Consider the following 45,128-nt stretch of genomic DNA (forward strand, 5'->3'; position numbering starts at 1 on the left):
GCTGGGACTCATCCATGTTGATCACCATTCTTGGGATGATCAACCCACTCACCAAAAGTCACCTCAAATTACGGCTTCAGGCTCATTCCTGATTGGAAATACAGGCCTCTGCTCAGGCTCATACCACGTTGGAAAAGGCTATGACTTGACTCAACGCATCCTGGGGGGGTAGGATGCGCAGCAATGTCCAAAAATCATCTTCATACGGCTCATCCTGATGTGGTCAAGCGCCTGAAGCGGGCGCATGGGCATCTGAAAAATGTCATTGCCATGATCGAGGACGAGCGGGCTTGCATTGACATCGCCCAGCAGCTCCACGCGGTGGAGCGCGCCATCGGTGCGGCAAAGAAGTTGGTGATTCACGACCACCTGGATTACTGCCTTGAGGAGGTCGCAGGGGCAGGTCCTGCCGCAATGCGTTCTTCCCTTGCGGAGTTCAAGGACATTACCAAGTATCTTTAAATGCGCAGAGCTACCCGAACCATCTTGTCGTTGTTGATGCTGGTCTTCCTGCTGACGAGCATGGGCGTGCGCGGATTCCATTCGAAAGAATTGGTTCACGACCTTGACCATCACGGTCGGACAAGCATTGCAACTCTGGACATCGCCCACACAGGTGCGCTTGAATCTGGCGGAAAGCTGAAGGCAGAACCGCTCGATGAATTTGAGCACCAACTGGCTCACGCTGTTAGTACGCTGTACATGCTGGCGAGCGCTACAGCAAGTTTTTCCTGGAATGCTTCAGCCCAAATATTGGTGCCTGCCTCAAGTTTCCCCAGTCTGCCAGTAGCAGAGCTTGAGCCTCCCTTCCGACCTCCCTGAAGCCCCGCCTTCATTTAACTCCGCCTGCGCTGCGGAGTTTCCCGCGCTTTTTCTTTCTCCTGCTCGTCGAGCGGCGTAGCCACGTTTGGCACGTCTTCACACATTTAGAGGTTAGCCATGAGACTAAAGAATCCGTCCTTTCGGGTCCGCGTATACGCGGGTGCCGCAGCGGCGCTGTGCGTTTTCACACTTTCTGCGCAGGCACAGAGTCGGCCGGCCAAGTTTGCTGTTGCCAATGCGCAGGTGCAGGCTCTTGGCATCCAGACAGCGCCCTTGCAAAGTCAGGCAGAGTCGGTGCGAGCCAGTTTCCCAGCGCAGGTCGTGATCCCACCAAATGCGGAGCAGGTCATCAGTTCGCCGGTAACGGGCCTGATCTCTCAGTTGCTGGTGCAGCCGAACCAGATGGTGCGAGCCGGTGCGCCGTTGGTTCGTATTGCCAGTCCGGAACTTGGTCAACTGCAACTCCAACTGCTTCAGTCGAACACGCGTGCAAAACTTGCAAGGCAGGCGGCCAAGCGTGAACAGGATCTCTTTGGCGAGGGCCTGATTGCGCAGCGCCGCGTGCAAGAGGCTCAAGCTGCCTTGCAGGAAGCAGAGGCGACATTGAAACAGGCCAAAACAGCATTGCGCCTGAGCGGCATGTCTATGGCGGCCATCGACAAGGTTGCCGCCTCAGGAAATCCCCAAGACAGTCTGGTGTTGGGCGCAACGCAGGCGGGCGTTGTGACCGAGATCAAGGCCAAGCCAGGTCAACGGGTCGACTCGACCACGCCTCTCATGCATCTGGCGCAGACCGGTACGCTTTGGCTCGAAATCCAGGTGCCAGTTGCCGAAAGCACGAGTTGGGCACCAGGCAGCAAGCTGAAAGTTCAAGGGCGCGACATCACGGCGCAGATCATGAGCAGCAGCGCCATGGTGGCATCCGGCAGTCAGATGGTGGTGATGCGCGCCCTTGTTCAGGGCAAAGCAGGACAGGTACGCCCCGGTGAGTTGTTGACCGTCGAACTGCCGGCAGCTGCCACGGCAGGCGGATGGGATATTCCCCTGTCGGCCGTGGCGCATGACGGAGATCAGGCCTACGTGTTCGTGCGCACGCCGGACGGATTTGAGGCGAAATCGGTCAAAGTTTCGGCCAGCTCCGGTCAGCGGGTCCGGGTTCAGGGGCCCGTCAAAGCGGGCGAGGAAATCGCGGTCAGTGGCGTGGTGGCACTCAAAGGCGCATGGCTTAATGAAAAGGAGAGCAAGTAATGCTTTCCCGCCTCGTTCAATTTTCCCTGGCGCAACGTCTGTTTGTGCTGATGGCGACCTTGATGGTGGCCGGTGCGGGCTGGTACGCCTTGCGCGGCTTGCCGATCGACGCCTTTCCTGACGTGTCCAGTACGCAAGTCAAGATCATCATGAAAGCGCCCGGAATGACCCCGGAAGAAGTCGAGAGCCGCATTGCGGTGCCGATTGAAGTCGAGATGCTCGGCATTCCGAAAACCAAAATTCTCCGCTCCGTCACCAAGTACGGTCTGGTCGATGTCACGATTGACTTCGAGGACGGCACCGACATTTACTGGGCGCGTCAACAGGTGAGCGAACGTCTGGGTGGCCTGACAGAAAACCTCCCGACAGGCATCTCCGGTGGCATGGCTCCGGTCACGACCCCGCTCGGAGAAATGTACATGTTCACGGTTGAGGGCGAGACGCTGTCCCTGGCTGAGCGGCGCAGCGTGCTCGATTGGGTCATCCGTCCTGCGCTAAGAACCGTGCCGGGCGTTGCAGACGTTAATGCGCTGGGAGGAGTCGTCAGAGCCTTTGAGGTGGTTCCCGATCAGGCCAGTATGGCGGCGAGTGGCGTGACCATCATGCAACTGAAGGAAGCGATCGGAGCTAACAATCGCAATGATGGCGCCGGCAGGCTTGGTGAAGGGGACGAAGTCTTGCTGGTCCGCAGCGAGGGCAGCATCAACAGCCTCGAAGATCTGCGCGCCATCGTGGTGACCATGAAGGACGGCTCCCCCGTTCGCCTGGGTAACCTGGCCGAGGTCAAGATCGGCACCGTGACCCGCTACGGTGTCGTCACCCAGAGTGGACGCGGCGAGGCCGTGCAAGGGCTGGTACTGGGGCTGGCCGGTTCCAACGCGAAGATGGTGGTCGAGGGCGTGCGCAAGAAGCTGGAAGAACTCCAGCCGACTTTGCCGACAGGCGTGGAGATCAAGACCTTTTATGACCGCGCTTCGCTTGTTTCCAAGGCGGTTAACGCCGTCTCGACCGCACTGATCGAAGCAACCGTGCTGGTCATCGTGCTGCTCGGACTGTTTCTGGGCAATATACGCGCGGCCCTGACGGTGGCCATGGTGCTCCCCTTGGCGGCACTGATCACTTTCATCCTGATGCGCGCCTTCGGCATGTCGGCCAATCTGATGAGCCTGGGCGGCCTGGCCATTGCGATCGGCATGTTGGTTGATGCCGCCGTGGTCGTTGTGGAAAACATCGTGCAACGTCTGGCGACTGATCGCACGGCCGACAAGCTGCCCCGGTTACACACCATTTACCGGGCGGTGCGTGAAGTAGCGGTTCCGGTCACGGCCGGAATTTTGATCATCATCACCGTCTTTCTTCCGCTGCTCACTTTGCAAGGCCTTGAGGGCAAATACTTTGTGCCGGTGGCGTTGACTATCGTCTTCGCCCTGGCCGGTTCGCTGGTGTTGTCGCTGACCATCATTCCGGTGTTGGCGTCTTACCTGCTGCGCGAAGTCAAACACGAAGATCCGTGGCTGCCGCGCAAGCTCTTGAAACTCTATGAACCAGCGCTTGTCTGGGGCCTGAAACGACAGCGTGTCGTTGCGCTCGCTGCGGCTGTCATGTTGTTGGTGGCCGGGTTGATTTACACCCAGGTGGGCAAGACTTTCATGCCGACGATGGACGAGGGCGACTTGATCGTCGGTATAGAGAAGCTCCCGTCCATCAGCCTGGAACAAAGCGCTGCCCTCGATTTGAAAATTCATCGCGCCATCATGCAGGCCATACCGGAAGTGCATGGCATCGTCGCCCGTGCCGGTTCCGACGAAATCGGTCTTGACCCGATGGGATTGAACCAGACCGATACCTACCTGCTGTTGAAGCCGCAAGGCGAGTGGCGCATGAAGAACAAGGAAGCGCTGATGGACGAAGTGCGCAAGGTGCTCGATCCCATGCCTGGTATTGAGTACAGCTTCACGCAGCCGATTGAGATGCGGGTTTCTGAAATGATCATCGGTGTGCGTGGCGACCTGGCAGTCAAGATTTTCGGCCCCGATCTGGACAAGCTTAACCAGTATGCAAACCAGGTGGAGACGCTGCTCAAGACCGTTTCTGGAAATCAGGACGTGTACACGGTGCAGAACGACGGGGTGCAGTACCTGCGGGTATCGGTGGATCGTTTGCAGGCCGGACGGCTGGGCTTGAGCGTCGAGGAAATCCAGGACGCCTTGCGTACGCAGATTGAAGGCCAGCGAGCAGGTGTTGTGATTGAGGGTAACCGCCGCACGCCCATTGTTTTGCGTGGTGCTGAAAGCGTCCGCATGTCGCCTGCCGATTTCGGTGCCATGCGCATTACGACCAAGGATGGCAATACGGTCCCCTTGACCAGCGTCGCAAAACTTGAACGAGCGGCCGGTCCGGTCAAGATCGACCGCGAAATGGGGAGTCGTTACAGCGTGGTCATTGCCAACGTGGCTGGCCGGGACCTGGTGGGTTTTGTCGAGGAGGCGAGAACGCTGGTGACCCAGAAGGTGCCGCTGGACACAGGCTACCGCATCAGTTGGGGCGGCCAGTTCGAAAACCAGCAGCGCGCGGCAGCCCGGCTCACTGTTGTTGTGCCGGTCGCACTGGGGTTGATTTTTGTGCTGCTGTTTTCAACCTTCCGCTCCGTGCGCCAAGCCCTGCTTATTTTGAGCATCATCCCGTTTGCGCTGGTGGGCGGAATTGTTGCATTGTGGGTAACGGGCGAATACCTGTCGGTGCCGGCATCGGTGGGCTTCATCGCTTTGCTGGGCATCACGGTCCTCAATGGGATCGTCCTGGTGAGTTATTTCAATCAACTGCAGAGCGAGGGAATGAAACTGAGTGAGGTCGTTTTGCAGGGTGCCAAACGCCGACTGCGGCCGGTGCTGATGACGGCCTCCATCACCGCCTTCGGTTTGATTCCGCTGCTGTTCGCCACTGGCCCGGGGTCCGAAATACAACGCCCGCTGGCTATCGTCGTAATCGGCGGATTGATCACGGCTACGGCTTTGACCTTGATGTTGTTGCCCATCCTGTATTTGCGCTTTGCGTTTCCGAAACGAAAGGTTTCCGATGTCTGAACTTTGCTTGACCATCCTTTGCCCGCCAGCCGTTGAAGAAAAACTGCTCGACCTGCTCCTTTTGTCGCCCAACGCGGCCGTATTTACAAGTGCTCCGACGGCCGCTCATGACTTGGCTTTCGGCAGCCTCAACCAGACCGAGCAGGTGCTCGGCCGCGCTTTTGCGACGCAAGTGCAAGTTGTTATTCCTGAAGCCGACCGGCAGGCACTGCTGGGTGATATCCAAGAGCAGTTTGCCGGTGCTGGGCTGCGCTACTGGATAACGCCAGTCATCGAGGCGGGGGAAATAGCATGAAAATTCGACAGCTATTGGCAACCCTGATCATGGTGGCCGGTTCTGCCTACGCACTACAGCCACCGAACGTCCCCGGGCTCTTGCCTGCTGAGATCGCCCGCCCTCTACTGGAGCAGGATCCGCGTGTCGCCGCTGCACGCGCGGGTTTAGAGGTAGCAAGGCAAGAGTCCAACATGCTTGACAAGTCCCCTTACGAATGGACCGGCAAAGCGCTGGGGCAGCGGCGGTCCCTTGACACCGGGCCACGCTACCGCGAGTGGAACGTCGGCATTGAGCGGACCATCAGACTTCCAGGCAAGGGCTCGGCTGACCGCAACATCGGTAAGGCCACCATCGAGGAGTCCGAGGCACGGTATGGAGAGGCATTGCATGAATCCGCCCGAGAGCTGGTTTCACTCTGGGTGGATTGGCTTGCTGCAGAGCGCGGTCGCGAGCTGGCTGCGTCAAATCTTGTGGCGGTGCAGGAAAATCTGAAGGCGGTAGACAAACGCACCCGTGCTGGCGATGCGTCCAAACTTGATCTCAACCTTGCCAGCGCCGAGTTGGCGGAGCAAAAACGGATGGACAACGATGCTCGGACGCAGGCATCGGCCGCCTGGGCTCGGCTGTCCGTCCGCTTCCCCGGCATCAACCGCCAAAGTATGCTTTTACCTTCTCCGATGTTGATTGCTGAGGATGAGACCCTGTGGCGTGATCGGATCATTGCCGAAAACGACGAGCTCAAGGTCGTGCAGACCCAGTTGCGTATAGCGCAAGCCCAGGCTGACCGTGCGCGGGCGGACCGAGTTCCTGATCCGACTTTTGGTGTTTACACCGCATCTGAGGTCGGTGGCCGGGAACGGATTTCCGGCATCACCCTCAGCATTCCCCTGCCCGGTGGCTTGCGCGATTCACGCAGTTCCAAGGCTCTGGCGGCCGCTGAAGTGGCCCGTAATGCTGTTGACCTCAAGAAACGTGAGCTCGAAACCGAGATCGCCTCAGCGTTGATCACGGCCCGGGGAACCTATGAGAGCCTCCAGATTGCCAATGAGGGCGCTCTCGCCATGCAGGAAAACGCCAAGCTGGTGCAACGCGCTTACGCGCTGGGTGAGGGAGATTTGCAAACTTTGTTGCTGGCACGCCGGCAGGTCACCGCTGCGATGAACAGCGCATTGCTCGCACAGACAAACGCGTTGAAGGCATATTACGGCCTGCTTATCGACGCGCACTTCGTCTGGGGACTGGAAAATGACTAACAAAGCGATTTCACAAAGGTCATGTAGATTGCTGCTGGCAATGCCCTTGTAGATCCTCGCCGGTTGTCGGACTATCTATGAAGGTAAGTATGAATGGGACGCGGGTTGGCGTCCTGGCATGGTGCTCTCTGTCGGTGTCGCTGATCAAGTCATTAAAACGCCTTTTCACGACTGCCGACTCGCTTTAAGCTCCGAGGAAAAAACTGCGCTGAAATTTGCAGTTGTCTCTTACTCGTTTCTAAATCGTCCAAAAAATGCGGTTGTACCCATTTCACCTGGATCGACGTGGACTGCCGGAAGCCCGGTGTATATCGACATCACCAACTGCAGGACAGCTTTAGAGCCGCGAATGGTCCGCGCTGACCCCGGTAATAAGAAAACCGAATTACATCTGAAATTGATCGCACCACATGGTTAGCCCGATGAAGGCATGAGCATTCTAGGAGCTTGGCGGCAGAAGGAACCTGGACTGCAAATCCGGCAAAAACTGTCCTCGCTGGAGTCACTTTTCGCTTCGGCGCCTTCTGCCGCCCAGCCTCTAGGCGGGCGCTGCGCCTGCGCCCGGCGAAGCCGCTTCCGCAGCCGGGTTGGTAAATACCGCTGACGGAGCGCCTTGGTAAGCAAATTCACTCTCAACCTCTGGAGCAGGCTATAATGCTAGGCTTCACGGAAAGTGCTCAAAACTGGTTTGAGTGGCTCCCGAAACGAACAAGGAAAGATCATGAAAGAAGGCATTCACCCCAATTACCGCGAAGTTTGTTTCCTGGACATGTCCAACAACTTCAAGTTTGTGACCCGCTCCTGCGCCAACACCAAAGAAATGGTGAAGATGGAAGACGGCCGCGAACTGCCCCTGTACAAGCTTGATACCTCCAGCGAGTCTCATCCCTTCTACACCGGTACACAAAAATCCGTGGACAACATGGGCGGCCGCGTCGAGAAGTTCCGTAACCGCTTTGGCAAGACTGCCGCCAAAGAAGCAGCACCTGCAGTAGCTGCCGAATAAGCTGCGACATTTTCTCAAGTCCAACCGAAAAAAGCAGCCTGGCACCCAGGCTGCTTTTTTTTGCCCCAAAATCAGGCTTTCTTTGCCCGACCTGCCCCATTGAACAAGCCCTCGCCTGCCATCATTGCCCAGTCTGCGGTTCGCCGCCTGCCCCGGCTTGCACTGCTGCTGTTTTGCCTGGCCTATGTGCTGCCCGGCTTTCTCGGCCGCAGCCCCTGGAAAAACGCCGACATCGCCGCGTTTGGCGCCATGCGCGCGCTGGCGTCTGGCCAGACCTCCTGGTTGAGCCCGCAATTGCTGGGCCAGGCAGGCGAGTTTGAGGCGCTGGCGCCCTACTGGCTGGGCGCCCTGGCCATCAAGGCCCTGCCGTTTCTGGACCCCGCGCTGGCGGTGCGTATCCCTTTCGGTCTGTTGCTGGCACTGACCCTGCTGTGCACCTGGTATGCGGTGTATTACCTGGCGCGCAGCCCCCAGGCCCAGCCAGTTGCCTTTGCCTTTGGCGGCGAGGCCAGTCCGGTGGACTACGCCCGCGCCATTGCCGACGCGGCCCTGCTGGCACTGATCGCCAGCCTGGGCCTGGCCCAGCTATCGCACGAAACCACACCGGCCCTGGCGCAGCTGGCTTTCACTGCGCTGGTTTTCTACGCTATGGCCGCCAGCGCTTACCGCAGTGCCTTCAAGGCGCTGGGTCCGGCACTGGGTCTTGCCGTCGGGCTTTGCGGCCTGGCCCTGAGCGGTGCACCCACCGTGGCGACGCTCCTGGGCGTCGGCAGCACGTTGATTGCGTTCGGAAGCACGCGCAGTGAACGGCCTGAAAAGGATCATGCGCACGCCTGGCGCTGGGTGTTTTTGACCGGCACGCTGACACTGGCCGTGGCCGCGCTGGTCCACGCGCTGGACCTCTGGCGCTGGCGAATCGAAATTCCCGGCCTGGAAACCTCGGCCGATCGCAAGGAATGGCGCAGCCTGGCAAAGCTGCTGATCTGGTTCACTTGGCCCACCTGGCCGCTGGCCGCCTGGACTTTGTACCGATGGCGCCGGCAATTGACCAGCCGGCATGTGGCCCTGCCGCTGTGGTTTGCGCTGGTGGCGCTGGCTGCCACCGTCACCACCACCGCCTCGGACCGCAGCCTGCTCCTGAGCCTGCCGCCCCTGGCTGCGCTGGCCGCCTTTGCCCTGCCCACCTTGAAGCGCAGTGTGGCTTCGTTGATCGACTGGTTCACCCTGCTGTTTTTCACCGGCTGCGCTTTTGTGATCTGGGTGATCTGGATCGCCATGCAGACCGGCATGCCGAAACAGCCTGCGGCCAATGTGGCCAAACTGGCGCCCGGTTTTGAGCCGAGTTTTTCGTGGCTGGCTTTTCTTGCGGCCGTGGTGGCCACGCTGGCCTGGGCCTGGCTGGTAAAGTGGCGGGCCGGCCGGCAACGTGCCGCTATCTGGAAGTCCATGGTGTTGCCAGCCGGTGGCGCCACGCTGTGCTGGCTGCTGCTGATGAGCCTGTGGCTGCCGCTGCTCGACTATGCGCGCAGTTATGCGCCGCTGTCACGGCAAGTGGCAGCCCGCGTCAACCCGGATGCCTGTGTCGAGGTACATGGACTGAACAGCGCGCAGGTCGCAGCCTTCCAATACCACGGCAAGCTTGAGTTGCGCCAGGCCGGCGCGAAAGCCGCCTGTCCTTATCTGATTGTGGATGCCGATGCCCAGGCGACGCTCAGCGACACCGTCGACATGCCGGAGTGGGCTTACCTGGCCACCTTGCGCCGGCCCACCGACAAAAATGAAAACGTGGCTTTGTACAAAAGGGTCAGCGTGGACACGGTCACGCCGGCATCCGCATCGGCCCGCCGCGGGCCGTGAGCGAACTCAGGCTCATCAGCAAACACGCCGGCACGGTGCTGGTTGGCCAGCTCGCCGTCATGGCCTTCGGCGTGGTAGATACCGTCATCGCTGGCCGCTACAGCGACCAGGCCCTGGCGGCGCTGTCGGTGGGCTCCGCCATCTACATCAGTGTGTACGTGGGTTTGATCGGCATCGTGCAGGCGCTGCTGCCGATCTGGGCCGAGTTGCACGGCGCGCGGCGGCCGGAAGCACTGGGCGCCTCCCTCAGGCAAAGCCTCTACCTGTGCGCCCTGCTGACGCTCGCCGGTGTCGCCGCCCTGCTTTCGCCCGGCCCCTTGCTGCGCTGGGCGCAGGTGCCCGAGGCGATGCAAGGCGAGGTCAGACAGTACTTGGCCGTCCTGGCAGTGGCTTTGTTGCCCTCGTTGCTGTTTCGTATCTATAGCACCTTCAATCAGTCGCTGGGCCATCCCCTGCTGATCACCGCGCTGCAACTGGGCGCGCTGCTGGTGAAAATTCCCTTGTCCATCTGGCTGGTCGCCGGCGGCGGTGGCCTAGCGCCGCTGGGCGTGGTCGGCTGCGCCTGGGCCACGCTGGTGGTCAACTACGGCCTGATGCTTTTTGCGTTGCTGATGCTGCGCACCCAAGGCTTGTACCACCCCTATCTTCTGTGGGTGGCCATGGAAAAACTCGACTGGCGCCAAATTGGCGGCTTCGTCCGCCTCGGTATTCCAGGCGGCATGGCCTACCTGGTGGAGGTCACGTCCTTCACGCTGATGGCCCTGTTCATCGCACGCCTGGGCACCACAGCGTCGGCCAGCCACCAGATCGCCGCCAGCATGGCTTCGGTGCTGTACATGGTGCCGCTGTCCATCGCCATCGCCTGCAGCGCGCGCGTGTCGTTCTGGACAGGCGCCGGCCAGTCAGCCCAGGCCGCACGTGCAGTTTGGACAGGTTTTAGGCTTGTAGCCCTTACTGCCATTACGTTATCCGCTATTTTATTGATAGCAAGTCGAAGCATCGCCGGACTCTACTCGGCAACGCCCGCTGTGGCACAACTGGCGGCCGGGCTGCTGCTGTGGGTGGCTGTTTACCATGTGGGCGACGCCATGCAAGCGGTCTGCGGGTTCCTGCTTCGCTGCTACCGCATTACCTTCACGCCGCTGTTGCTTTACGCGGTCATGCTGTGGGGCCTGGGCCTTCTGGGCGGCTATACCTTGGCTTACCAGGGGCTGGGGCCCTACCCGGCGATGCCATCGGCCGTGAGCTTCTGGGCCGCGAGCACCGCCGGCATGGCTTTGGTCGCGCTAAGCCTGGCCGGGCTGCTGTGGTACGCCGTCCGGCGCAGCACCCGCAGCGCGGTCAAGTCGGAAGCTGCCGCAACCGCGTAGCCGGAAACACCATCGAAAACCGTGAGCCCTGACCGGGCTGGCTTTCGATCTGCAGCTCGGCGCCGTGGCGCTGCGTCACATGTTTGACAATCGCCAGACCCAGGCCGGTGCCGCCGGTCTCGCGCGAGCGGCTGCGGTCGATGCGGTAAAAGCGCTCGGTCAGACGTGGAATATGTTCAGGAGCGATGCCCGGCCCTGAATCCCTGACCGAAAACTCTGCCCGCCCGTCCGCAAGGTTTTGCCACCGGACTTCTATGCACCCACCTGCGGGGGTGTAACGCACCGCATTACTCACCAGGTTGGTCATGGCGCTCAATAGCTCCGAATGAGACCCTGCAATATCGCATTGACCTTGCTGCAGAAAGTTCATGTCATGGCTTTGCGTCACCAACATGCGCGACAGATCCCTGCCGTCCTGCTCACACTGCCCCATCAGTTGGGAAACAGGCAACCATTCGTTTGTTCCCGGCGGGGGACTCCCCTCCAGCTTGGACAGCGTCAACAAATCACTTACCAGCGTTTGCATGCGCCGCGCTTGCTGCGCCATCAAGTCCAGATAACGCGCGCGCTCGTCGTCGTTCAGTGGCAGCGTTTGCAGGGTCTCGACAAACCCACCCAACACCGTCAGCGGTGTGCGGATTTCATGCGAGACGTTGGCGACAAAATCGCGGCGCATGACCTCCGCCTGTTGCACCGAGGTGACATCACGCGAAAGCAACAGCTTGCGCCCCTCGCCATAACGGTGCAAATGAACAGCCAGTTGCACGGGTCGGCTCGACGTGCTGCGTGGGCCGCGAATCACAATATCGCCGGCGAAATCGTCACCGTTGAGGTACGCAACAAACTCGGGGTCGCGCAGCAAGTTGCCAATATGTTGCAGGACATCGCGCTGCTGGTCAAATCCGAAATGACCCGCCGCAGTTTCATTGCACCACTCAATGCCGTCCTGCGCGTCGAGCAGGACCACCCCGTTGGGGGACGCCTGGATGGCAGCCAAAAAGTCGTTGAGACGATCCCGGTTTTCAATGATTTGCCGGTCGCGCGATTTGGTCAAACGCCAAGTCCGGTCCGCCACTTCCCCCCACAGTCCACCTGCTCGGACAGGGGAGCTGGCGTCGCCTTTCTTCAGCCAGGCCAGCAAACGCATGCCTCGCCGCAGATCAACCAGCACCCACAGTGCGCTGGCCAGCACAATGCCCAGCACCATGCCATTGCGCGAATCAACCAGCGGTAAAAACTGTCCCAGAACAGCGCCAGCGAGCTGAAAAAGAAAAAAGCGAAATACGCGCCAAACCATGCAGCGATTGTGAAGGAAAGCGCTGGGCTACGGCCTGTTCACACTATGGAGGCAAGTGCGAACGTGGTGAAAGCGGCGCCAATCAAGGCGCGCGACGACACCCAGACCAGGTGTCTGGGTTAAGAGTGAAACGCAGAGTGGCGTTGTTTTCACCCCGTTCCCTCTAGGGCGCGGCCAAAAAAGGCCATGCGCAGTGTTGCAAAGCCTTGCCGGGCGCCAGCCCGGCTGCATTTTGCGCCTCGCGCATGACCTTTTTGACTCGCAACGCATCTTGCATCAATAGTATGAACAGGCCCTATGCGGAAGGCGTTGCAGTCATGCGATAACCTGCACCGCGAACAGTCTCGACCATATTGCCGGCCGCACCGAGCGCCTCGCGCAGCCGCTTGACGTGCACATCAACGGTCCGCTCCTCAATGAACACATGGTCGCCCCAGACCTTGTCGAGCAACTGTCCACGGCTGTGGACACGTTCGGCATGTTTCATCAGGTAATGCAGCAGCTTGAATTCGGTCGGGCCAAGTTTCAGGCCCTGGCCCTGATAAGACACTCTGTAAGTTGCGGCGTCGAGCTCCAGCGCGTCGAGCGTCACACTTTCGTTGCTTTGCTCAGGTGCACGCCTGCGCAATACCGCGCGGATGCGGGCCAACAGCTCCTGCGTCGAGAAGGGCTTGGTAACGTAGTCATCGGCGCCGGCGTCCAGACCCGCAATCTTGTCGGGCTCGTCGCCGCGCGCGGTGAGCATCAAAATCGGCACCTGCCTTGTTCTGGCATGCGCTCGCCATTTTTTTGCGAGCGAAAGTCCGCTCTGCCCCGGGAGCATCCAGTCAAGCAAAATCACGTCGGGCAACACGGCTTCGAGCTCACGCTGGGCGGCTTCGCCGTCAATCGCCCAAATAGGCTGGAAACCGTTGTGGCGCAAATTGACAGCGATCAGTTCAGCAATTGCTGGCTCGTCTTCAACCACAAGAATTCGGGGCACAGTTTTCATCAGCACACCGTTTGCAGTTAACGAACCATGGATTCGATGGTTTCCATGGAGGTATGACGGACATCCGCACCTTTCACCACGTAAATAATGAACTCGGCAATGTTTTTTGCATGGTCGCCGATCCGCTCGATAGCTTTGGCCACAAACAGCAGGTCCAGGCTGGAGGAGATGGTGCGCGGGTCTTCCATCATGTATGTGATCAGCTTTCGGACAAAGCCGTCGAACTCCTTGTCAATCGCATCGTCTTCCTTGAGGATGGACACGGCCACGGTGACATCGAGTCGGGCAAAGGCATCGAGCGCCTTGCGCAGCAGGCCAGATGCCAGATCCGCCGCAATGCGCAGTTCGGAAGAAGGCAAAGTGCGGGCGGCTCCGCTGTCGATGATGGATCGCACCATACGCGCTATTTTTTCCGCCTCGTCGCCCGCACGCTCCAGATTGGCCGTGGTTTTGGAAATCGCAATCAGCAGACGCAGATCCCGCGCCGTTGGCTGACGGCGGGCAATGATCGAAGACAGCTCCTTGTCAATCTCGATTTCCATGACATTGACGCGCGCTTCCATCTCGGTCACTTCAGCTGCGGCCTCGGCGCTAGACTGCGCCAGCGCATAAACGGCCGTACGAATCTGGGACTCGACCAGACCGCCCATTTCCATGACACGGGTGGAGACGCTGGTCAGTTCGCTGTCGAACTGGCTGGACAGATGTTTGTCACTCATGATCAACCAAACCTTCCTGTGATGTAGTCTTCAGTTTCCTGCCGTTTGGGCTTGAGGAATATTTGGTCGGTCTCGCCAAACTCGATCAGTTCGCCCAGGTACATGTACGCGGTGTAGTCGCTACAGCGCGCCGCCTGCTGCATATTGTGTGTGACGATGGCAATCGTGTAATCCTGCTTGAGTTCATGCACCAACTCCTCCACCTTGCCGGTGGAGATCGGGTCCAGCGCGGAAGTTGGCTCATCGAGCAACAGCACCGAAGGCTTGACCGCCACACTGCGTGCGATGCAAAGGCGCTGCTGCTGGCCACCGGACAGGGACAGGCCACTCTGGCTCAGTTTGTCCTTGACCTCATTCCACAGTGCCGCCTTGGACAGTGCCCACTCCACGCGGTCATCCATTTCACCCTTGCTCAAATTTTCATACAACTTCACGCCAAAGGCGATGTTGTCGTAAATCGACATTGGAAACGGCGTGGGCTTCTGGAAAACCATGCCGATGCGAGCGCGCAGCAGATTGATGTCCTGCTTGGGATCCAGGATGTTTTGACCATAGAAGTTGATCTGGCCTTCGGCGCGCTGCCCAGGATAAAGGCTGTACATGCGATTGAGCGTACGCAGCAAGGTGGACTTGCCGCAACCCGACGGGCCGATGAAAGCCGTGACCTTGCGTTCCTCGATGTTGAGGTTAACGTCCTTGAGGCCTTGAAATTTTCCGTAAAAGAAATGGAGCTTGCGCAGTTCAAGTGCGTTTTTTTTTGCTTGGACAGCGGCTGGGGGGATATCGGGCATGGTTAAGTCCAGGTCTTGAAAGGGCAAAGTTTTGAGCAACGGAGGACGGCGGCTCAAACCGACGTCTTCTCACGCAGGAACACGCGTGCAACGATATTGAGCACAAGTACCGAGAGAGTGATGAGCAGTGCGCCTCCCCAGGCCAGACGTATCCAGTTGTCGTAGGGGCTGAGCGCAAACTGGAAGATCACCACCGGCAAGTTGGCCATGGGCGCGCCCATGTTGATGCTGAAGAACTGGTTGTTAAGCGCGGTGAACAACAGCGGGGCGGTTTCCCCACTCATGCGGGCGACCGCGAGCAACAAACCAGTCAACACGCCGCTTCTGGCAGCGCGCAGCGTGACCAGCGTGGCCACCTTCCAGCGAGGAGCGCCTAGCGCAAAAGCCGCTTCACGCAAACTGCCGGGCACCAGACGCATCATGTTTTCGGTGGTGCGCACCACCACCGGCACTGCAATCAAAGACAAGGCCAAGCTGCCAGCCCACCCGGAAAAATTACCCACAGTGGCCACTGCGATGGCGTACACAAACAGCCCCAGCACGATCGAGGGGGCGGAAAGCATGATGTCCGTGACAAAACGTGTCAACTCGGCCGTCTTGCTCCGGTCACCGTACTCGGCCAAATACACGCCGGCAAAGACACCGATGGGCGTCGACACCAGTACTGCGAAGCCGACCATCATCAGGCTACCCACGATGGCGTTGGCCAGACCGCCACCCTCGCTGCCCGGCGCCGGGGTGGACTGAGTGAACATGTTCCAGTCCAGCGCAGCAAAGCCGTTGGCAAACAGCACGCTCAGAATCCACAGCAGCACGACCAGACCGAGCACCATGGCGCCCATCGAAAGGGTCAGCCCGATGGCGTTGGAGCGCCTGCGGGTAGTGTAGAGTTGTTGATTGAATTTCATCAAGGCTTCCCGGTTTTTTGGAGTGGCGCAAGCGGGCTCAAATGCCCTTGGCTTTTTCGGCGCGCAGCATCAATATCTTGGCGAGCGAAAGCACGATGAAAGTGATGACAAAGAGCAGAAAGCCCAGCGCAAACAGCGTGGAAAGATGGAAGTCAGCCGCCTCTCCAAACTCGTTGGCCAGCGTGGAGGCGATCGAGGTGCCGGGCGAGAACAACGAAGTCGGCATGCGATTGGCGTTACCTATCACAAAAGTGACCGCCATGGTCTCACCCAAGGCACGACCCAAACCGAGCATGATCCCGCCAATGACGCCCTTTTGAGTGTAGGGCAGGACAATCCGGCTGACCACTTCCCAGGTGGTACATCCCAGACCGTAGGCCGATTCACGCAGGATGGGCGGCACGATCTCGAACACGTCGCGCATCACAGCAGCTACAAACGGCAGAACCATGAAAGCCAGCACAATGCCGGCGGCCAGAATGCCAAAACCGTTGGTACTGCCGCCGAACAGAAAGCCCACCAGAGGCATACCGCCCAACAATTGCTGCACCGGCATCTGGAAGTAATCGGCGAACAGCGGCGCAAACACAAACAGGCCGAACATGCCGTAAATGATCGACGGCACCGCCGCCAACAGCTCCACCGCTGTGCCCAGCGGGCGACGCAGCCAGACGGGGCAGGTTTCCGTGAGAAACAGCGCGATGCCAAAAGCCAGCGGCACGGCAATCAGCATGGCAAGACCGGCGCTAGCGATGGTGCCGACAATGGCAATCGCCGCGCCGAATTCCTCGTTGATGATGTCCCATTCAACGCGCCAGATGAAGTTGAAGCCGAACTTCTGAAACGTGGGCCAGGCGTTGATGAACAGGGAGACGATGATGCCCACAAGGGCGATCAGCACCAGCAACGAAAAGCTCTGGGTGACGCGGTGAAACAGAATATCTTGAAACCGTTGCCGTCTGGCAATCGACGCCATGTTGGGGTTGGCAATCTCGACAGGCACATTTAGCGGATTCATGGTGATTTCCACGCTCATTTTGACTCCCATGTGAGGTCATCCAATCTGATAAACCGACATCTGCCGCCAGCGCATGCCAGCCGGCGGATGTCATTTCAGGATTAGTTCAACTCACTTCGCGATTTGCGACCACACCTTGGTGCGGATCTGGGCAGTCAATGCATCTGGCAACGGCACGTAGTCAAGCTCAGCAGCCATGTCCTTACCGTTCTTGAAAGCCCAATCAAAGAACTTTAACACCTCGGCAGACTGGGCTTTATCGGCCGGGTCCTTGTACATCAGGATGAAAGAGGCTGTGCTCACAGGCCAGCTACTTGCGCCTTTGGCATTGACCATGGAGACGCCCATGCCGGGTACGCTGAACCAGTCAGCGCCCGCTGCAGCAGCGGCAAACGCCGTATCATCCGGGCTCACATACTTGCCATCGGCATTTTGTAGCTGCAGGAAATTCATCTTGTTCTTCTTCACGTAGGCGTATTCCACATAGCCCAGCGCGCCTTTGACGCGATTCACGTTGGCGGCCACGCCTTCGTTGCCCTTGCCTCCGACGGAAGATGGTGCAGGCCACTTCACGGCAGCACCCTTGCCCACGGTGTCTGCCCATTCCTTGCTGACCACCGTCAGATAGTCGGTCCAGTTGAAGGTCGTGCCCGATCCGTCGGCACGGTGCACCACGGTGATGTTCTGGTCAGGCAATGTCTTGCCCGGATTCAGGGCCACCAGCTTGGCGTCGTTCCATTTGACGATCTTGCCCAGAAACATTTCGGCCAGCACGGGGCCGGTGACGCGCAATTCGCCTGGCTTGAAGCCCTCGAGGTTGATCACGGGCACAGTGCCGCCGATGATGGCTGGAAACTGGACCATGGCGTCCTTGTCGAGGTCGGCGCCGGACACCGGCGCGTCGGTGGCACCAAAGGCCACGGTTTTGGCACGAATCTGGCGGATACCGCCCGACGAACCGATGGACTGGTAGTTCAGGCCAGTGCCGGTTGCCTTTTTGTAGGCTTCAGCCCACTTGGCGTAAATAGGGAAGGGGAAGGTCGCGCCGGCGCCGGTGATGTCAGCGGCCAGGGCGGAACCCATGCCCAAGGTGGCGAAAGCCGCGACGGCCATTGCCTTGAGAAAAGTGCGCTTGTGTTTCATGAGGCTCCTTACGGTTGGATAAACGAATTCACAGCCCGTACTTTAGAAGCACAATGTGACAGGTGCGTGACAATTGCGTGAAAAATCCGGAGCCAATTCCACAATTTCGTCATACACGGCTTCGCAGTGAGCACCTGGCGGCCGCCCAGTTTGGGCGTCTGTTCACAGCCTGGCCACAAGAGCGTTGCATACTGCCAAATTTTGTCGCGCCCTGATGACACGTTCTCTTCCAACCGCCCTGCCCGTCGATCCACGTCCCGGCATGAGCCCTGCACGCGGATGCTATGCTGGCTGTGCCCCCAACAGCCGCTCACACATGCAAAATGGAACTCGCCTCGCTGCGGTGGACCTCGGGTCCAACAGCTTTCGCCTTGAAATAGGCCGCCTTGACAACGGGCGGATTCACCGCACCGAATACCTCAAGGAAACCGTGCGCCAGGGCAATGGCCTGGACGGTGACCGCAACCTGACGCCGGAAGCGATGCAGCGAGGCTGGGATTGCCTGGCGCGCTTCGGGGAGCGTTTGGCCGGCTTCAAAAATAGCGAAGTCCGGGCGGTGGCCACGCAGACGCTGCGCGAAGCGCGAAACCGCGACGAATTTTTGGGGTCCGCGCACCAAGTGCTGGGTTTTCCCATCGACGTGATTTCTGGCCGCGAGGAAGCACGCCTGATCTACCAGGGCGTGGCCCACCTGCTGCCGCAGTCCAGCGAGCGTCGGCTCGTCATCGACATCGGCGGGCGTTCCACCGAAATGATTTTGGGCAAGGACCTGGACGCGCTGGTCATGGAGTCCTACCGCGTCGGCAGCGTGGCCTGGTCCATGAAGTATTTTTCGGACGGCCAGTTCACTGCCCGCGCCTTTGCGGCGGCCGAGGTCGCAGCCAAGGCTGTGCTTGACGAAGCACTCAACCTCTACCCGTCCGGGGGGTGGGAAATCGCTTACGGCTCTTCTGGCACCGTGGGAGCTGTCGCCGACGTGTTGGGCGCCGCAGGCTGGCCGCAAGGCCTGGTGACCCGAGAAGGGCTGGACTGGCTGCTGGACCGGTTGCTCAAAGCCCAAAGCGCGGACCGCCTCAAGCTCGACGGCATGAAAGACGACCGGCGCGCCGTGATAGGCGGTGGCATCAGCGTGCTCAGGGCTGTGTTTGATTTGCTCGGCATCACACAGATGCAGGCAGCGCAAGGCGCCTTGCGCCATGGCGTGCTGTACGACCTGCTGGACCGCGAGCAGGACACCACGGACCTGCGCTCCACCACGGTGCAGCGGCTGGCCCGAAAATTTGAGGTCGATGCGGCCCAGGCCCATCGCGTCAGGAAAACAGCCCAAACCATGTTTCAGCAGGCCAGCGCCGCCCTGACTCCACTTGAACTGGCCCGCTTTCAACGCAAGCTCGACTGGGCGGCGCAGTTGCATGAAATTGGCAGCCATATCTCACACAGCGATTACCACAAGCACGGTGCCTACATTCTGGACAACGCCGACGCGCCCGGCTTTTCGCTGCCCGAACTGCATCGGCTGAGCCTGCTGGTGCTGGGCCACCGCGGCAAACTGCGCAAGCTCGAAGCCGATTTTGAAGACCAGGTGTTTGTGCAGCAGTTGCTGTGCCTGCGGCTCGCCGTGATCCTGTGTCATGCGCGCCGCGACCCGGATCTCAGGGGCATGCAAATCGAAGCTGCGGCCGGCATCCACCGGTTTGTACTGGGCTGCCGCACCGGTTGGGCGACCGCTTACCCACAGTCGGCGCATTTGCTGCGCGAAGAAGTGCTGGCTTGGCAAAAAACGCCATGGACGCTGATTGTGGCCAGCCCCTGAAGTGCACGGTTTGACGGCGCAGATACTAACGGTATAAACTGTATAAACCGTTTAACCAGAAAGATCCTTATATGGCAACTGCAAAAAAACCACCCGTCTCCCGCAAGCAATCCAGTGCGGGGGCCAAGAAGGCAGCGCTGAAAAAACCTGCCGCAGCCCCCGCCCCTGTGCAGCCAGCCGGCACAGCCAAAACAGCCCGCACAAACCCCAAGGCCAAAAAACCAATCGCCAAACCAGTTTCGGCGCCCAAGACCGAAAAACCGGTCAAAGCCAAAAAGCCCAAGCTGGTTCGCGACAGCTTCACCATTCCCAAGCCAGAATACGTGGTGCTTGAAGCGCTCAAGCAGCGCGCCGCTGGATTGGCTCACCCTGTCAAAAAAAGCGAATTGTTGCGCGCCGGTATCAAGACGCTGGCCGCAATGCCCGATGCCGCTTTTCTGACAGCGCTGAACAACGTGCCCACGATCAAGACCGGCCGGCCTGCGGCCTGACCGGGACTGCGCCTAAAGCAGCTCCGGCGACTGCACCGTGACCACCACGGTCTGCGCGCCAGCTTCGCGATCGCGGTGGCGCAGCCACCAGAGTGCACCTTTTTTGACCGCGCACTCCTCTTCCCGCAAGCCGAGCAACTGTGAAATCACCTGCCCCAGCGTGGGCTGGTGGCCAATCACCAGGATCGGTAGCTTGTTGCTGGGCCACTGAACCAACTCCAGCAACTGGGAGGGGGGCGCATCGGGTCCGAGTTCAGCGCGTATCTTGTATTTGCGTCCCAGCGCCAGCGCCGTTTGTTCGCAGCGGCGCGCCGGGCTGACCAATAAGCGGGTGCGCTCTGGCAACTGGCGATCCAGCCAACCGGCCATACGAGCCGCCTGCTTTTCACCCCGTGGAGTCAGTGAACGCTCCAGGTCGCTGACACTGTGGGCATCATCAGGCAGCCATTCTTCGGCCTCCGCATGACGCCACAAAATCAGATCCATCACGCCCCGCTCATTGCGGACCTGCCGACCGAATAACGTGCCATCAACGCCGCCTGGGCGCCGTGCCTCGGAACTGACTCCGTCGCCTGGACGCGCAGATAAGTGCCATCGGGCTGCAAATCCCATGCATCCACGCCATCATGCAGGTAAGCGACCAGGCATTCGTCGATGATGCGCTGGCGAAGGTCCGGGTCGGTGACCGACCAGGCCAGTTCCACCCGTCTGAGCATATTGCGGTTCATCCAGTCGGCGCTCGACAGATACAGCGTTTCTTCCCCATCGCAGCGGAAATAGAAAACCCGCGAATGCTCAAGAAAGCGGCCAATGATGGAGCGCACGCGAATGTTGTCGGTAACACCCGGCACCTGCGCCGGCAGCATGCAGGCGCCGCGAACCACCAGATCGATTTTGACGCCACGCTGGCCAGCACGCACCAGGGCCAGCATCAGGGCTTCATCGGTCAGCGCATTCATCTTGGCGACAATACGCGTGTCCTTGCCCTGCGCCGCGACTTCACCCAACGCATCAATCCGTTCGATCAGCTTTTTGTGCAACTGGAAAGGCGCCAGCCACAGCCGGTTCAGCTTGGGCAATTTGCTCTGGCTGGCCAGGTGCACAAACACATTGTCGATGTCGGCGGTGAGCGCCGGGTCGGCGGTCAGGTAGCTGATGTCGGTGTACAGGCGCGCCGTCTTGGGGTTGTAGTTGCCGGTAGACAGATGGGCGTAGCGCTTGAGGTGCTGGCCTTCGCGGCGTGTCACCAGCAGCATCTTGGCATGGGTCTTGAGGCCTACCACGCCGTACACCACCTGCGCGCCTATCGACTCCAGCATCTCGGCCCAGTTGATGTTGGCTTCCTCGTCGAAGCGCGCCTTGAGCTCAAGCACCACCATGACTTCCTTGCCGCGCCGCACCGCCTCACGCAGCAGCACCATCATTTCGGAATCGGTACCCGTGCGGTAAATCGTCTGCTTGATCGCCAGCACCTGCGGGTCGTTGACCGCCTCGCGCAGAAAGTCGAGCACGCCGTCAAAATTTTCAAACGGCTGATGGATGGAGACATCGCCGCGTTTGAGTCGCTCAAAAAATGACTCGCCCGGCACCAGTTGCGTCGGGTAGCAGCCCTTGTGCGGCGGAAACAGCAGGCGCGGGTCATTGACCAGATCCACCAGTTGGGTCAGGCGCACCAGGTTGACCGGGCCATGTACCCGGTACAGCGAGGCTTCCGGCAGGTTGAACTGGCCGAGCAAAAAGTCCGACAAGTGTTTGGAGCAACCGGCCGACACCTCCAGCCGCACCGCCTGGCCGTAGTGGCGCTGCTCCAGACCCAGGCGCAGTGCCGTGCGCAGATTTTTCACGTCGTCTTCGTCGACCGCCAGGTCGGAATGCCGCGTCACGCGGAATTGCGAGAATTGCCCGACATCGCGGCCGGGAAACAGCTCGCTCAGGTGCGCGCGGATCACGCTGGAGAGCGACACAAAACAGGTGTATTTTCCCGAGACCTTGTCGGGCATGCGAATCAGGCGCGGCAAGACACGCGGCACCTTGACGATGGCGATGTCGTTCTCGCGACCAAAGGCATCGTGCCCACCGAGCCGGACTATGAAGTTGAGCGACTTGTTGGCCACTTGCGGAAACGGGTGCGAAGGATCCAGCCCAACCGGAATCAGCAGCGGCCTGACCTCGCGCTCGAAATAGGCCTGGACCCACTGCCTCTGCGCGGTGTTGCGGTCGCCATGCGACACGATTTTGATGCCCTGCTTTTCAAACAGCGGCATCAGCTCGTCGTTGTACAAGGCGTACTGCCGCGCCACCATGTCATGCGCGGCCCCGGCCAGCGCCTCAAAGGAAGTTGCTGTGTAAGCGCCCTTGTGCTCATTGGCCTGCGCTGCCGTCAAGTGCAGCGCTGCGCGAACCTCAAAAAACTCGTCGAGATTGGAAGACACGATGCATAAAAAGCGCAGGCGCTCAAGCAAGGGAACATCCGCGCGCTTGGCCCAGTCCAGCACCCGCTCGTTAAAAGCAAGAATGCTGTGGTCGCGGTCCAAAAACTTCAGGGCTGCAGGAGTGGCGTGCGCGGGCAAGACGGTTGGATGAAACATGCGGGTTGGTAATTTTTGTAATCAAACTGACATGTTGCCAGTGTTGTCCATCCAGATGACAAACGTGTGACAAAAAGGCGGCAAAGCCCTCATCCCGTCAGGGCATCTGCTGCAAGCAGCCCAACATTGGCTTTGTCACGAGCCGGCACCAGGTGGCCTTCAAACAGCCGCGCCGCGTGCGCCCAACTGAAATCGAGCGCGCGTACACGCGCTTCATGACGCGGAATCGCCAACGCGCCGTCGCACGCCTGCTTCAGGTCGGCATGCATGACGCCGCCGTGACAAGCGCCGCCCTGCGTGCCCAGCACCTCCAAGGGCCCGTCAACGGGATAGGCTGCAACCGGCGTGCCGCTGGCCATGGCTTCCAGCATCACCAGGCCAAAGGTTTCGGATTTACTAGGAAAAACAAACACATCAGCTGCAGCATAAACGCCAGCCAGCACGTCACGGGGCAACACGCCCAGCCAGCGCACCCCTGGGTAGCGCTCTTTCAGCGACGTTTCCAGCGGCCCTACACCGCAAACCAGCTTGGTGCCGGGTAAGTCGAGTTTGAGAAAGGCGTCGATATTTTTTTCATAAGACACCCGACCGACAAACAGGGACACCGGCCTGGGCAGTGCGCCCAGCGGCGGATACAGGCGCGGCTGCGGGTGAAAGGCAAATAAACGGGTGTCCACGCCATGCGTCCAACTGCGCAGCTTGCGAAAGCCGCGCTGCTCCAGCATGCGCAGCACGCCGTTGGTCGGCACCATCACGCCTGACGAGGCTCTGTGGAAATGTCGAAAAAGCGCATAACCCCAGGACAGCGGGATTCTCAAAGCGGCGTTCAGGATTTCCGGAAACTTGGTATGAAACGCGGTGGTGAAACGCAGACCATGCCGGATACAGTAGCCGCGCGCCGCCCAACCGAGCGGGCCTTCGGTCGCCACATGGATGGCATCGGGCTGCAGCGCCTCGAGCTTTTCGCCCAGCAGCACCTTGGGGCGAATCGCCAAGTCGATGCCAGCATAACCGGGGCAAGGCCGCGTCTTGAACAGGCCGGGGTGAATCACCTCGACCTGGTGGCCAAATTTTTCGAGCTCATGCACCAGCTCCACCAGCGTGGTGACGACGCCGTTGACCTGGGGTTGCCAGGCGTCGGTAATCAGCGCGATCTTCATGGGTGGCCTCACGCGGCGACGGTGGCGGCGATGTGCCCGCAGCCCTGAGTCTCGTGGGCTGGCGCCCAGTGCAGCAACTCCAGCGTGCCGTCGTAGTGCTCGACCAACGCGGTGCGGCTTTCAACCCAGTCCCCATCGTTGCAGTACAGCACGCCGTTGATGTCCCGCATCTCGGCGCGGTGGATGTGGCCGCAAACCACGCCCTGGTGGCCTCTGCGACGCGCCTCGTTGGCCACGGCCACCTCAAAGTCGGTCACGTAATTCAGTGCGCTTTTGACCTTTTGTTTGAGGTAAGCGGACAACGACCAATAAGGCAGGCCCAAGCGCGCGCGCAAGCTGTTCAGGTGGCGATTCAGCTTGAGCGTGAACTCGTACAGGTTGTCACCCACATAAGCCAGCCACTTGGCGCATTGCACCACGGCATCGAAATAGTCGCCGTGCACCACCCAGAGCCTGCGGCCGTCGGCGGTGATATGCACAGCCTCGTCCAGCACTTCGATGCCGCCGAACTGGTGGCCGATGAATTCACGCGCAAACTCGTCGTGGTTGCCCGGCACATAAATCACGCGACAACCCTTGCGGGCGCGCTTCAGCAGCTTTTGCACCACGTCGTTGTGCGACTGCGGCCAGTACCATTTGCGCCGAAGTTGCCAGCCATCGACGATGTCACCAACCAGGTAAAGGTAGTCACTGGGGTGAGCCTTCAAAAAGTCCAACAGCGCTGCAGCCTGGCAGCCAGGCGTACCCAGGTGCAGGTCGGAGATGAAGATGCAACGGTAACGCTTGCGCAGCGCCAGATCGTCATGGTCGTCCGCATCATCAGGCGATGGGCCATGGTTGAGCGGGCCCAGCTTGTCGAACAGCGTGCGCATCAGTCGCCCTTGCTGGAGAAATGCTTGCGATACCGCACTGGCAGATCAGCGATGCGCATCATCATCGGCAGGTCGGCGGAATTGAAGTCAGGGTCCCAGGCCGGTGCGCCCAGCACCTTGGCACCCAGGCGCAGGTAGCCCTTGATCAACGCTGGCGGCTCCACATCCAGCGAATCGTCCAGGCGATCCACCGGCAGCGGCAGGCGTGGCGTGACGTGGTATTCGATGGATGCGAGATGCGTTTGCCGCACCTGCCGCCAGATGCTGGCCGCTGCCTGGCCCGAGGAAGCCCCGGTGTGCTGCATCGGGATGCTGGCGCAGCCGATCATGGTGTCGAGCTGGTTGCGCGCCATGAACTCGGCGAGCGCACCCCACAGCGCCAGGATCACGCCGCCGTGACGGTGGTCGGTATGCACGCAGCTACGGCCCAGCTCGACCATGCGTGGGCGCAGAAAGCGCAGGCGGGTCAGGTCGAACTCGGTGTCGCTGTACGTGCTGCCGGCGCGTTTGGCCTGAGCCGGCGTCAGCACGCGGTAGGTGCCGATGACTTCCTGGCTGGCCTCGTCACGCACCAGCAGGTGTTCGCAGAAGTCGTCAAACAGGTCGATGTCATGGCCAGGCAACGCGCCGGACAGCGTGGCGCCCATCTCGGTCGCGAAGACCTGGTACCTCAGGCGCTGTGCCTGCCGGACCTCGTCTTGGTGCCTGGCCCAGCCGACCTGGATTTTCCCCAGGGCAGGCCTTTGAACAACGGCTGGAAGGGGTGCATGAGAGCTTTGATGAAGTAACCCCCGTGAAAAATGCGCCGGGGCGACCGGCGACAGTGCAAAAGTGGGGTTGGGCAGTTCTTTCATGATGACTCCTTGTTGTCTTTCGATGAACCAGGTTAAAACGCTGTAAAAAAGCCCCTGAGTCGGGGCTAAAAAATCAAGTACCGACAGTGCCGCCATCTTTGCGGCGGATCACCACCGTCGCCGAGCGCGGTCGCCCGCCCGCCGGACCATCGGGCCAGTGGCTCACGGCTTTGGGATTGGCTGGATCGCCACGCTCGCTGGCGGTTTCTCCGGGGTGCTGGATGTTGATGAAGACGGCGCGGCGATCCGGCGTGAAGGTCACGCCGGTGACCTCGCAGCCAGCCGGACCGGTCAAAAAACGCTTGGTCTCGCCGGTCGCCGGGTCGGCGCAAAGCATCATGTTGTTGCCCATGTCAGCGTAAGCGCCCTTGTGCATGGCCGAGGTCGATACATCGGTCTGGATCCAAAGCAGACCGCTGGCGTCGAACTGCAGGCCGTCGGGGCTACCGTACATGTCGCCCTTGATGCTGCCGCGGTACTCGGCCTTGCCAGCGTTCGGGTCGCCGGCGAGTGCAAAGTGCATCCAGCGGAACTCGGTCGCGCTGGCATCACCGTCGAACATGCCGGAGCCGCCCTGCCCCTTACCCTCGCGCCAGCGGATGATGTGGCCCATGATGTTGTCATTGCGCGGGTTGGCGGCATCTGCCATGCGGCCGCCCTGGCCGCGCGCACTGTTGTTGGTCAGCGTCAGAAAGACCTCGCCGGTGTTCGGGTGCACCGCCACCCACTCGGGCCTGTCCATCTTGGTCGCACCGACCGCATCGGCAGCCTGGCGGCACTTGATGACCACTTCAGCCTGGCTGGCAAAACCGGCGGCGGCGTTCAAGCCGCCCTCGCCGTGCACCAGCGGCAACCAGCGGCCAAAACCCTGGGTATCAAAACGCGCCACGTACAGCGTGCCGTGGTCCAGCAACTCGCGGTTGGCGCGGTAGCCGCCGGGTTTGACCTTGTCGCGGCTGACAAACTTGTAGACATATTCAAAGCGCTCGTCATCACCCATGTAGACCACGGCGCGTCCGTCGCGGCTCAGGGTAGTGGTGGCGCCTTCGTGCTTGATGCGGCCCAGCGCCGTGCGCTTGATCGGGGTCTGGGTCGGGTCCTGCGGATCGATCTCCACCACCCAGCCGAAGCGGTTTTGTTCGTTGGGGTGTTTCACGGCATCAAAACGCTCGTCGAACTCGTGCCAGCGGTAGCCGAAGCCCTTGCTGCGCAGGCCGTAGCGCAACTCGTCGGGCGCGGGTTTGTCGGCGGCCGCGAAATAACCGTTCCAGTTTTCCTCGCAGGTCAGGAAGGTGCCCCAGGGCGTCTGGCCGGCCGCGCAGTTGTTCAACGTACCCAGCGGGCGCATGCCCTCGGGATCGGCCGCAGTTTTCAGCAACGCATGCCCGGCGGCCGGGCCGCTGAACAGCATGGGCGTGTTGCCGGTGATGCGGCGCGCATAACGCGAGTTGGGCATGACTCGCCAGACGCCGCCGCGCTCAATCACCTCGATGATGCTCACGCCGTGCGCCGCCTGCGACTTGCGCACTTTGTCAGCCGTCCAGGTTTTCATGCCGTCGCTGTGCAGCAGGCCGTCGTCGGTGTACTCGTGGTTGATGGCCCGCAGGCCGTGGCGCGGGTTCTTGTCCAGAGGGAAATACTCCATGCCGTCGTGGTGCATCCCCGATTGCAGCAACTGGTCGTTCGCACTGTTCGAGGCATCGGCGGCGAAAACCGGAGCCACCGCACCAGCGATGCCGGTAGCGTCGCCCCAGCGGTACAGCACCTGGGCCTCGTATTCCGGTGGCACCACCAGCACGTCGGCGCGGGACACTGGCACACCGGTGAAACCCAGCGGCTTGCCTTTGGCGGCCGTAGCGGCATGGCCGGTCAAGGTGTGCGAACCCATTAGCAGCGCCACCGCCGCCGAGGTGCAGCGCAGCACATGACGACGCCCGCCGTCTACCTCATGGATGAACGGATTGCCCGCCGTGTTGACGCCCTCTTCCGGCTCGTAAGCCTTGCCAAACCCTTGACCCATGAATTACCTTCCATCGTGATTGAGTTGATGCGGAGATTCTGGAATCGGGGGGTGACGTGTTCATGTCGGTTTGATGGCGGTTTGATGACAACTGGCGACACCGGTCAATTGGTATTGAATTCATAGCTTGCCGATCAAGCTGGATATGGGCTGGAGGCCAAAAATACTCAAAAAACCCTTGAGCTGCAACAGTTTTGACCGCAACTTCGCCGACCCAAAGAAAAAAGGCTTCAAAACCGAAGTTCTGAAGCCTTTTTGGCTTTGTCTCAGCACAAGGCTGAGACGGCTGGGTTGCAGGGCTTAGTAGCCGCCGCGACCGCCGCCGCCACCGCCGTAACCGCCACCGCCGGAACGATCACCGCCGCCACCACCGTAGCCGCCACCACCACCACCACCGCCGCCGAAGCCACCGCTACGTGGAGGACGTGCCTCCATCGGACGGGCCTCGTTCACAGTGATGCTGCGACCGCCGAGGGACTGGCCGTTCATGCCAGCAATTGCGGCTTGAGCTTCGGCATCGTTGCCCATTTCGACAAAGCCGAAACCTTTGGAGCGACCAGTGTCACGTTCCATCATGACTTTGGCACTGGTGACAGAGCCGTACTGACCGAAAGATTGTTGCAGGTCTTCGTCACGAACCGTGTATGGCAGGTTGCCGACGTAAAGTTTATTGCCCATAGGGATTCCTCAAAAATACATAAAACAAAAGCGATGGAGTCCCGAAAGCACAACAAACCAAAGAAGTACCGCCGTAGCGCGCGAAACTGACCGATCACCTAACTTGTGCGGGTGTATTTGCCACCGACACCCCCCGATTATGCGTTAGGAAACGCCGGAGCACTACATTACTTTCTCCGAAAGAGCAAGAAAAGCGGGCCGAGGCGCGGCTCAAAGGGGCAGATTGCACTTGTTTTGAATGGTTTTGGCAAAAAATCGCTATGATTTTAATAGCTGCTTATCCCCGTCAGTCAAGGGCATCCGATCAATTTTTCTCGAATAACCACCGCAAATCCTAATCACCGCGTTTCGCGGGAAGCTGCCGAATGCCCTTGATCGTCGAAGTGACAAGAAGAGACAGCTGTCTGCTTTTTTGGAGCGCCGCCGCAGGGGTCACCGTGCCAGTCGCGTACAAAAACCGGTCAATGGATTGACGGAAGGTCCCAGCCAGGCGCTGGTGGTTTCCCACAGGGTCGTCACAGCAGAATTGACGAAGGCCGATATGCTGTTTGCGCGCCCGCTGAAACTGGCGGGGGGCGGGATGACGTGCAGGGACCTCGATCCCACGAAATGGCAGCGTCTTTAGCTATGAATTCAATAGCTGAACACGACCATCCAACGTGGGCCAGAGCCCGATTCGGCTCATAAAACTCACAACCCCCGCTGATTCACCCGCTTCGACAACGCCTCGGCGCTCTCCTTGCGCTCGCTGTACCTGTCAACAAGATACGGCGACACGTCGCGCGTGAGCAGTGTGAACTTGACGAGTTCTTCCATCACGTCCACCACACGGTCGTAATAGGCAGAAGGCTTCATGCGCCCGGCGTCGTCGAACTCCAGAAAAGCTTTGGCGACGGAGGACTGGTTGGGAATCGTCAACATGCGCATCCAGCGGCCCAGCACGCGCAACTGGTTGACCGCGTTGAAGGACTGCGAGCCGCCGCTGACTTGCATCAGCGCAAGGGTTTTGCCCTGGGTCGGGCGTACCGCGCCTTGCGTCAAGGGAATCCAGTCGATCTGCGACTTCATGATGCCGGTCATGGCGCCGTGGCGCTCGGGCGATGTCCAGACCATGCCTTCGGCCCACTGCGCCAGTTGCCGCAGCCCCTGCACCTTGGGGTGGCTGTCGGGTGCGTCGTCGGGCAGCGGCAGGCCGCGCGGGTCAAAGGTTTTTGTTTCAGCTCCCATGGCCTGCAGCAGCCGTGCGGCTTCTTCGCTGAGCAGGCGGCTGTAAGAGCGCTCGCGCACCGAGCCGTAGAGCAGCAAAATGCGCGGCGCATGGGCCGATGGCCGGAAGGCCTGCAGCGCGCTGGCCGTGGGCAGCGCGAACAAAGCCTTGTCGAGGTTGGGGAGGTCTTCAAGCGCCGGCAACACGTTCACCTTTGTCATTGATGACCTGCTCGCCGTCTTCCTTCGTGAAAGCGCCCTGCTGCTGCGCCGGCAGGATGTCGAGCACGGCTTCGGACGGCCGGCACAGCCGGGTGCCCAGCGGCGTCACAACGATGGGGCGGTTCATCAGGATGGGGTGGGCCAGCATGGCGTCTATCAACTGCTGGTCGCTGAGCGCCGGGTCGTCCAGCTTCAGCTCGGCATACGGCGTGCCTTTGTGCCGAATCACGTCACGCACCGGCATGCCCATGGCCGCAATCAATTGCACCAGCGTCTCGCGGCTGGGCGGTGTTTTGAGGTACTCGATGACTTCTGGCTCAGCGCCGCTGTTGCGTATCAGCGCCAGGGTGTTGCGCGAGGTGCCGCACTGCGGGTTGTGGTAAATCGTGATGTCGGCCATCGGTTTTTTTTCTGCAATTGCCTTGTTTCAATAATTCAATTATATTTGAATCATGGAAACAACTCTGATAGATGAAGCCGCCGCCGTCAAAGCACTGGCTGCCCTGGCGCAAGCCCAGCGCCTGCGCACTTTCCGCGCGCTGGTGGTGGCCGGGCCAGCCGGGTTGACGCCGGGCGCGATTGCCGAGAAGCTGGAAGTCGCGCCCAGCGCCTTGTCTTTTCATCTGAAAGAACTGGCGCATTCGGGCCTGGTCAGCAGCGAGCCGCGTGGCCGCAACCTGATTTACCGCGCCAACTTTGAACAGATGACGGCCCTGCTGGGCTACCTGACCGAGCACTGCTGTCAGGGCGAAGCCTGCGGCGTGACCTGCTGAGCCAGCTACTGACCATGAACCTTGCCGAAACCCTGAACCTGGGCTGCCTGTGCCGCACCCTGAGCCCGGAGCGCTTGCGCAAGCAGCTTGAAACCGACCCTTGCCTGCAAGGCATGCTGGACGGGCTGGCCACCACCCACCCGCACCTGTTTTCTGAAACCGCTGTGTTTGTGGACCCTGGCATGCGCGCCACATTGGGCCAGGCCATTACAGCCATCGAGCGCGTGGTCGCCCTGCCCGCCTACCAGCAACTGGCGCTGGCCCATGCCCCGGAAACCGCCCAGCACAACTTTGGCCCTGCGGGCGTTTTCATGGGTTACGACTTTCACCTGGGTGAAGACGGTCCGATGCTGATCGAGATCAACACCAACGCAGGCGGCGCGCTGCTGAATGCCGCACTGGCGCGTGCCCACCGTGAGTGCTGTGAGCCGATGCAGGGCCTGATGGATGCGTCCAGCGACCTGACGCAGATCAACCAGACTTTTGTAGACATGTTCCGCGCCGAGTGGCAGGCCCAGCGCGGCACGCAGCCGCTGCGCAGTGTGCTGATTACCGACGATGCGCCGGAAGCGCAATACCTGGCGCCTGAATTTGCATTGGCGCGGCAGTTGTTCATCGCGCACGGCATCACAGCTGCCGTGGGCGATGCGCGCGAGCTGTTATGGAAAAACGGCGCCCTCTGGCACCCGGCCTTGCCGGGTGGGGCGATCGACCTGGTTTACAACCGCCTGACCGACTTCAGCCTGTCCGAGCCCTCACACGCCGCCTTGCGCGCGGCCTATGTGGCCGGCGCGGCGGTGCTCACGCCGCACCCGCGCGCGCATGCGCTGTTTGCAGACAAACGCAACCTGATCACGCTGGGTGACGACGCGCTGTTGGCCGCATGGGGCGTATCTGCTGAAGACCGGCGCCTGCTGCAAGCGGTGGTTCCGCCCACCGAACTGGTCACCGCAGAACATGCCGATGCGCTGTGGGCTCGGCGGCGGCAACTGTTTTTCAAACCGGTGGCGGGTTACGGCGCCAAGGCCGCCTACCGGGGCGACAAACTCACCAAAAGCGTCTGGGCCCACATCACGGCAGGCGGCTTCATCGCCCAGGCGCTGGTGCCGCCCAGCGAAAGGCTGGTCGATGTGGATGGCGTGGCGACGCGCCTGAAGCTGGACATACGCGCCTACACCTACCGTGGCCAGGTGCAGTTGCTGGCCGCCCGCACTTACACCGGCCAGACCACCAACTTCCGCACGGCGGGCGGCGGCTTTTCGCCGGTGGTGGTGCTGCCCCTGCTACCCGTTTCATCACACCCTCAAACCATCGCCCCGGAGAACCTTCATGGCTGAGCGTCCCCTCAACGTCCTGTTTCTGTGCACCCACAATTCCGCCCGCAGCGTCCTGGCGGAAGCCACGCTGAACCACATCGGTCGGGGGCGCTTCCAGGCTTTTTCGGCTGGCAGCAGCCCGCGCGAGAATCAGCAGCCGAACCCGCTGGCCCTGAAGGTGCTGGCCAACGCCGGCATCTCGACAGAAGGCCTGCGCAGCAAAAGCTGGGACGAGTTTGGCAAGGCGGACTCCCCTGTCATGGATTTAGTCATCACTGTGTGCGACAACGCCGCTGGCGAGGTCTGCCCTTACTGGCCCGGCCAGCCGGCCACGGCCCACTGGGGTTATGCCGATCCGTCCGAGGCACCAGGGGATGAAGCGCAGAAGCTGGAGGCCTTTCGCCAGACCCTGCTGACGATACGCCGTCGGCTGGACCTCTTGACCAATCTACCACCTGACAAGCTGGAGCGGGCCATGGTGCAGCAAGCCGCGCGCGACCTGTCACGTTCATGAGCGGCCCCACGCCTGCTGCCGTCCCGCCGCCCCGCCTGACGCACCGCCTCTTGGCCGAGTTCCTGGGCACGGCCGCCCTGCTGTGCGCCGTGATTGGCTCGGGCATCATGGCCGAGCGCCTGGCGGGCGGCAACAGCGCCATCACCCTGTTGGCCAACACGCTGGCCACCGTGTTTACGCTGTATGTGCTGATCGAAACCCTGGGCCCGGTCAGCGGCGCTCACTTCAACCCGCTGGTGACCCTGGTTGTGTGGTCAAAAATGCCTGTAGCCCATAACAGGCGGTCGCAAGCAGCTCTCTTTTTCATAGCAGCCCAGCTCGCGGGCGCCGTGGCCGGGGCCTGGCTGGCGCATGCCATGTTCGACATGAGCGTGTTGCAGTTCAGCAGCAAGCTACGCAGCGGCTGGGGCCAGTGGCTGGCCGAAGCGGTGGCCACCGCCGGGCTGATTCTGGTGATTCTTCGCGCGCCGCCCGGCAAGGCAGCGGCGCTGGTGGCCTGCTACATTGGCGCCGCTTACTGGTTCACCGCCAGCACCTCGTTTGCCAACCCGGCCGCCGTGCTGGGCCGCATGTTGTCGGACAGTTTTGCCGGCATTGCGCCCGCCAGCGCGGCCGGTTTTATGATCGCTGAAGCCGTCGGCGCGGTCGTCGGCGTGTTGCTGAGCCGTGCGCTAGGGCCGACGTCCGCCGAAACCGCGAGCTAGCAAACCTTACCCCTCGTTTCCCACGGGCATCATCGTCGGCCCTGGCCTGCCCATGATGCAACACCGCAGCCTCACCGTGACCAGCCTGGGCATCGCCCAGACGCTGGCTTGGGCGTCGAGCTACTACCTGCCAGCGATGCTGGCGACCTCAATGGCGCGTGATCTGGGCATCAGAACGCCGACGGTGTTTCTCGGTTTCTCACTCGCACTGGTGGTGTCCGCCTTGCTGGGGCCGCTGGCCGGCAAACTGATTGACCGCCACGGCGGCCGGCCGGTGCTGGCCGCCAACAGCTTTGTATTTGCTGCTGGGCTGGCCGGGCTGGCTGTGGCACAGGGACCGGTCGGCATGATGCTCGCCTGGGCCGTGCTCGGTGTGGCCATGGCCGCTGGCCTTTATGAAGCAGCCTTTGCGGCGCTGGTCCATTTGTACGGAAAGGACGCGCGTGGCGCGATCACCGGCATCACGTTGCTGGCCGGGTTTGCCAGCACTGTGGGCTGGCCGCTGACGGCCTGGCTGGAACTCGAATGGGGCTGGCGCACCGCCTGTTGGGTCTGGGCCGGCCTGCATCTGGGGGTGGCGTTGCCGCTGAATCTGCTGCTGCCCGCTTCACCAGCCGCAGGCGCAGCGCCGCTTGAAGAAGCGCAAGCGGCGCAAGCCTCCTCCGAACCAGTCAGCGCCCAGAACGCTAGCCGCACAGCGGTGCTGCTGGCTTTTGTGTTTGCCGTGACCTGGTTCATCAGCACCGCGATGGCAGCGCACCTGCCGCGCCTGCTGCAAATCCAGGGCGTGCCGCTGGCCACCGCGCTGATTTTTGCCGGGCTGGTCGGACCGGCGCAGGTGGCCGGCCGCCTGCTTGAATACGGGCTGCTGCGCAACATCCACCCGCTGGTCTCGGCCCGCGTCGCGGGTGCCATGCACAGCGTGGGCGCGCTGGTCTTTCTGGCGGTCGGTGTGCCGGCCGGCGCGGTATTCACCGTGTTGCACGGCGCCGGCAACGGTGTGCTGACGATTGCCAAAGGCACCTTGCCACTGGTGCTGTTCGGCGTGAAGGAATATGGCGCGCGCCAGGGCCTGCTGATGGTGCCGGCACGTTTTGCGCAGGCGCTGTCGCCCTGGCTGTTCGGCCTGGCGCTGGACCGTTTCGGCGGCGCAGCCCTGTGGTTTTCAGCGGCGCTGGGCGCGCTGGCGTTTGCGGCGCTGATGGCGCTGCGTGACAAGGCGGCAGTCAGCCCCTGACCTGACCTGACCTGATCAGCCCAGCCACTTCTGCAAAAACTGCGCCCGGCCCAGGGCCGGATCAAGCTGGTAGCCGGCAAAACCGATGCGTTCATACAGCCTGATCGCCGGCGCATTGCCCTGCAGCACTTCCAGCGTGAGTTTGCAGGCGTCGCGTTCGCGCGCGACGGCCTCGACCTCGGCCAGCATCTTTTCGCCAACGCGCTGGCCGCGGTGGCTGGCCAGCACCACCACGTCGTGCACATTGACCAGCGGGCGGCAGGCAAAGGTGGAGAAGCCCTCGATGCAGTTGACCAACCCAACCGGCTGCGCGCCGTCGAACGCCAGCACACTGAAGGCCTGGGGCCGCGCGGCGAGCGCCTGCACCAGGTGGGTTTTGGCAAAGTCACTGAGCGGCTGGCCACCGCCAGCCGGGTCGCGCGCATAGGCGTCCAGCAAATGCACCAGGGCTTCCGCGTGGCTGCTCTGGTGGTAGTCGGCGCGGCAGATGTGCAGCGCGGGCGCAGCGGGCTGGGTCACGGTGGCTCCTGTCAGGGTGAAGAGAGAAGCTGCAATTTTACGAGGCACCCCAGCCGCATGCCGTCGCCTGTGCATCAAATCGGCCCTCAGCCCATACTCAACGGGCAAATGCAGCTATCAACTTCATAGCAAACTCTGCTTCGATCCTGTGGCTGCGTCACTCGTCCGTCCTGCAGTCGCCTCTTTACCGGAGGTTTACCCTGCCCTGTCGGCCGTTACACCTGTCGCTGAAAGCTTGCAGTGATAATTCCTGACAGGGATCGCAACACCTGAGGGCGGCAAGCCACCGGCCCGAAGCGACATCCCTGGCGACAACAAAAAAATGCTGCTGAGCAGCGGCACCAAGGATAGCTGATGGATCCAGAATTTGACGCGCCGCCCGCCGGCACCCCCAGCTCGCCCCGCCAACGCATGAATCGTCGCGCCAGGCTGATCGGCAGCCTGATCGCGGTGTTGGCCCTGGCCGGCATGGGCTGGTTGGCCTGGCATTTCACCCGACCTGCCACAGAATCCAGCGCCGGCCTGGGCGGTGTGCGGCGCGGCCCGCCAGCCACCACGGTGGGTGTGGCCACTGCCGAGCAAACCGGTATCCCCATCTTGCTGGACGCGCTGGGCACCGTCACGCCGCAGGCCACGGTACGGGTCAAGCCGCAGGTATCCGGCGTTATGCAGAAGGTCTTGTTCAAGGAAGGCCAGATGGTCAAGGCTGGCGAGCTGCTGGCCACCATCGATCCGCGCCAGTTCGAGCTTGCGCTGCAGCAGGCCAGCGGCCAACGCCAGCGCGATGAGGCGCAGCTTGACAGCGCCCGCGTCACGCTACAGCGCTTCCAGACCCTGCTGGGTCAGGACTCGATTTCCCGCCAGGAAGTCGACTCCCAGGCCACGCTGGTCAAGCAGCTAGAAGGCACGGTGGTGATCAACCGGGCCAACGAAGGCTCGGCGCGGCTGAACCTGGGCTATACCCGTGTGGTTGCGCCCGTGACCGGCCGCGTCGGCCTGCGCGCGGTGGACATCGGCAATGTGGTCAGCCCCAGCGATACCAACGGCATTGCGCTGATCACCCAGGTCACACCGATTGACGTGGTGTTTGCGATCCCGCAGGACCAGATCGGCGAGCTGCAGCAAACCGCCGCCTCGGGCGCACAGATGAAAGTCACGGCGCTGGACCGCACCCGGAGCGCCGTGCTGGACACCGGCGTGTTCGCCTCGCTGGACAACCAGGTCGACACCACCACCGGCACCGTCAAGGCCAAGGCGCGTTTTGCCAACAGCAAGCTCACGCTGTTCCCCAGCCAGTTCGTCAACGTACAGGTGCAGGTGCGGGTGATTGAAAACGCGGTCGTGGTGCCGGTGACGGCGCTGCGCCTGGGCGCCAGCGGCGACTATGTGTATGTGCTCAACGGCGCCGAACGCACTGTCAGCCTGCGGCTGGTCAAGCGCGGGCCGGCCACTGTGGACAAGGTCGTCATCGCCTCGGGCCTGAAAGCCGGCGAACGCGTGATCACCGAGGGCGCTGACCGGCTCAAGGACGGCGCGCGTGTGGTGCTGCCGGGCGATGCACCGGGCGCGGGCGCAGGCCGCCAGGGCCGTCGTCCGCAGGGCGCGGCCTCGGCACCGCGCGGCAGTGATGCCGGTGCGCCGGCGCCGCAAGGCGCGGCATCGGCAACGCCCTCCTCCACGGCTGCGGTCACTGCGCCTGCTTCACCATCAAACACCGCAACCGCTTCGGCCAACGCCGCCGGGCCCACGCCCGAGGAGCGTCAGCGTTTCCTCAACCAGGTCAAGGACGACCCGGTGGACTTGGCGCGTCGCAAGTCGCTGCTGGCCAAAATCGACCAGGGTGACGCTGCAGCGCTGGAGCGCTGGCAGAAGATCGTGGAGCGGCGGCGGGCGGGCGGCCAGGCGCCGGCGCAATGACGGGTCACAGGCACCCTGCATGAGCCCGTCCAGTCCCTTTATCCTGCGCCCGGTCGCCACCTCGCTGCTGATGGTGGCCATCGTGCTGGCCGGTCTGGTCGGCTTCAAGTTTTTGCCGCTCTCGGCCCTGCCGCAGGTGGACTACCCGACCATCCAGGTGCAGACGCTTTACCCCGGCGCCAGCCCGGAGGTCATGGCTCAAACCGTGACCGCGCCGCTGGAGCGGCAGTTGGGCCAGATGGCAGGCTTGCAGCGCATGAGCTCAACCAGCGCAGCCGGTGTGTCGATCATCACGCTGCAATTTGGCCTGGGCCTGGCGCTTGATGTGGCCGAGCAGCAGGTGCAGGCCGCCATTAACGCTGGTGGTTCGTTGCTGCCGGCCGACTTGCCGGCACCGCCGGTGTATGCCAAGGTGAATCCGGCCGACGCGCCAGTACTCACGCTGGCCATCACCTCCGACAGCCTGCCGCTGACCGAGGTGCAGAACATCGTCAACACCCGGCTTGCACTGAAGATCAGCCAGGTTGGCGGCGTCGGCCTGGTGTCGCTCAGCGGCGGCCAGCGGCCGGCGGTGCGCATCCAGGCCGACACGCGCGCGCTGGCTTCGTACGGGCTCGGGCTGGACTCGCTGCGCATCGCCATCAGCGCTGCCAACGCGAATGCCGCCAAGGGCAGCATCGACGGGCCGACGCGCTCCTACACCATCAATTCCAACGACCAGTTGCTGGCGGCCAGCGACTACCAGAACCTGATCATCGCTTTTCGCAACGGCGCCGCCGTGCGGGTCAAGGACGTGGCGCAGGTTGTGGACAGCGCCGAGAACATCAAGCTGGGTGCCTGGTCAGGCCTGAAACCAGCGATCATTTTGAACGTGCAGCGCCAGCCCGGCGCCAACGTGATTGCCACGGTGGACGCCATCAAGGCGCGCCTGCCCGAGCTGCAGGCGGGCCTGCCAACCGCCATGCAGGTCGACATCCTGAGCGACCGCACCACCGGCATACGCGCCTCGGTGCTGCATGTGGAGATCGAGCTGCTGCTGGCCGTGGTGATGGTGGTGCTGGTGATTTTTGCCTTCCTGCGCAACATCCGCGCCACCGTGATTGCCAGCCTGGCCGTGCCGATTTCGCTGATCGGCACTTGTGGCGCCATGTATTTGCTGGGCTACAGCCTGAACAACCTGAGCCTGATGGCGCTGACGATCGCCACCGGCTTCGTAGTGGATGACGCGATTGTGATGATAGAAAACATCTCGCGCTACATCGAAAAAGGCGAGGCGCCCATGGCGGCAGCGCTCAAGGGCGCGCAGCAGATCGGCTTCACCATCATCTCGTTGACGGTCTCGTTGATCGCGGTGCTGATCCCGCTGCTTTTCATGGGTGACGTGGTCGGGCGGCTGTTCCGCGAGTTTGCGGTCACGCTGGCCATCACGATTTTGATCTCGGCCGTGGTGTCGCTCACGCTGGTGCCCATGATGTCCGCGCGATGGTTAAAAAGAGCCCCCACGCTCCCCGCTTCGCGAGCCTTCGGCAGTTCGCTGCCCCTTGCACAAGGAAAAGGGGCGCTGCGCCTGCGGGCCGGCGAAGCCGGACCCGCGGCCCTGGCTGGTGAAGACAAGGCTACCGACCGCCTCAGCGCGCGGTTGGAACAATTTTTTGACAACGTGATCACGCGTTACGACCAGTCGCTGACCTGGGTGATGCGGCACCAGGGCGCAACCTTGCTGGTGGCGCTGGCCACGCTGGTGCTGACCGTGCTGCTGTATGTGCTGATTCCCAAGGGTTTGTTTCCGACGCAGGACACCGGCCAGTTGCAGGCCCGGATAGAAACCGCGCAGTCGCTGTCGTATGCACGCATGGCCGAGCTACAGCAGGCGACCGCCCGTGCCATTCTGGAAGACCCGGATGTCGCCACCTTGAGCTCTTTTATCGGGGTGGACGCCGCCAACAACACCATGCTGCACACCGGCCGCATGTTGATCAACCTCACCAGCCGCCGCAGCAGCTCGCAGCAGGAAACCATGGACCGGCTGCAGCGCCGCGCGGCCACGGTGGCGGGTGTCACCATGTACCTGCAGCCGACGCAGGATTTGACGATTGATGCCGAGACCGGACCGACCCAGTTCCGCGTGTCCATCGAAGGATCGGACACCGGCACCGTGTCGCTGTGGGCCAACAAACTGGCGCAGCGCATGCAGGAAATGCCCGCGCTGCGCAACATCTCGTCGGACGCCGGCGCCCAGGGCAGCTCGGCCTACATCTTGGTGGACCGCGACACCGCCTCGCGTGTCGGCGTCACGACGTCCTCCATCGACGACGCGCTGTACAGCGCCTTCGGCCAGCGCATTGTCTCGACAATTTTTACCGAGACCAACCAGTACCGCGTGATCCTGGAAGCCATGCCGGACCAGCTCACCACGCCGGCCTCGCTGGGCAACCTGCCGCTGCGCACCGGCTCGGGCACCACCACGCCGCTGGCCAGCATCGCCAGCATCATCGAGCAGCCGGCGCCGCTGCAGATCACGCGGGTGGCGCAGTACCCGGCGACCACGCTGGGCTTCGACACCGTGCCCGGCGCGTCGCTCGGCAAGGCGGTGGGCCAGGTCAAGCAGGCGGCCAAGGACATTGCCATGCCGGCCAGCGTGACCATGACCTTTCTCGGCGCAGCGGGCGCCTACCAGTCCTCGCTGTCCAGCCAGCTCTGGCTGATCCTGGCGGCGGTGATCTGTGTCTACATCGTGCTGGGCGTGTTGTATGAAAGTTATATCCACCCGCTGACGATTCTTTCGACCTTGCCCTCAGCCGGCGTGGGCGCGCTGCTGGCGCTGATGCTCAGCGGCTCAGACCTCGGCGTGATCGGCATCATCGGCATCATCTTGCTGATCGGCATCGTGAAGAAAAATGCGATCATGATGATCGACTTCGCCATAGCCGCCGAGCGCAACGAAGGCAAGTCGCCGCAGGAGGCGATCCACCAGGCCGCGCTGCTGCGCTTTCGGCCCATACTGATGACCACGCTGGCTGCGCTGTTTGCGGCGGTGCCGTTGATGCTGGGCTGGGGCGAAGGCGCCGAGTTGCGCCGCCCGCTGGGCCTGTCCATCTTCGGCGGACTGATCGTCAGCCAGGTGCTCACGCTGTTCACCACGCCGGTGATTTATCTGGCGTTTGACCGGATGGGACAGAGGTTTCGGCGTAAGGGTTCTGTGTGAACGCCTTCCCCCTGCAGCTCGTCATCCCGGACCCCGGATCAAAGCCTGCCCCGGACTGGATCCGGGGTCCGGGGCAGGCTTTGATCCGGGATCGGTGCTCGATGACTCTAGCTGCGTGGTCTGCCAGCAAGCCGGGTCTCGCCCCGGCGGGCGAGGCACTTTTCTTTGCTTACTTTCTTTTGGCGAAGCAAAAGAAAGTGAGTAGCCGCCGGGCTACCCCCGGCTTGTCGGCAAACCACAAAATCAGGATCAAAGAGAATGCCCAACCCGCAGCGGCAAAGGCAAAGAGATGAACCTCTCCGAACCCTTCGTCCGCCGCCCGGTAGCCACGGTGCTACTGACCATAGGCCTGGCCCTCGCCGGCATCGGGGCTTTGTTGGTGCTGCCGGTCTCGCCGCTGCCGCAGGTCGATTTCCCGGTGATCTCGGTCAGCGCCTCGTTGCCCGGCGCGAGCCCGTCCACCATGGCCAGCAGCGTGGCCACGCCGCTGGAGCGGCGCCTCGGCACGATTGCGGGCGTCAACGAAATGACGTCCAACAGCAGCAATGGCTCGACCCGCATCAGCCTGCAGTTCGACCTGAACCGCAAGATCGACGCGGCGGCGCGCGAGGTTCAGGCCGCCATCAATGCCTCGCGCGCCGACCTGCCGGCCACCCTGCGCAGCAACCCGACCTACCGCAAGGCGAATCCGGCGGCCTCTCCCATCATCATCCTCGCGCTGACCTCCACGACCCGTTCGCCGGGCCAGATTTATGACGAGGTCTCCAACCTGGTGCAGCAGAAAATCGCCCAGGTGCCGGGCGTCGGCGATGTCGAACTCGGCGGCGGCTCCTTGCCGGCCGTGCGGGTGGACCTGCTGCCGTTTGCGCTGAACCGCTACGGCGTCAGCGCCGAGGATGTGCGCGCAGCACTGCAGGCCTCCAACGCGAACCGGCCCAAAGGGGCCATCGAAGGCAACGGCCAGCGCCTGCAAATCTATTCGGGCGCCAACACCGCCAGCGGCGGCCGCAAGGCTGCCGACTACCGCGACCTGATCGTAGCCTGGCGCAACAACGCGGCCATCCGCCTCAGCGACGTCGCCGAAGTTGTGGACGGCGTCGAAAACATCAACACCCTGGGCCTGTTCAATGGCGAGCGGGCCGTGATTGTGCTGGTCACGCGCCAGCCCGACGCCAACGTGATCGCCACCGTGGATGGCGTGCGCGCCCTGCTGCCCGAGCTGCAGGCGCAACTACCTCAGGACGTGCTGCTGCAGGTCGCCTCGGACAGAACAAACTCGATACGCGCCTCGCTGCACGAAATCGAGATCACCTTGCTGATCTCGATCGCGCTGGTGGTGCTGGTTGTCAGCGCCTTTTTGCGCAGCGCACGCGCCACCATCATTCCCGCCGTGGCCACCGTGGTGTCACTGCTAGGCACCTTTGGGGTGATGTACGTCCTCGGCTTCAGCCTGAACAACCTGAGCCTGATGGCGCTCACGGTGGCGACCGGTTTTGTGGTGGACGACGCCATCGTGGTGCTGGAAAACACCAGCCGCCACATCGAGGCCGGCATGGACCGCTTCAAGGCTGCGCTGCTGGGTGCGCGCGAGGTCGGCTTCACCGTGCTGTCCATCAGCCTGTCGCTGGTGGCGGTGTTCATCCCGCTGCTGTTCATGGGCGGGCAGACCGGTCGGCTGTTTCGCGAGTTTGCGGTCACGCTGTCGGCAGCGGTGTTGATTTCACTCGTGATCTCGCTGACCACCACACCCATGATGTGCGCCTGGCTGCTCAAGCCGCAGTCGCAGGACAAACCGCCGGGGCGTCTCGCACGCTGGTTCGAAAATGCCTTCAAACGGGTGCACCGCAGCTACGAATACAGCCTGGACTGGGCGCTGGCCAGCCGCGGCATCGTGATGCTGAGCCTGGTCGCGGTGGTTGCACTCAACGTCTACCTGTTCATCTCAATTCCCAAGGGTTACTTCCCGCAGCAGGACACCGGCCAGATCAGCGGCGGCATACGCGCCGACCGCAGCATCTCCTTCCAGGCCATGCAGACCAAGCTCAAGGCCATCGTCGACATCATCCGCGCCGACCCGGCCGTTGACACCGTGGTCGGCTTCACCGGCGGCTCGCGGACCGGCGGCGGTTTCATGTTCATCAACCTCAAGCCAGTGGGGCAGCGCAGCGACAAAGGTCAGGCGGTGATCGCGCGGCTGCGGCCGCAACTGGCGCAGATCACCGGCATCAGCATCTTCCTCAACCCGGTGCAGGACCTGCGCGGCGGTGGGCGCTCCAGCAACTCGACCTACCAGTACACCCTCAAGAGCGACAGCAGCGCCGAACTCAAGCTCTGGGCCACGCGGCTGGCTGAGCAGATGAAGCTGCAGCCCGAGCTGACCGATGTCGACACCGACCAGCAGGAAAACGGTGTCGAAACCATGGTCACGGTGGACAAGGACAGCGCGGCGCGGCTGGGCATCAGCTCGCGCGACGTGGACAACGCGCTGTACAACAGCTTCGGTCAGCGCCAGGTCGCCACGATTTACGCCGACCTGAACCAGTACAAGGTCATCATGGGCGTGGCGCCGCGCTACATCCAGAGCCCGGAGTCGCTCAAGGACATTTATGTGCCGGCCCGAGGCGGCAGCGGTAGCACGCTGGCCAGCGCCGCGCCGGGCGCCGTCACCACCGTGGTGAATCCGGCGCTGCGCGACCCGTCCTCGGGCCAGGCCCTGAGTTCGTCACTGACCACCATGGTGCCGCTGTCGGCGATAGCAAGCTTCAGCGAAAATTCCACCGCTGCATCGATCAGCCACGAAGATGGTGAACTCTCGACCACGGTTTCCTTCAACCTGGCCGAAGGCGTTCCGCTCAGCGAGGCGCAGGACGCGGTCAAGCTGGCCGAGGCCCAGATCCGACTGCCCAACAACGTGCGCGGCAGTTTTGCCGGCACCGCGCTGAGTGCGCAGCAGTCGCAGCAGGAGCAGCCGCTGCTGATCCTGGCGGCGCTGATCGTGATCTATATCGTGCTGGGCATTCTTTACGAAAGCCTGATCCACCCGATCACGGTATTGTCCACCCTGCCCTCAGCCGGCGTCGGCGCGGTGCTGGCGCTACTGATGTTCAAGATGGAGTTTTCCATCATCGCGCTGATCGGCGTATTTTTGCTGATCGGCATCGTCAAGACAAATGCGATCCTGATCATCGACTTCGCGATCGAGGCCGAGCGCTCACGCGGAATGTCCGCCGTCGACGCCGTGCGCGAGGCCTGCCTGCTGCGTTTCCGGCCCATCCTGATGACCACGCTGGCCGCGCTGCTCGGTGCCTTGCCGCTGGCCATCGGTTTCGGCGAAGGCGCAGAGCTGCGCCGGCCGCTGGGCATCTCCATCATCGGCGGGCTGATCGCCAGCCAGTTGCTCACCCTGCTGACCACGCCGGTGGTGTATGTGCTGATGGACAAGCTGCGCCGCCGCGGCACGTCCGAGCACCAGTTCAGCCGCCACCCCGATGACTCCAGCGCGCCGCCCCCGCACGCGCCGCTGCAACTGCAATGACCGCCATGACCACATACCTGCCCCTGCGCTTCCAGCGCCACCTGCTTGCCCCCCTGGCCCTGGCCCTGCTGGCCGCCGGTTGCGCCGTTGGCCCCCACTATCAGCGGCCGGCCACCGCCGAAGTCAGCGCTTTCAAGGAAGCCGGCAACTGGGTCAGCGCGGTCCCGGCGGACATGCTGGACCGCGGCCCCTGGTGGCTGCTCTTCGGCGACCCGGTGCTCAACGAACTGGCTTCTCGCGTCGAAGTCTCCAACCAGAATGTCGCCATCGCGGTTGCGGCCTATGCGCAGGCGCGTGCGCTGGTGCGCGAGCAGCGTGCCTCGCTGTTCCCGCTGGTCACGCTCAGCAGCGGCGCCTCGCGCGCCCGCAGCAGCGGCAACACCACCAGCGGCAGCACCGGGCGCGTCGGTAACAACTACCAGCTCAGCATAGGCGGTAGCTGGGAGCCCGATGTCTGGAACCGGCTCGGCCGCGCGGTCGATGGCGCATCGGCCGGCGCACAGGCCAGCGCAGCCGACCTGGCTTCAGCCAAACTGTCAGCCCAAGGCGAGCTCGCCGCCAACTACTTTGCACTGCGCCAGACCGACGCGCAAAAGCTGTTGCTCGAAAGCACCCTGGAGGGTTTCCAGCGCTCTGTCGAGATCACGCAAAACCGCTACACCGCCGGCATTGTCGCCAAAACCGACGTGCTGCAGGCGCAGACCCAGCTGGCCAATGCCCAGGCCGACAACGCCGGGCTGGTGCGCCAGCGCGCCCAGCTTGAACACGCGATTGCCGTGCTGGTCGGCCAGGCACCGGGCAACTTCTCGCTGCCGCCGGTGGCCTGGAAGCCGGCCGTGCCTGACATTCCGGTGGACGTGCCGTCCACCTTGTTGCAACGGCGCCCCGACATCGCCGCAGCCGAACGCCGCGTAGCGTCAGCCAATGAGCAGATCGGCATCGCCCAAAGCGCCTACTACCCGAGCATCTCGCTGAGCGCGTCGGCAGGCACAGGTGCCAGCCGCGTCGCCGACCTGTTTTCTGCACCCAGCCTGCTGTGGTCGCTGGGCCTGTCGGCGGCGCAGGTGTTGTTCGACGCCGGTGCCACCAGCGCGCGCGCGGACGGCGCGCAGGCCGCACACGAGCAGGCGGTGGCGCGTTACCGGCAAACCGTGCTGGTGGCCTTCCAGGATGTCGAAGACCAGCTCGCCGCCACCCGCGTGCTGCAGGTCCAGCAGGAGCTGCGCCGCCAGGCGTCGGAAGCCGCCGACCAGGTTGAGCAGCAGGTGCTCAACCGCTACCGCGCCGGCCAGGTCGGCTTCACCGAAGTGATTGCCGCGCAGGCCACCGCACTGAACGCCCGCCGCGCCTTGGTGCAGGCGATGGCCGACCGCCAGACCACGGCGGTGGCGCTGATCCAGTCGCTCGGTGGCGGCTGGCAGGCTGGGCGACAGCCTTGAACTTGCTCATTTTTTGATAGCTGTTGGCGATTGCTGGACATGGGCTGGAGGCCGATTTGATTCATAAATCAGCGCTGCTTGCCTTGCGCGATGCGCGGCGGGCCAGCGATCATCTTTGACGCGAAGGCCGATGGTCTGCCTGCCTAGTCTTACTGTGTCATAAAATATGCTATTATTTCAATAGCATCAATTCTGACCGGAGGCTTTATGGACGCAGCCAAGGAGTTCAATCGTTACATCTCTCATTTGTCCGAGGGACTCGGGCATGCTGACCGCCACGCG

Annotated in this window: 37 protein-coding genes; 20 read left to right on the top strand and 17 right to left on the bottom strand. The window is 62.1% G+C overall.

The window, feature by feature from the left end; genetic code table 11:
* The first annotated feature begins 183 nt into the window (after positions 1 to 183).
* The 9 genes from Q8O29_RS11810 (at position 184) to Q8O29_RS11850 (ending at position 10,916) form a co-directional block, all read left to right on the top strand.
* Positions 184 to 462 (top strand): metal-sensing transcriptional repressor, encoded by a 279-nt coding sequence (locus Q8O29_RS11810; protein WP_305563008.1) that lies wholly within the window; start codon positions 184 to 186, stop codon positions 460 to 462.
* Positions 463 to 822 (top strand): hypothetical protein, encoded by a 360-nt coding sequence (locus Q8O29_RS11815; RefSeq protein WP_305563010.1) that lies wholly within the window; start codon positions 463 to 465, stop codon positions 820 to 822. It begins immediately after the preceding gene.
* Between the two features lie 117 nt (positions 823 to 939).
* Complete coding sequence (locus Q8O29_RS11820; protein ID WP_305563012.1) at positions 940 to 2,070, top strand: efflux RND transporter periplasmic adaptor subunit; 1,131 nt, start codon at positions 940 to 942, stop codon at positions 2,068 to 2,070.
* Positions 2,070 to 5,153 (top strand): efflux RND transporter permease subunit, encoded by a 3,084-nt coding sequence (locus tag Q8O29_RS11825; RefSeq protein WP_305563014.1) that lies wholly within the window; start codon positions 2,070 to 2,072, stop codon positions 5,151 to 5,153. Before Q8O29_RS11820 ends, Q8O29_RS11825 begins: the two co-directional genes overlap by 1 nt.
* Positions 5,119 to 5,448: a DUF3240 family protein gene (locus tag Q8O29_RS11830; RefSeq protein ID WP_305563016.1), complete on the top strand. Its 330-nt coding sequence runs from the start codon at positions 5,119 to 5,121 to the stop codon at positions 5,446 to 5,448. The genes Q8O29_RS11825 and Q8O29_RS11830 overlap by 35 nt, the downstream gene beginning before the upstream one ends.
* On the top strand, positions 5,445 to 6,683 hold the full coding sequence (locus Q8O29_RS11835; RefSeq protein WP_305563018.1) for a TolC family protein: 1,239 nt from the start codon (positions 5,445 to 5,447) through the stop codon (positions 6,681 to 6,683). The genes Q8O29_RS11830 and Q8O29_RS11835 overlap by 4 nt, the downstream gene beginning before the upstream one ends.
* Positions 6,684 to 7,404: 721 nt before the next feature.
* Entirely contained in the window at positions 7,405 to 7,689 is a 285-nt protein-coding gene (locus Q8O29_RS11840) for a type B 50S ribosomal protein L31 (protein WP_305563019.1), read from the top strand.
* Positions 7,690 to 7,788: 99 nt separating this feature from the next.
* Positions 7,789 to 9,546, top strand: coding sequence for a hypothetical protein (locus Q8O29_RS11845; RefSeq protein WP_305563021.1), 1,758 nt, complete (start codon positions 7,789 to 7,791; stop codon positions 9,544 to 9,546).
* A complete protein-coding gene (locus Q8O29_RS11850) occupies positions 9,543 to 10,916 on the top strand; it encodes an MATE family efflux transporter (RefSeq protein WP_305563023.1) in 1,374 nt (457 codons plus the stop codon). Before Q8O29_RS11845 ends, Q8O29_RS11850 begins: the two co-directional genes overlap by 4 nt.
* Here Q8O29_RS11850 and phoR read toward each other — a convergent pair.
* The 7 genes from phoR to pstS form a co-directional block, all read right to left on the bottom strand.
* Positions 10,888 to 12,213: a phosphate regulon sensor histidine kinase PhoR gene (gene phoR, locus Q8O29_RS11855; protein ID WP_305563025.1), complete on the bottom strand. Its 1,326-nt coding sequence runs from the start codon at positions 12,211 to 12,213 to the stop codon at positions 10,888 to 10,890. The two genes, Q8O29_RS11850 and phoR, sit on opposite strands and share 29 nt — an antisense overlap.
* 295 nt (positions 12,214 to 12,508) lie before the next feature.
* Entirely contained in the window at positions 12,509 to 13,204 is a 696-nt protein-coding gene (gene phoB / locus Q8O29_RS11860; RefSeq protein WP_305563027.1) for a phosphate regulon transcriptional regulator PhoB, read from the bottom strand.
* A 17-nt stretch (positions 13,205 to 13,221) separates the two neighbouring features.
* Entirely contained in the window at positions 13,222 to 13,923 is a 702-nt protein-coding gene (gene phoU, locus Q8O29_RS11865; RefSeq protein WP_305563029.1) for a phosphate signaling complex protein PhoU, read from the bottom strand.
* A gap of 2 nt (positions 13,924 to 13,925) precedes the next feature.
* Positions 13,926 to 14,714: a phosphate ABC transporter ATP-binding protein PstB gene (gene pstB, locus Q8O29_RS11870; RefSeq protein WP_305563031.1), complete on the bottom strand. Its 789-nt coding sequence runs from the start codon at positions 14,712 to 14,714 to the stop codon at positions 13,926 to 13,928.
* Between the two features lie 53 nt (positions 14,715 to 14,767).
* Positions 14,768 to 15,622 (bottom strand): phosphate ABC transporter permease PstA, encoded by an 855-nt coding sequence (pstA, locus tag Q8O29_RS11875; RefSeq protein ID WP_305563033.1) that lies wholly within the window; start codon positions 15,620 to 15,622, stop codon positions 14,768 to 14,770.
* A 37-nt stretch (positions 15,623 to 15,659) separates the two neighbouring features.
* Positions 15,660 to 16,640, bottom strand: coding sequence for a phosphate ABC transporter permease subunit PstC (pstC, locus tag Q8O29_RS11880; RefSeq protein WP_305563035.1), 981 nt, complete (start codon positions 16,638 to 16,640; stop codon positions 15,660 to 15,662).
* A 111-nt stretch (positions 16,641 to 16,751) separates the two neighbouring features.
* The gene (gene pstS, locus Q8O29_RS11885) at positions 16,752 to 17,783 is read right to left on the bottom strand and encodes a phosphate ABC transporter substrate-binding protein PstS (protein ID WP_305563037.1); all 1,032 of its coding nucleotides are present in this window, start codon (positions 17,781 to 17,783) and stop codon (positions 16,752 to 16,754) included.
* A 316-nt stretch (positions 17,784 to 18,099) separates the two neighbouring features.
* Between pstS and ppx the strand changes: the two genes are divergently transcribed.
* Positions 18,100 to 19,596 (top strand): exopolyphosphatase, encoded by a 1,497-nt coding sequence (gene ppx, locus Q8O29_RS11890; protein WP_305563039.1) that lies wholly within the window; start codon positions 18,100 to 18,102, stop codon positions 19,594 to 19,596.
* Positions 19,597 to 19,667: 71 nt separating this feature from the next.
* Positions 19,668 to 20,087 (top strand): hypothetical protein, encoded by a 420-nt coding sequence (locus Q8O29_RS11895; protein WP_305563041.1) that lies wholly within the window; start codon positions 19,668 to 19,670, stop codon positions 20,085 to 20,087.
* Positions 20,088 to 20,099: 12 nt separating this feature from the next.
* On the opposite strand, the gene Q8O29_RS11900 is transcribed toward Q8O29_RS11895, so the two are convergent.
* From Q8O29_RS11900 to arsC, 9 genes are all read right to left on the bottom strand, one after another.
* The gene (locus Q8O29_RS11900; protein WP_305563078.1) at positions 20,100 to 20,573 is read right to left on the bottom strand and encodes a histidine phosphatase family protein; all 474 of its coding nucleotides are present in this window, start codon (positions 20,571 to 20,573) and stop codon (positions 20,100 to 20,102) included.
* Positions 20,573 to 22,675, bottom strand: a complete 2,103-nt coding sequence (gene ppk1, locus Q8O29_RS11905; RefSeq protein WP_305563043.1) for a polyphosphate kinase 1 — start codon at positions 22,673 to 22,675, stop codon at positions 20,573 to 20,575. The genes Q8O29_RS11900 and ppk1 overlap by 1 nt, the downstream gene beginning before the upstream one ends.
* An 89-nt stretch (positions 22,676 to 22,764) precedes the next feature.
* Positions 22,765 to 23,835 carry a glycosyltransferase family 1 protein gene (locus Q8O29_RS11910; protein ID WP_305563045.1) on the bottom strand — a complete coding sequence of 357 codons (1,071 nt, stop codon included), beginning with the start codon at positions 23,833 to 23,835 and terminating at the stop codon, positions 22,765 to 22,767.
* 8 nt (positions 23,836 to 23,843) lie between these two features.
* On the bottom strand, positions 23,844 to 24,707 hold the full coding sequence (locus Q8O29_RS11915) for a UDP-2,3-diacylglucosamine diphosphatase (protein ID WP_305563047.1): 864 nt from the start codon (positions 24,705 to 24,707) through the stop codon (positions 23,844 to 23,846).
* The gene (locus tag Q8O29_RS11920) at positions 24,707 to 25,561 is read right to left on the bottom strand and encodes a GNAT family N-acetyltransferase (RefSeq protein WP_305563049.1); all 855 of its coding nucleotides are present in this window, start codon (positions 25,559 to 25,561) and stop codon (positions 24,707 to 24,709) included. Before Q8O29_RS11920 ends, Q8O29_RS11915 begins: the two co-directional genes overlap by 1 nt.
* A gap of 73 nt (positions 25,562 to 25,634) precedes the next feature.
* Positions 25,635 to 27,581 carry a PhoX family phosphatase gene (locus tag Q8O29_RS11925; protein ID WP_305563051.1) on the bottom strand — a complete coding sequence of 649 codons (1,947 nt, stop codon included), beginning with the start codon at positions 27,579 to 27,581 and terminating at the stop codon, positions 25,635 to 25,637.
* A gap of 300 nt (positions 27,582 to 27,881) precedes the next feature.
* On the bottom strand, positions 27,882 to 28,259 hold the full coding sequence (locus Q8O29_RS11930; RefSeq protein ID WP_305563053.1) for an RNA-binding protein: 378 nt from the start codon (positions 28,257 to 28,259) through the stop codon (positions 27,882 to 27,884).
* A 690-nt stretch (positions 28,260 to 28,949) separates the two neighbouring features.
* Positions 28,950 to 29,687, bottom strand: coding sequence for an arsenical resistance protein ArsH (arsH, locus tag Q8O29_RS11935; protein ID WP_305563055.1), 738 nt, complete (start codon positions 29,685 to 29,687; stop codon positions 28,950 to 28,952).
* A complete protein-coding gene (gene arsC, locus Q8O29_RS11940; RefSeq protein WP_305563057.1) occupies positions 29,656 to 30,087 on the bottom strand; it encodes an arsenate reductase (glutaredoxin) in 432 nt (143 codons plus the stop codon). Before arsC ends, arsH begins: the two co-directional genes overlap by 32 nt.
* A 52-nt stretch (positions 30,088 to 30,139) precedes the next feature.
* Here arsC and Q8O29_RS11945 point away from each other — a divergent pair, with 52 nt between their 5' ends.
* From Q8O29_RS11945 to Q8O29_RS11965, 5 genes are read left to right on the top strand one after another with little or no spacing between them, the layout of a single operon-like run.
* On the top strand, positions 30,140 to 30,460 hold the full coding sequence (locus Q8O29_RS11945) for a helix-turn-helix transcriptional regulator (protein WP_305563059.1): 321 nt from the start codon (positions 30,140 to 30,142) through the stop codon (positions 30,458 to 30,460).
* A gap of 14 nt (positions 30,461 to 30,474) precedes the next feature.
* The gene (locus Q8O29_RS11950; protein WP_305563061.1) at positions 30,475 to 31,797 is read left to right on the top strand and encodes a hypothetical protein; all 1,323 of its coding nucleotides are present in this window, start codon (positions 30,475 to 30,477) and stop codon (positions 31,795 to 31,797) included.
* Positions 31,790 to 32,290 carry an arsenate reductase ArsC gene (locus Q8O29_RS11955; protein WP_305563063.1) on the top strand — a complete coding sequence of 167 codons (501 nt, stop codon included), beginning with the start codon at positions 31,790 to 31,792 and terminating at the stop codon, positions 32,288 to 32,290. The genes Q8O29_RS11950 and Q8O29_RS11955 overlap by 8 nt, the downstream gene beginning before the upstream one ends.
* Entirely contained in the window at positions 32,287 to 32,994 is a 708-nt protein-coding gene (locus Q8O29_RS11960; protein WP_305563065.1) for an MIP/aquaporin family protein, read from the top strand. Before Q8O29_RS11955 ends, Q8O29_RS11960 begins: the two co-directional genes overlap by 4 nt.
* A gap of 55 nt (positions 32,995 to 33,049) precedes the next feature.
* Positions 33,050 to 34,231 carry an MFS transporter gene (locus Q8O29_RS11965; protein ID WP_371134225.1) on the top strand — a complete coding sequence of 394 codons (1,182 nt, stop codon included), beginning with the start codon at positions 33,050 to 33,052 and terminating at the stop codon, positions 34,229 to 34,231.
* A gap of 15 nt (positions 34,232 to 34,246) precedes the next feature.
* Here Q8O29_RS11965 and Q8O29_RS11970 read toward each other — a convergent pair whose 3' ends face one another.
* Positions 34,247 to 34,750, bottom strand: coding sequence for a GNAT family N-acetyltransferase (locus tag Q8O29_RS11970; protein WP_305563068.1), 504 nt, complete (start codon positions 34,748 to 34,750; stop codon positions 34,247 to 34,249).
* Positions 34,751 to 35,104: 354 nt separating this feature from the next.
* On the opposite strand from Q8O29_RS11970, the gene Q8O29_RS11975 reads away from it, so the two are divergent.
* From Q8O29_RS11975 to Q8O29_RS11990, 4 genes are all read left to right on the top strand, one after another.
* Positions 35,105 to 36,667: an efflux RND transporter periplasmic adaptor subunit gene (locus Q8O29_RS11975; RefSeq protein ID WP_305563070.1), complete on the top strand. Its 1,563-nt coding sequence runs from the start codon at positions 35,105 to 35,107 to the stop codon at positions 36,665 to 36,667.
* Positions 36,668 to 36,686: 19 nt separating this feature from the next.
* The gene (locus tag Q8O29_RS11980) at positions 36,687 to 39,872 is read left to right on the top strand and encodes an efflux RND transporter permease subunit (RefSeq protein ID WP_305563072.1); all 3,186 of its coding nucleotides are present in this window, start codon (positions 36,687 to 36,689) and stop codon (positions 39,870 to 39,872) included.
* A 289-nt stretch (positions 39,873 to 40,161) separates the two neighbouring features.
* Positions 40,162 to 43,407, top strand: a complete 3,246-nt coding sequence (locus Q8O29_RS11985; RefSeq protein ID WP_305563074.1) for an efflux RND transporter permease subunit — start codon at positions 40,162 to 40,164, stop codon at positions 43,405 to 43,407.
* Between the two features lie 5 nt (positions 43,408 to 43,412).
* Complete coding sequence (locus tag Q8O29_RS11990; RefSeq protein WP_305563076.1) at positions 43,413 to 44,846, top strand: efflux transporter outer membrane subunit; 1,434 nt, start codon at positions 43,413 to 43,415, stop codon at positions 44,844 to 44,846.
* Positions 44,847 to 45,128 lie beyond the last annotated feature (282 nt).

Source organism: Polaromonas sp., from assembly GCF_030689685.1.
Classification (GTDB): domain Bacteria; phylum Pseudomonadota; class Gammaproteobacteria; order Burkholderiales; family Burkholderiaceae_C; genus Polaromonas.

Excerpts from the sequence above, each read along its gene's own strand:
- Q8O29_RS11810 (WP_305563008.1), top strand. The coding sequence starts at position 184 with ATGTCCAAAAATCATCTTCATACGGCTCATCCTGATGTGGTCAAGCGC.
- Q8O29_RS11815 (WP_305563010.1), top strand. The coding sequence starts at position 463 with ATGCGCAGAGCTACCCGAACCATCTTGTCGTTGTTGATGCTGGTCTTC.
- Q8O29_RS11820 (WP_305563012.1), top strand. The coding sequence starts at position 940 with ATGAGACTAAAGAATCCGTCCTTTCGGGTCCGCGTATACGCGGGTGCC.
- Q8O29_RS11825 (WP_305563014.1), top strand. The coding sequence starts at position 2,070 with ATGCTTTCCCGCCTCGTTCAATTTTCCCTGGCGCAACGTCTGTTTGTG.
- Q8O29_RS11835 (WP_305563018.1), top strand. The coding sequence starts at position 5,445 with ATGAAAATTCGACAGCTATTGGCAACCCTGATCATGGTGGCCGGTTCT.
- Q8O29_RS11840 (WP_305563019.1), top strand. The coding sequence starts at position 7,405 with ATGAAAGAAGGCATTCACCCCAATTACCGCGAAGTTTGTTTCCTGGAC.
- phoR (WP_305563025.1), bottom strand. The coding sequence starts at position 12,213 with ATGGTTTGGCGCGTATTTCGCTTTTTTCTTTTTCAGCTCGCTGGCGCT.
- phoB (WP_305563027.1), bottom strand. The coding sequence starts at position 13,204 with ATGAAAACTGTGCCCCGAATTCTTGTGGTTGAAGACGAGCCAGCAATT.
- phoU (WP_305563029.1), bottom strand. The coding sequence starts at position 13,923 with ATGAGTGACAAACATCTGTCCAGCCAGTTCGACAGCGAACTGACCAGC.
- pstB (WP_305563031.1), bottom strand. The coding sequence starts at position 14,714 with ATGCCCGATATCCCCCCAGCCGCTGTCCAAGCAAAAAAAAACGCACTT.
- pstA (WP_305563033.1), bottom strand. The coding sequence starts at position 15,622 with ATGAAATTCAATCAACAACTCTACACTACCCGCAGGCGCTCCAACGCC.
- pstC (WP_305563035.1), bottom strand. The coding sequence starts at position 16,640 with ATGAATCCGCTAAATGTGCCTGTCGAGATTGCCAACCCCAACATGGCG.
- pstS (WP_305563037.1), bottom strand. The coding sequence starts at position 17,783 with ATGAAACACAAGCGCACTTTTCTCAAGGCAATGGCCGTCGCGGCTTTC.
- ppx (WP_305563039.1), top strand. The coding sequence starts at position 18,100 with ATGCAAAATGGAACTCGCCTCGCTGCGGTGGACCTCGGGTCCAACAGC.
- Q8O29_RS11895 (WP_305563041.1), top strand. The coding sequence starts at position 19,668 with ATGGCAACTGCAAAAAAACCACCCGTCTCCCGCAAGCAATCCAGTGCG.
- Q8O29_RS11900 (WP_305563078.1), bottom strand. The coding sequence starts at position 20,573 with ATGGATCTGATTTTGTGGCGTCATGCGGAGGCCGAAGAATGGCTGCCT.
- ppk1 (WP_305563043.1), bottom strand. The coding sequence starts at position 22,675 with ATGTTTCATCCAACCGTCTTGCCCGCGCACGCCACTCCTGCAGCCCTG.
- Q8O29_RS11910 (WP_305563045.1), bottom strand. The coding sequence starts at position 23,835 with ATGAAGATCGCGCTGATTACCGACGCCTGGCAACCCCAGGTCAACGGC.
- Q8O29_RS11915 (WP_305563047.1), bottom strand. The coding sequence starts at position 24,707 with ATGCGCACGCTGTTCGACAAGCTGGGCCCGCTCAACCATGGCCCATCG.
- Q8O29_RS11920 (WP_305563049.1), bottom strand. The coding sequence starts at position 25,561 with ATGAAAGAACTGCCCAACCCCACTTTTGCACTGTCGCCGGTCGCCCCG.
- Q8O29_RS11925 (WP_305563051.1), bottom strand. The coding sequence starts at position 27,581 with ATGGGTCAAGGGTTTGGCAAGGCTTACGAGCCGGAAGAGGGCGTCAAC.
- Q8O29_RS11930 (WP_305563053.1), bottom strand. The coding sequence starts at position 28,259 with ATGGGCAATAAACTTTACGTCGGCAACCTGCCATACACGGTTCGTGAC.
- arsH (WP_305563055.1), bottom strand. The coding sequence starts at position 29,687 with ATGACAAAGGTGAACGTGTTGCCGGCGCTTGAAGACCTCCCCAACCTC.
- arsC (WP_305563057.1), bottom strand. The coding sequence starts at position 30,087 with ATGGCCGACATCACGATTTACCACAACCCGCAGTGCGGCACCTCGCGC.
- Q8O29_RS11945 (WP_305563059.1), top strand. The coding sequence starts at position 30,140 with ATGGAAACAACTCTGATAGATGAAGCCGCCGCCGTCAAAGCACTGGCT.
- Q8O29_RS11950 (WP_305563061.1), top strand. The coding sequence starts at position 30,475 with ATGAACCTTGCCGAAACCCTGAACCTGGGCTGCCTGTGCCGCACCCTG.
- Q8O29_RS11955 (WP_305563063.1), top strand. The coding sequence starts at position 31,790 with ATGGCTGAGCGTCCCCTCAACGTCCTGTTTCTGTGCACCCACAATTCC.
- Q8O29_RS11960 (WP_305563065.1), top strand. The coding sequence starts at position 32,287 with ATGAGCGGCCCCACGCCTGCTGCCGTCCCGCCGCCCCGCCTGACGCAC.
- Q8O29_RS11965 (WP_371134225.1), top strand. The coding sequence starts at position 33,050 with ATGCAACACCGCAGCCTCACCGTGACCAGCCTGGGCATCGCCCAGACG.
- Q8O29_RS11975 (WP_305563070.1), top strand. The coding sequence starts at position 35,105 with ATGGATCCAGAATTTGACGCGCCGCCCGCCGGCACCCCCAGCTCGCCC.
- Q8O29_RS11980 (WP_305563072.1), top strand. The coding sequence starts at position 36,687 with ATGAGCCCGTCCAGTCCCTTTATCCTGCGCCCGGTCGCCACCTCGCTG.
- Q8O29_RS11985 (WP_305563074.1), top strand. The coding sequence starts at position 40,162 with ATGAACCTCTCCGAACCCTTCGTCCGCCGCCCGGTAGCCACGGTGCTA.
- Q8O29_RS11990 (WP_305563076.1), top strand. The coding sequence starts at position 43,413 with ATGACCACATACCTGCCCCTGCGCTTCCAGCGCCACCTGCTTGCCCCC.